General features: G+C 42.2%; 49 protein-coding genes (1 of these 49 cut by a window edge). 3 read left to right on the top strand and 46 right to left on the bottom strand.

Translation table 11 applies throughout. The features are described 5' to 3' along the window. Window positions 1-268 precede the first annotated feature (268 nt). The gene (locus I3252_RS05625) at window positions 269-676 is read left to right on the top strand and encodes a hypothetical protein (protein ID WP_238034499.1); all 408 of its coding nucleotides are present in this window, start codon (window positions 269-271) and stop codon (window positions 674-676) included. Window positions 677-710: 34 nt separating this feature from the next. After that, on the top strand, window positions 711-2,132 hold the full coding sequence (locus tag I3252_RS05620) for a GW dipeptide domain-containing protein (protein ID WP_201553628.1): 1,422 nt from the start codon (window positions 711-713) through the stop codon (window positions 2,130-2,132). 325 nt (window positions 2,133-2,457) lie between these two features. Here I3252_RS05620 and I3252_RS05615 read toward each other — a convergent pair whose 3' ends face one another. Next, window positions 2,458-2,847 carry a hypothetical protein gene (locus tag I3252_RS05615; protein WP_201559837.1) on the bottom strand — a complete coding sequence of 130 codons (390 nt, stop codon included), beginning with the start codon at window positions 2,845-2,847 and terminating at the stop codon, window positions 2,458-2,460. Window positions 2,848-3,219: 372 nt separating this feature from the next. Between I3252_RS05615 and I3252_RS05610 the strand changes: the two genes are divergently transcribed. Next, window positions 3,220-4,206: a GerMN domain-containing protein gene (locus I3252_RS05610; RefSeq protein ID WP_201553626.1), complete on the top strand. Its 987-nt coding sequence runs from the start codon at window positions 3,220-3,222 to the stop codon at window positions 4,204-4,206. Between the two features lie 564 nt (window positions 4,207-4,770). Here the strand turns inward: I3252_RS05610 and I3252_RS05605 are convergent. From I3252_RS05605 to I3252_RS05390, 45 genes are all read right to left on the bottom strand, one after another. After that, window positions 4,771-5,166 (bottom strand): hypothetical protein, encoded by a 396-nt coding sequence (locus I3252_RS05605; protein ID WP_238034498.1) that lies wholly within the window; start codon window positions 5,164-5,166, stop codon window positions 4,771-4,773. A 77-nt stretch (window positions 5,167-5,243) separates the two neighbouring features. After that, window positions 5,244-5,645 carry a hypothetical protein gene (locus tag I3252_RS05600; RefSeq protein WP_201501557.1) on the bottom strand — a complete coding sequence of 134 codons (402 nt, stop codon included), beginning with the start codon at window positions 5,643-5,645 and terminating at the stop codon, window positions 5,244-5,246. Window positions 5,646-6,809: 1,164 nt separating this feature from the next. After that, window positions 6,810-9,545 (bottom strand): DUF927 domain-containing protein, encoded by a 2,736-nt coding sequence (locus tag I3252_RS05595; RefSeq protein WP_238034497.1) that lies wholly within the window; start codon window positions 9,543-9,545, stop codon window positions 6,810-6,812. 108 nt (window positions 9,546-9,653) lie between these two features. Beyond that, window positions 9,654-10,235 carry a hypothetical protein gene (locus I3252_RS05590; protein ID WP_238034496.1) on the bottom strand — a complete coding sequence of 194 codons (582 nt, stop codon included), beginning with the start codon at window positions 10,233-10,235 and terminating at the stop codon, window positions 9,654-9,656. After that, window positions 10,228-10,743: a hypothetical protein gene (locus I3252_RS05585; RefSeq protein ID WP_238034495.1), complete on the bottom strand. Its 516-nt coding sequence runs from the start codon at window positions 10,741-10,743 to the stop codon at window positions 10,228-10,230. Before I3252_RS05585 ends, I3252_RS05590 begins: the two co-directional genes overlap by 8 nt. Next, window positions 10,736-11,011: a hypothetical protein gene (locus I3252_RS05580; RefSeq protein ID WP_238034494.1), complete on the bottom strand. Its 276-nt coding sequence runs from the start codon at window positions 11,009-11,011 to the stop codon at window positions 10,736-10,738. The genes I3252_RS05585 and I3252_RS05580 overlap by 8 nt, the downstream gene beginning before the upstream one ends. Next, entirely contained in the window at window positions 11,008-11,262 is a 255-nt protein-coding gene (locus I3252_RS05575) for a helix-turn-helix domain-containing protein (RefSeq protein ID WP_238034493.1), read from the bottom strand. Before I3252_RS05575 ends, I3252_RS05580 begins: the two co-directional genes overlap by 4 nt. A gap of 3 nt (window positions 11,263-11,265) precedes the next feature. Beyond that, window positions 11,266-11,562: an AlpA family phage regulatory protein gene (locus I3252_RS05570; RefSeq protein ID WP_238034492.1), complete on the bottom strand. Its 297-nt coding sequence runs from the start codon at window positions 11,560-11,562 to the stop codon at window positions 11,266-11,268. A gap of 170 nt (window positions 11,563-11,732) precedes the next feature. Then, the gene (locus tag I3252_RS05565) at window positions 11,733-12,086 is read right to left on the bottom strand and encodes a hypothetical protein (RefSeq protein WP_238034491.1); all 354 of its coding nucleotides are present in this window, start codon (window positions 12,084-12,086) and stop codon (window positions 11,733-11,735) included. 54 nt (window positions 12,087-12,140) lie between these two features. Next, the gene (locus I3252_RS05560) at window positions 12,141-13,142 is read right to left on the bottom strand and encodes a hypothetical protein (protein WP_238034490.1); all 1,002 of its coding nucleotides are present in this window, start codon (window positions 13,140-13,142) and stop codon (window positions 12,141-12,143) included. A 118-nt stretch (window positions 13,143-13,260) separates the two neighbouring features. Continuing rightward, the gene (locus tag I3252_RS05555; protein WP_238034489.1) at window positions 13,261-14,502 is read right to left on the bottom strand and encodes an integrase arm-type DNA-binding domain-containing protein; all 1,242 of its coding nucleotides are present in this window, start codon (window positions 14,500-14,502) and stop codon (window positions 13,261-13,263) included. Between the two features lie 313 nt (window positions 14,503-14,815). Then, window positions 14,816-15,310, bottom strand: a complete 495-nt coding sequence (locus I3252_RS05550) for a glycosyl hydrolase 108 family protein (protein WP_238034488.1) — start codon at window positions 15,308-15,310, stop codon at window positions 14,816-14,818. 64 nt (window positions 15,311-15,374) lie between these two features. Next, a complete protein-coding gene (locus tag I3252_RS05545) occupies window positions 15,375-15,767 on the bottom strand; it encodes a hypothetical protein (RefSeq protein WP_238034487.1) in 393 nt (130 codons plus the stop codon). Window positions 15,768-15,823: 56 nt separating this feature from the next. Then, window positions 15,824-16,540: a hypothetical protein gene (locus tag I3252_RS05540; protein ID WP_238034486.1), complete on the bottom strand. Its 717-nt coding sequence runs from the start codon at window positions 16,538-16,540 to the stop codon at window positions 15,824-15,826. A 14-nt stretch (window positions 16,541-16,554) separates the two neighbouring features. Then, window positions 16,555-18,372: a hypothetical protein gene (locus I3252_RS05535; RefSeq protein WP_238034485.1), complete on the bottom strand. Its 1,818-nt coding sequence runs from the start codon at window positions 18,370-18,372 to the stop codon at window positions 16,555-16,557. A 58-nt stretch (window positions 18,373-18,430) separates the two neighbouring features. Next, the gene (locus I3252_RS05530; RefSeq protein ID WP_238034484.1) at window positions 18,431-21,307 is read right to left on the bottom strand and encodes a host specificity factor TipJ family phage tail protein; all 2,877 of its coding nucleotides are present in this window, start codon (window positions 21,305-21,307) and stop codon (window positions 18,431-18,433) included. After that, entirely contained in the window at window positions 21,276-21,656 is a 381-nt protein-coding gene (locus tag I3252_RS05525; RefSeq protein ID WP_238034483.1) for a hypothetical protein, read from the bottom strand. Before I3252_RS05525 ends, I3252_RS05530 begins: the two co-directional genes overlap by 32 nt. Next, the gene (locus I3252_RS05520) at window positions 21,653-22,180 is read right to left on the bottom strand and encodes a DUF1833 family protein (protein WP_238034482.1); all 528 of its coding nucleotides are present in this window, start codon (window positions 22,178-22,180) and stop codon (window positions 21,653-21,655) included. The genes I3252_RS05525 and I3252_RS05520 overlap by 4 nt, the downstream gene beginning before the upstream one ends. Then, window positions 22,180-22,656 carry a hypothetical protein gene (locus I3252_RS05515; protein WP_238034481.1) on the bottom strand — a complete coding sequence of 159 codons (477 nt, stop codon included), beginning with the start codon at window positions 22,654-22,656 and terminating at the stop codon, window positions 22,180-22,182. Before I3252_RS05515 ends, I3252_RS05520 begins: the two co-directional genes overlap by 1 nt. Next, the gene (locus I3252_RS05510; RefSeq protein WP_238034480.1) at window positions 22,653-26,006 is read right to left on the bottom strand and encodes a hypothetical protein; all 3,354 of its coding nucleotides are present in this window, start codon (window positions 26,004-26,006) and stop codon (window positions 22,653-22,655) included. Before I3252_RS05510 ends, I3252_RS05515 begins: the two co-directional genes overlap by 4 nt. A gap of 81 nt (window positions 26,007-26,087) precedes the next feature. Beyond that, on the bottom strand, window positions 26,088-26,816 hold the full coding sequence (locus I3252_RS05505; RefSeq protein WP_238034479.1) for a BRO family protein: 729 nt from the start codon (window positions 26,814-26,816) through the stop codon (window positions 26,088-26,090). A gap of 477 nt (window positions 26,817-27,293) precedes the next feature. Then, the gene (locus tag I3252_RS05500) at window positions 27,294-27,791 is read right to left on the bottom strand and encodes a hypothetical protein (RefSeq protein WP_238034478.1); all 498 of its coding nucleotides are present in this window, start codon (window positions 27,789-27,791) and stop codon (window positions 27,294-27,296) included. A 61-nt stretch (window positions 27,792-27,852) separates the two neighbouring features. After that, on the bottom strand, window positions 27,853-28,056 hold the full coding sequence (locus I3252_RS05495; protein ID WP_238034477.1) for a hypothetical protein: 204 nt from the start codon (window positions 28,054-28,056) through the stop codon (window positions 27,853-27,855). An 86-nt stretch (window positions 28,057-28,142) separates the two neighbouring features. Next, window positions 28,143-28,499, bottom strand: a complete 357-nt coding sequence (locus tag I3252_RS05490) for a phage tail assembly chaperone family protein, TAC (RefSeq protein ID WP_238034476.1) — start codon at window positions 28,497-28,499, stop codon at window positions 28,143-28,145. A gap of 78 nt (window positions 28,500-28,577) precedes the next feature. Next, window positions 28,578-29,069 (bottom strand): phage tail tube protein, encoded by a 492-nt coding sequence (locus I3252_RS05485; protein WP_238034475.1) that lies wholly within the window; start codon window positions 29,067-29,069, stop codon window positions 28,578-28,580. 29 nt (window positions 29,070-29,098) lie between these two features. After that, window positions 29,099-29,461, bottom strand: a complete 363-nt coding sequence (locus I3252_RS05480; protein WP_238034474.1) for a DUF3168 domain-containing protein — start codon at window positions 29,459-29,461, stop codon at window positions 29,099-29,101. After that, a complete protein-coding gene (locus I3252_RS05475; RefSeq protein ID WP_238034473.1) occupies window positions 29,458-29,961 on the bottom strand; it encodes an HK97-gp10 family putative phage morphogenesis protein in 504 nt (167 codons plus the stop codon). The genes I3252_RS05480 and I3252_RS05475 overlap by 4 nt, the downstream gene beginning before the upstream one ends. 3 nt (window positions 29,962-29,964) lie before the next feature. After that, on the bottom strand, window positions 29,965-30,321 hold the full coding sequence (locus I3252_RS05470; protein WP_238034472.1) for a phage head closure protein: 357 nt from the start codon (window positions 30,319-30,321) through the stop codon (window positions 29,965-29,967). A 5-nt stretch (window positions 30,322-30,326) separates the two neighbouring features. Then, on the bottom strand, window positions 30,327-30,563 hold the full coding sequence (locus tag I3252_RS05465) for a hypothetical protein (protein ID WP_238034471.1): 237 nt from the start codon (window positions 30,561-30,563) through the stop codon (window positions 30,327-30,329). A gap of 30 nt (window positions 30,564-30,593) precedes the next feature. Then, window positions 30,594-30,902, bottom strand: a complete 309-nt coding sequence (locus I3252_RS05460; protein ID WP_238034470.1) for a head-tail connector protein — start codon at window positions 30,900-30,902, stop codon at window positions 30,594-30,596. A gap of 2 nt (window positions 30,903-30,904) precedes the next feature. Beyond that, complete coding sequence (locus I3252_RS05455) at window positions 30,905-31,087, bottom strand: hypothetical protein (protein WP_238034469.1); 183 nt, start codon at window positions 31,085-31,087, stop codon at window positions 30,905-30,907. Between the two features lie 66 nt (window positions 31,088-31,153). Next, complete coding sequence (locus I3252_RS05450; RefSeq protein WP_238034468.1) at window positions 31,154-31,393, bottom strand: hypothetical protein; 240 nt, start codon at window positions 31,391-31,393, stop codon at window positions 31,154-31,156. Window positions 31,394-31,510: 117 nt separating this feature from the next. Further along, window positions 31,511-32,731 carry a phage major capsid protein gene (locus I3252_RS05445; RefSeq protein ID WP_238034467.1) on the bottom strand — a complete coding sequence of 407 codons (1,221 nt, stop codon included), beginning with the start codon at window positions 32,729-32,731 and terminating at the stop codon, window positions 31,511-31,513. 58 nt (window positions 32,732-32,789) lie between these two features. After that, a complete protein-coding gene (locus I3252_RS05440; RefSeq protein WP_238034466.1) occupies window positions 32,790-33,638 on the bottom strand; it encodes a head maturation protease, ClpP-related in 849 nt (282 codons plus the stop codon). Further along, window positions 33,607-34,887, bottom strand: a complete 1,281-nt coding sequence (locus tag I3252_RS05435) for a phage portal protein (RefSeq protein ID WP_238034465.1) — start codon at window positions 34,885-34,887, stop codon at window positions 33,607-33,609. The genes I3252_RS05440 and I3252_RS05435 overlap by 32 nt, the downstream gene beginning before the upstream one ends. A gap of 16 nt (window positions 34,888-34,903) precedes the next feature. Next, window positions 34,904-36,625: a terminase TerL endonuclease subunit gene (locus I3252_RS05430; protein WP_238034464.1), complete on the bottom strand. Its 1,722-nt coding sequence runs from the start codon at window positions 36,623-36,625 to the stop codon at window positions 34,904-34,906. A 22-nt stretch (window positions 36,626-36,647) separates the two neighbouring features. Further along, on the bottom strand, window positions 36,648-37,112 hold the full coding sequence (locus I3252_RS05425; protein WP_238034463.1) for a phage terminase small subunit P27 family: 465 nt from the start codon (window positions 37,110-37,112) through the stop codon (window positions 36,648-36,650). A gap of 116 nt (window positions 37,113-37,228) precedes the next feature. After that, window positions 37,229-37,564, bottom strand: a complete 336-nt coding sequence (locus tag I3252_RS05420) for an HNH endonuclease (protein WP_238034462.1) — start codon at window positions 37,562-37,564, stop codon at window positions 37,229-37,231. Window positions 37,565-37,875: 311 nt separating this feature from the next. After that, window positions 37,876-37,992: an HNH endonuclease gene (locus I3252_RS14275; protein WP_345945876.1), complete on the bottom strand. Its 117-nt coding sequence runs from the start codon at window positions 37,990-37,992 to the stop codon at window positions 37,876-37,878. Next, complete coding sequence (locus I3252_RS14270) at window positions 37,962-38,150, bottom strand: hypothetical protein (RefSeq protein WP_345945877.1); 189 nt, start codon at window positions 38,148-38,150, stop codon at window positions 37,962-37,964. The genes I3252_RS14275 and I3252_RS14270 overlap by 31 nt, the downstream gene beginning before the upstream one ends. 50 nt (window positions 38,151-38,200) lie before the next feature. After that, window positions 38,201-38,383, bottom strand: a complete 183-nt coding sequence (locus I3252_RS05410) for a hypothetical protein (protein WP_238034460.1) — start codon at window positions 38,381-38,383, stop codon at window positions 38,201-38,203. 418 nt (window positions 38,384-38,801) lie between these two features. Next, a complete protein-coding gene (locus tag I3252_RS05405; protein ID WP_238034459.1) occupies window positions 38,802-39,401 on the bottom strand; it encodes a hypothetical protein in 600 nt (199 codons plus the stop codon). Between the two features lie 207 nt (window positions 39,402-39,608). Then, window positions 39,609-40,022, bottom strand: coding sequence for a hypothetical protein (locus I3252_RS05400; protein WP_238034458.1), 414 nt, complete (start codon window positions 40,020-40,022; stop codon window positions 39,609-39,611). A gap of 14 nt (window positions 40,023-40,036) precedes the next feature. Next, window positions 40,037-40,501 (bottom strand): type II toxin-antitoxin system antitoxin SocA domain-containing protein, encoded by a 465-nt coding sequence (locus I3252_RS05395; protein WP_238034457.1) that lies wholly within the window; start codon window positions 40,499-40,501, stop codon window positions 40,037-40,039. 176 nt (window positions 40,502-40,677) lie between these two features. Beyond that, window positions 40,678-40,694: the end of a hypothetical protein gene (locus tag I3252_RS05390; RefSeq protein WP_238034456.1), read on the bottom strand. Its footprint extends 811 nt past the window's final position; only the last 17 of its 828 coding nucleotides appear in the window; the start codon falls outside the window, past its right edge; the stop codon is at window positions 40,678-40,680.

The following is a 40,694-nucleotide window of genomic DNA, read 5'->3' as shown; positions in this document are numbered from 1 at the left end:
AGATTACAAGCTGCTTAATTGGGCTTGATGGTGACAACTAGCTTGAAAAACTCCGCCTAGCTCTAATTCTAAACGTGTAGGTAAGTTTAATAATGGTAGTAAAGCTACTGCTTTATGGATAGAAGGCGATTGGCTTTTTGTTCATAACAAGTCCAATGTTGGTTACGTTCATGTAAGTAATTTAAATGCAGTTGATTCAGCCATAGACAAGTTACAATCTAGTGATAACCCTACTAATGTCATTTTAGAAAAAGAAGCTGACTTAGATATGGACGGTGATAGCGATGTCATAAGCGTTGCAAAGCCTAAAGAACAAGACGATAGAAACTTTGATCTTGAAATTTCCGTATATCGAACGGTCAACGGGAAAAGTCATTTGTGGCAACAAAACACGTTAATGTTCAAGGATCCAATCAATGGCTGCATGATGGACGGTTTGGAAGATATCAGTACAAGCTCAGGTAAGTTTACTATTGAATATATGTCTTGCTACGATAACAAGTATGGTAAAAGGTTTGTGAGCTTTTCCTATGACATTCAGTCAGATGATTTTAAGGTGATTAAAAATATAATAAGCTTTTTTAACTCTGAATCGAATGAGATGAACCAAACGTTTAATTGCAAAGATAATGGATATTTGTTTTCATCTTACAATGATGATTGTGAGTGGTTGTAGCAATTTTTTTGAATTTCTAGTAAGAGCAAATTAAATGAAAAATACGCTGAAAACACTTCTTTTGCTAATAGCCCCAATCTCTATCGTTGCTTGTAATGCACAATCAACTTCTTCAGAACATCAACCAAGCAATGAAGGAACGATAACCACGGCTAAAGTGGCTAACGTTAACAGCGACATTAACGCTAAGAGAAATATCGTTCTGTATATGGAAGCTCATGATTTATCCGGTCTTGAACAATCCTCTAAGTCAGACGCGCATTATTATCGAGTTCTCATTAAGAAATTATCTAATAATCGTTATTTAGTGCAGGATTTCTTTATCTTGGGAGATAAGTTTACAGATCCGTATATATTGACAGAGGGAAAGCTTGATTATACCGATAACGAGGACGTAGCCCATCCCAATAATTATTATCCAAGGGAAGGAATAAGAACCGTATTGTTTGAGTCTGGTAGTAAAAAAATACAATCCTATTATAAAAATAATTTGCCAACAGGGACTTGGATTGAGTATTTTGAAAATGGACAAAAAAAGAGTGAAGATACTTACAAAGATGGGGTTTTGCATGGTATATCTAAGAAATGGAATGAGCAAGGTGACCTAACAGGTGAATGCACTTATGACCATGGTGTCAAAAATGGTCGCTGTTATTCAAAATTCACGTTATATCCTAATATCTATCACTCTGACAGTAAATATAAGAATGGTAAAAGATTTGGTATTTCTAAATCATGGAATATAGATGGTACCATTGAAGAATTCATATTTAATGGGCCACTATCTCTGCAGGAAATCGAAAAGGATTTGACAAAAAATCAGTTTAAAATATTTACTCTTGATGTTACTGCAGATGGCATAGATGATTTAGTGATTAGTCGTATCAATGATAATGCTAATCTATATCAAGGTGACGAACTTTATGTTCTTATTGGAGACAAAGGTGGTAAATACAAATTGAGCTTGAGTACGTCAAATTATGCCAGCGATGGAGGTTACTTTTTATACGATATATTACCTCGACCGAACTATAATGGTTTTATTCTTGGCACATATTTTTCAAGTAAAGGTCAACCAAACATTAATTACTATTTTACCTTTAAAAATAAAGATTGGTATGTTTCAACCACTACGATGGGAGGGTCTATGCCTAGTGGAGAATATTATTATTGTATTGATAATAATCAAAAACACATAAAAGAATATACTAATAGTATGCCGCCTGCTGATGATACTAAGCCCTGTACCCCACCACCCACCAAGTACGTCGTCACGTCAGATAAGGCAGAAATATTGTCTGACACCTTTGAATCTAGATCACCACCAAATTACTATATCCAAAAAGATACTATTGAAGCTATTGATCAAAATGAAGACTGGGTACAAGTATCTTATAAAAATGGTACTAAATTTGGTTGGATCGATAAGCGTGATTTGACGCCTATACCAAACTAACTCGAGGCAAAGACATTCATTACAAGCTTTACCGATGATAGTAGCTAGAAAAGCTAATAAAAAAACCAAAAAAATCCGACTGCATTAAGCGATCGGATTTTTAATATTTGGTGGAGAGGTAATCATCCCAACCATAAGACACTTATCAAATAGAATTAAGCTGTATGGTTTAGTTTCTGTATTGGCGTAAAGCCACCATTGCCCATGCTCGGGCGCTCATAATTGCATTTGATCTTTAATAGTTCGATGTCATAGTGGCACGCCTTTCTGGCCCTTGTATTGATAGGTCATTGCTACGCTGTGGACTTTATTATCTTACAATTACTTATGGTAGGTTGTAGTGCTTAACTGTGGATAGTCGCTCAATCCTCTTTTCTGGTTTTACCCTAGCTGCTTCTGCATTGGACTCTGCCCAAGCTGCGTATGCTTTAGCCCTAGCTATTTTCTCTTCTGCCCTAACTGCTTTTTCTGCTGCCCTAGCAGATTCTACTTTTGCAATGGCTGCGTTCGCTTTTGCAATGGCTACGTCTGCTTTCGCAATGGCTTCTGCCCTAGCTACTTTTTCTGCTGCGTGTGCTTTTGTGTATGCTTCTACACTAGGTTGTTTGGCTGCAGCCATGGCATATTCATTATGGGCATTTGCTACTCCAAAAGTAAAAACAGTCAAAGTTATTACACCTGATAGAAATGTAAATAATTGGTTTAATGCTTTCATTGTATTGTTTACTCTCAGTTTTATTCAAATGTACCTACAATACACGATGTCTAAATCATTAGGCAAGCTTGCTTCCTCCTACTTCATCAAACGTTAAAAAGTCCTTAAAGTTGAATAAAATACTTCTCCTTTATAGCCTATATTTTATAGGGTATTAATAAAGGCGTTTTGACTGTATAGCTTACGTGTTAAAGTATTAAAGAAAACGTAATGATCGAAAAATCCTAGCGCCTTGATTTGCTCTAAGATCACCATTACTTACTGGTGGCTTTAATGAAAAAATACTTACCAAATCCTCCTTCTGGAAACAAACCCACACCTTATCATAATAGTAAGCTTATACTTGATCCAAGATTTCCTGAGGGATGAGAAATGAAAAAAAATATTTATAGGATTTTACTGACAATATTATCTATTACATTAGCAGGTTGCAGTAATGCGGAGAATAAAAATCAATCAGTGCTACCTCAGACTAATAAAGAAGATATTTTTTTAGATAAACCAAAAATGCAATCATCAAAAACATCCGAACCTCAATTAAAATGCGCACAGTTTAATCTAGATAATACTGTATGTACCTACTGGAAAAACTCTGAGAAATTTAAGGAAGAGATAAAAATCCAAGAATATGAAATTTACCCTTCGCTTATAGAAGTCCATGAATTATCTCCGACTGAATATAATTTTTTTACAACTACAAATATGTATTATAAAAACAAGAGTTATGAGGCTAATATTTTTCCAAATTCTAGAGTCCAACTATCAAATGGAAATGAAGTTATCAACTTAATCTGTAATAAAGATAGTTGTTCTAAGCCATTTTTATGGGGTTTTGCTACAGAGTCAACTATAAGAGATAATCCTAAATTAGCTGATGCGATGATGACTAAGATATCATTTATATATACCAAAAACTATAAAAGCTATCTTAATAAAATTAGCAAGCAGTCAATTAAAGACAAATTAGCTGTGAAAGTTTATTTTGAAAACCCAAATCTAGATGACTCAGACTATGTCATTAGATTTGTGAATAAAGAATCGCCACTTAAGAATGCGATTCAAGAATACTTAAACGGTCTAACACCAGAGGAGAAAAAGCTAGGGTTTGAGTCTAGTAATTTCGGCAATGAAAATTTTACAGTGAAAATTGAGAACCACATCGCTAAGATTCATTTTACTGCTAATGACTTAACTAAAGATTTGAGATCGCCACAGCAAGTGATCGATTTTACAATGGCTATCACTTTAACAGCCGAGCAATTTGATGCTGTTAATGATGCACAGATTTGCGTCAATAATACTTATAATTACGAAATAACTTTTTTTGCTAATGAAGAATCAGTTGATTGTCCCTTTTAACTTTTATTTCAACTATCTACATTTAAAATTAAACCAAAAAAAAATCCGACCACATTAAGTGATCGGATTTTTAATATTTGGTGGAGATGGCGGAAACTAAACTATAAGTGCAAGTAGTTGATTTTTATAACTATTTAAAGTTAAAAATAAGACGATACCAACCATAATACCAACAATAGATTTTGATTTTACTGTTATTCAGTGCCTACCCTATCAACTAAAGATTATTTTGTAATTGTTTGCACTATTTAATGTTTCAACATTTCTCAACATTATAGGGCGGTGTAATTGTTCAGGACTTCACAAGCGGTGACCGCTGCCTAAGTGATTTTTATGCGTCCGCGTAATTAAAAGTTTAGGGCGTGCACTTTGTTTGCATGGGGTTCAATTGCTAATGACTGCACGCGCTCAATAATGGCGCTTAAATGTGTGCGTTTTCTTTGCATGAACTCGCACTTACTCCTTTTATAGCGCATGCTTTTAGGGTTTTCATGCCAATTCAAACGCTTTCTTATTGCTTGCATACTTGCATAAGGTCGCTGGCACCGCTGCATAAGATGTCGCTCAATGTGTGCTTAATTCCTTCAGCTCAAGCCTCTTGAATGATACCGCCCTATCTGCTTTTGCTTCTGCACTGGACTGTGCCCAAGCTGCGTGTGCTTTTGCGTACGCTTCTGCCCTAGCTGCTTCTACTTTTACCCTAGCTGCTTTTTCTTCTGTCCTAGCTATTTCTGCTTTTGCAATGGCTGCGTTTGCTTTTGCAATGGCTGCGTCTGCTTTCGCGTATGCTTCTGCCCTAGCTACTTTTCCTGCTGCTTGTGCTTTTGCGTATGCTTCTGCACTAGATGGTTCGGCTGCAACCATGGCATATTCATTATTGGCACTTGCTACTCCCAAAGAACAAACTGTTAAAACTATAATGCCTGATAGGAATGTGGATAATTGGTTTAATAATCTCATGATATTTACTACCTTAAAGTTAGTTCAAACACGATCACTATATAAGTTATCTAAATCATTGGGCAAATTTGATTTTTCTACATACCGCTTTCTGATCTAAATTTCTCTAACCGCGCCTTTGTCTGCTTGCACCTATCTAGCCCCATTCTAATAACTTCGGATAAATCAGCATTAGGCTTGATAGCGTTTGATACGGTTGGCTTCATACCAATTTCATCTTGTCTTTTCTGAGCCAGTTTGTTCAGTGGTAAGCCTACTTGCGACTCATCATTGATCGTATCATCAGGATAATATGTTACTTCGTTCAAGCTGCAAGCAATGTGACCATACTTAGTAGTAAACGGGTATGGCTCAACATTGCCATAACTTGACCAATAAATATCAGTAACCTCTATAACATCATCAGTATCATTAACTGTATTGTCTATAGGCTGGCAAGCTGTCAGTGATAGTAAGATCATAGGGATTAATTTGTTCATCTATTCGCCTACTGGTGTTCATTCAATAAACTATACCTTAGCATGACTGACAAAAGGTGTGCTTTGATTTTTTAACATGACTTTAACCTACTACTGACCGCTGTAAATCATGCGCCTACGATACTTGTCCAAAAAGTCCCTTATGCAGCCCCTCGATACCTGTTAAGAAACTACCAATCATGGGCAAAATATGCCCCGTGCGCGTACTGTTCCATAAACTAGCCCTAACGTGTCCAACAATACATTTTTAGCCCTCTTACGGTGTCCGAAAAGTCCCTTACGATACCTGTGCATAAAGTCCCTTTTATGGACTCGCAAAATTACCCTTAGTCGATTTAGAACAGTCCGAAAACAGTCCCTTTTTATGGACTCCAAAAACTACCCTCTACGATGTCCGAAAATTACCCCAGTCCTTTTAAAACAGTCCGAAAAATACCCCTTTGTGGACTCGAAGAACTCCTTTTTATAATGTATGAAAACCTCTGTCATTGTTGCTTGCCTCGCGTGCGCGCGCGATACTTGTCCGTTAATTAGCTAAGTCCTTATGCTGTATGGCTTTGTGATACTAGCAATGATGGGTGGCTGCCTTGCAAAATGTCAAGTTTTGTCATATTGGGGCGGCGTGTGATTTGGTTTTGAATGTAAGGTTTTATCAGGTTTTGGGCTGTGCAAAATGTTAAGTTCTGTCAAGTCGGTGGCTGTATTAATCGGTTTTGAATGTACGGTTTTATACGGTTCTAACCTTGTGGCAATCATGGGGTGGTAGGTGCTGCCAGTAATGAAATGAATGTGAGGTTCTAACGTGTCCGAAAACTAACCGTAACCTTACTGTTTTTCTCATGCTCGTACTTGTTAAGAAACTACCCTTTGAATGCGATACGTCCAAAACTGGACTTATCTAAAACCTTAGGGTTTCCTTAGTTTCTTTACACTATAAAAAGGGCTTGGTCTGTCCATTGAGTGCCACTTATTCAGTTTTAAACCTTAACATTTATTAACATGCTGGCAGTCGTCAAACTGGTTTGAATGTAAACAAATGACAACATGCTGCCCGTGATTTGCAAGTGAGTATTGAGCGCCTAACCTTAGGTTTCCCTTAGGTTTTTGCAGTCCATAAAAAAAGGCAGACGATAAACGCCTACCCTTTGTTAAATCATTAATGAATTATGAATAATCTATTTCACTGCCAAACGGTGGTATTTCATTATTAGGATCAATTACACTCTGTTTTGCTGTACCTTGCTTTTTAGTGGCGGACAAGGCGGACAAGGGGACATTGCCCGTGGTTACTGGGTTTGCAGCTGTCCCCCGTGTTTTTGGGTAGGCGGACAAGGCGGACAGTTCATCTACTTGTGGCTCACTGTGTCCGCTGTGTCCGCGTGTGTCCCTTTGGCTGTGGACAGCCTCTAACCCTTGCCCTATATGGTGTGTCCGCTGTGTCCGCGCTGTCCCTACGCTTTTATCAGTTTCATAACTTAGTATGTCGCTTTTGATGGCATAAACACGCGTACGGGCTTTGGGGTTCTTTGCTGTTGGTGCTGGGACTCTAAACGTCTTTTTGTTGGTTTCATTGGTAATTAGCAGACCAGCATCATCTAATACTTGCGTTACCTTTTTAAGCTCATACGGTGTGCATACCTCTTTTTCAAACGCATTGATATAAAAGTAGTAATCATTGCTGCCTTGCTTACGATAGCCCACACGGTTAGTTACTTTTTGCTCATTGTCAGTATAAAAAGACTTCTCGCATGGTTGAAAGCGACTACTACCATGCAATTCAATAAATGCTTGAATATGTTTAATGATTTGGCGCTGTTCGTGTTCACCATCACGCCCATAGTTATCGAGCCAATTATCTAAGCATGTCATAACGGCTGTGGTTGCTTGTCCTGCTTGCCAGCCTGTAATGCCTGCACCTGTTGCCATCTCACCAGCCGCGGCAACAATAGCGAACCGTTTAGCCACTCTATGCGCTTGCGGTGCAAGGTCGCTATATTGACTCATAAACTCATTTACAAGCTGCTTGGCGGTGGCTGTGGTGGCTGCTTTGTCGATAGTGATATATTCTAGCCATGCTATGCCAGCTGATCCATAGTAAGTGTGTGATAACTCCTTGATCTTATCGGCTTGTGCTGCGCCTGTGTCTGCCAGTACCAAACTATCAAACGTCTTTAAACCTTGACCAGCATCAGCATCAATATGCGCTACTCGAACCTCAATACCTGCATTCGTTTTCTGTCCTGCTTGTGCCATGAAGTTCTGTAGTGACTCCTCACCATTAGACAAAAAGATAATGCGCCATGTCTTAGCAATGCGGTTATGCCCTGTGGTGGTGCTACGACCTTTGCCTTTACCATTAGCCAGCATGTAAACGCTGTTACCTACTATTCGTGGATCGCATTCGCTGATTTCATCAAGTGGTAAAAAACTGTCGTTATGCTCGCTTGCTGTGCCCTCTAAGGCGTTATCAGTGCTGCGCCATGTCTTAGTATAGCTGTCAGGCTTGCCCCATACGCTAGACGCTGTTTTAAGTGATAATGACTTGCCCATGCTTGATGATCCTAAAAGGTGAAAGCCACCCCCATCATCATCTAACAGCTCTAACAATTGACCAGCAAACGCGCAAGCAATAGAGAAAACAAAACGGCTTTGATCTGCTAGTTTTTTGCATAGTTCATCACGCCATTGGGCTAATGTACCTTGCTGGGCTATGGTGCTATTGATTGCATTGGCTGCCTGATAGACTATTAACTGCTTACCATCGCCGCCTATTGCGCTATCAGGTAATATATATTGTCCATCATGCCAGCCCAGCTTATCCACGCATAACGCCCGTTTATGAATAGGATAGTCCTGAATATAAGTATCTAAGTAGCTGCGCTGTTTACTGTTGGTAGTAATGTTCAATCCTTGACTGGCTAATTCTCTACGATACTCACGGGCATCACCTTGTAGCAGTGATAACGGCATTGACCACGTATGCAGCACGCTATCATCATCACGCCATTGCAATAACCGCCCCCATGTACCGCTGCTTGTGTCCCGTGTCTTTGCGATAACCTCAATCGGTGAACAAACAAACGCCTTAAACTTAAAGGTTATGTTTGCTGGATCGTCATCGTTATATTTCACAAAAAACAGTCCATCATGGTATAGCTCAAAACGCCCATCAGCATAAATCATCGGTTCATTCAGCTGTGGATCATCGCGCCATTCAGGATAGTAAGCGGTGTCTTTTAAGTTAATGATTTGGCTGTCATCAGCTGCCAGTATTGCCTCATAGCTGTGGTTAGCATGTAGCAAGGTGACAATATCAGCCACAGTAACCAATGCCCTAGCATTCACGCCTGCCAATTGATTTATCATGCCTTTGTTATCTATGGTCATTGGTACAGTTAGCAGTGATCCGCTACTCCAATGCTGCACCATCTTTTTAAAGCATTGCTTTGTCTTTTGAGGGCTAATAATAAAGGTTGTTTTGTCGTCTGCCATACACTGATACGCATCAATGCCATATTCTGCATCATCGAAAGCGATTACCTCATTGCCTTTGTTTAAGTCACCAATGACGATAGCGCCATAACCTGTAGGATCAATAACAATGGGCTTGGCTTTGCTGTTTGGTGTGTAGAATACCGCGCCTACAATATCGCCTTGTTTATCGGTCAATCGTAGGGCTATCGTGCCAGCGGTTTTTACTATTTTCGCGTCATTTGTAGTAAGATCATCAGTAACGCTTAACAAGCTGTTAGGCGGTAATAGCTCATATCGTTTTATTAAAGTAAGATCGTCTGCCAGTCCTTGCCGTGTGACTGCATCAAAACTATTCATTACCTTTGTAAAGCCTGCGCTAAATGCGTGGGCTTTTTCATGGCTGGTGGTTTGTGGTGTGGTGGTCATTTATTCCCCCTTGCTTGCGACTGGTTCGGCTGGCGTGTGGCTCTATATTTTTTATAGTAGCTTTTGCGCTTGGCATGCTTACGGCTTTGCTTTGGTGGGTAACTTTTATTAGTAGGCACAAGCATCTACCTTACCAAAACCAGTTTGGGCTAAGGGTTCGTTGATAATCTCTAATTGACTGTAAAGCAGACTGATCCAAGTATCGGCGGCATCTTGTGATAGACGCGCCATTGCTATCACTGCATAGGGTTCTAGCTTACGGGTAGCGATAAGGTGGAATAACTGCCCCATGTCATGCAAGGCAGTAGCAGCGGCGTTAATGTCACATGCAATATCCGATAGCATGATGGACGGCATCAATATCACTTCGTCATCGTCTGCATCGGTGCAATCTATGGTTTTGACTTGGTGGGCGCTGCCAAACAGTGTGTTAATGGCTTGGCGGTTTGCTGGCGTGTCATAGAATAATGACGGGGCTTTGTCATCGCGGCTTACTTTGCCATCATTGCGGTAATGGTATGTTTTGCCGTTTAAGGTAAAGCCTAAACAATCATATTCTTTATCATTGAATAGCTTGTAAGTGCCATTACCCACAGACGGGCACAGAATGCTGTCACCAGCCTTGAATGCGGCTAGTGTGCTGTTAGTAGTGGTTTGAGTGTTTGAGGTCGTACGGATTGAATTAGGCATGATAGCCTCCTGAACAATTAGTTAGTATTTTGCCACCCATAAAAAAATAGGGTGACAGGTCATTAACTACCGTGTTCAGACGGCGGAACTTATTTCCCACAAGGGGTATTGTATTAGGTTCACTTAACCCGTCATAGATGTTCGCACCGATAGTAGCGGCGCTATATTTATGACTTGCCTGCAATGCAGACGTATTTTTATTCATGCCGTTTATAGCTTGCTGGTAGTTAGTCAGACAAGTTTTAGGCACAAAAATAGCCAAAGAATGACGGCTTGGCTTTGCCGCTGAACAATTAGTAGTGAGGCTATGATAACGGCTGTTACCATCACTTGCAATCAGTTTTGCATTCACTGGCTGGCAAGCGATTAATGATAGTATCAAGCCAATACCTGCCACCCATACCATGAATATAATAAAGCTGATTAGTAAGCCGCGCTTATGTGGCTGTTTGCGATTGTGTGCCCCGTGGCTGGCTTGGGGATTGGTTTTGTTATGATTATCACTCATGGCTTATTACCTCCACAGTTGGCAAGGTTATAAGCCCGTCCATCATTTCACTAACAATGCTTGCCAGCTCACTATTAGCAAGTAAGGCAGACCTTACAGCGACTATCACGCCCTTGCTTGCGTCATCATCGGCATTGATAGCATTAAGTGCCATTGCTAGGCTCTCCGCATCGTTTGATAGGTCTTGTATGCGGTCATTAATGACAGACAGATAATAGCTATCTACTGCCACTAGGCGCGGCTCTAATATGTCGTTTGGCTGGCTCATGATTGCACCCCTGTAGCGTCATGGTTGCCATCGGCTGGCGTGTCTATCCAGTATTGTTTAAACGTCTTACCATTGAGTTTGATGGTCTTATCTTGAATAACCACGCCTTGCGCTCTTAGCTCACTGATCCGCTGTAAAAAGCATGTTATTTGCCATAGATCAAAGGCTTCATAAGTGGATAGGCTGTTACCTGCCAGCATGTGATTATGAATAATCTGCTTATAACTCTTTTTTGGTTGCCGTGTATTCATGATCTACACCTCGCTAGTGTTTGAGGTGTGACTGTTTAGCCACGCATGAATGTCTGCATAACTCCATGCGGTCATAGTAGGTGATAGCTTTCTGCCAGCTGGGAAACGTCCATCTTTTGACCATTCAAAAAGGGTGGTTTTGCTAAATGGTAGGAATGGCAGAATATCTTTAGCCCTGCCCATGCCAGTAGTAGGCAGTTGCATAGCTGGACTATTTGCGGTGGTTGGTTCGGTATCGTGCGAGGTGTCACCAGTAAATGGAATTACTGGGGCGCTTTGGGTAGCTTGTTGCTGTGTCATATTCATATCTCCATGTTAGCCGTAAAGGTGTTCTACGGCTTTCAACATGGTTCTATGGTATGTGGTGGGACTTGTCGGAGGTTCTACAGTAGATAGCAAGTTATCTATAGTAGATTACTTTAGGTATAAAAAACCACCTGTTAAGGTGGCTATTGTTGGACGTTAAGTTTCTAATTATTGAGCTGTGTGTGCAATTGCAGCATGCTTTTCAAGCTATCAATACTATCAGGATATTTCTTAGCAAATTCCATAACAGCATTGTTATCATTTAGATCGAGACTGCTCATTTCTTGCATTGCTTTATCATGTTGTTTTCTAGCTTTGCGAGCGTCCCATGCTTTTCGTATGTTCTGCCCTTCAGCAAAGCTATTTGATAGCCTATCAACATCAATAGTGCTATTGCCCATCAATGGCGCGTTGTTCGGCTGTATCATCGTTTGTTGATGAACATAAATATCATAGCGCTGGGCATACGACAACATAGAAATACTGCATGCTATAACAAATAAAATAAGCTTACCCATTAAACACTCCTTGTTTTTTGTTTAAATCATCGCTAGCAAGTTATCTACTATAGATTACTTTACTGGCTTTATATCGTTAATGCGTGACAGCCATTTGCCTACGGCTTCATACTCGAGTGGCAAGCCATCGTTTTGCAATATAGTAGTAATTGCTGCATTTAAAGATGGCGTGTTTTGACTGTAAGGCTTTGAATTATCTAAACCAGTAATTTTAGCCATTGCATACATGACTTTATCTAGTGTCTTATATGCTTGATGCGGTACATTTTTTAAGTCATTAGCTGGCTTATTTACCTGCTCATTGAGTTTAGCTTTAAGTATTTCGTTTTCAGCTGCAAGCTTTTTTACCTTTTCTTTTAAGGTTTTAGTTTCATTTTGTTCAATGTCAATACTGGCTTCATCAGGCTTCTTAAATAGTTGCACCTTTGCATTATCAAAGATAGGTGTAAACTGATTTTTTGAAGATGTGAAGTCATCTACGCTTAACAAGATTATGTTATCGAATCTAATAATAAACTGATAAAAAAATCGTGATATTAGCTCTGGCACTGCATTAATGCTTATCAGTCCATTTTCTTCAACTTTAATTCGACTGTTTAATGCAAGTTCATGGAGCTTTTTACAGACGATAACTTGTTCATTGTTATAGTTTTCATAGACTAATTTATCAATCATTTGCTTATCTGTAAAATCAGGATTACCAAATTTATCGAAAATATCTAGGTTATTTAGCTCCTCTGAAATGAAATAGATATCGCCTAAACGACCTGCCAACTCTATTGGCATCTCTCTAATAGTATTCAAAGTTAATGGTGAATTTTTAATATCTTCAAATAAAGAAATAATTACTTCACTTTGATTATCTATAGGTAATATATCTGCACTATCAATGTCTATATAGTAGGCTTTGGTCTTAATATGAAATCCATGATATTTGAGATAACTCGCAATATAATAGGAGGTGTACTCAGATAAGAGGCACAAAATATCAATAATATTTGATAAACATATATATTTATCAAACTTACCTTCTTCTGAAGCAATAGCATAGTCCACAATACACACCCCTACACCCTTAAATCAAAGTAGGTGCAAGGCAGTGACAGCATAAGGGTGTGAATAGCTGTCGTTCGGGTAATTAGTCCTAGCCTTGCATGGTCGTTACAGCATGATGCTAGCCATGCTTTTGTGCTTGTTGTTTAAAGTCTGCACGTATTAAGTTATCTAACTTGCCAGCATAAGCATCATCAATGAAGTTTGCCCATTCGTTCATCATATTAATTCTGTATGGCAAGTGCTGTGCCCCGTTATAAGCTGCACTGATCTTGTTTTCTCTATCATGTGCCAGCTGTAGCTCTATGGCTTCGTGCATAAACTCTTTTTCATGCAGTGTGGTACTGGCAAGCCCTCTAAACCCGTGCCCCGTCATCTTGCCTTTATAACCCATATTCCATAGGGCATTAATAAACGCACTTTGGCTGTACGGCTTACGTGTTGAGGTATTAAAGAAAACATACTGATCCGAAAAACCTAGCTCTTTAATCTGCTTCAATATCGCTACTGCTTGCGGTGCTAGTGGCACGATATGCAAACGCCTAGCTTTCATCTTTTCAGCTGGGACAGTCCATAAGCCGCGATTAAAATCTATGTCCTGCCATTCCATAAAGCGCAATTCATTAGTGCGTACAAACGTATAGCATAAAAACCATAAGCCTAGTTTCACCAATACATCACCTTGATAAGCATTGATGTCTTTTAGTAGCTTAGGTAATTGCTGGCTAGTGATACGGCTATGATTGACGGTCTTGTGTGGCTTGATGGCTTCGGCTAGGTCGGTGGCTGGGTTATGCGTGGCTAATCCATTGCGTATGGCGTGCTTGAATATCTGCCCTATCTCTCTAATAGTCCGCCTTGCCATCTCATTAGCGCCGCGGCTCTCTACTGCTTTACCGATAGCCAATACATCAGGCGCGGTAATGTCGTTTATGTTCTTTTGACCAATAGAGGGCTTAACATCGCGCATGTAGGCGGAATAGTTACGGGAAAAGGTGCTTTCTGCTAGGTAGGTCTTGCGCTCGCTATACCATGACTGGGCTATGTTATCGAAAACATTTAAACCGTCTTGGCTGGCTTGCTGCTCTCTCTTATGGTCTTTAGGGTTCACACCATCAGCTATTAAGCGTTTGATCTCAATATTGCGCTGCCTTGCATTTTGTAGGCTCATAACTGGATAAGTGCCAATAGTGAGGGTTTGCTGCTTACCTTGCCAGCGGTACGCGCTGATCCATGACTTAACGCCCGTATAACGCACCCATAATTGCAGCCCGTTACCATCGCTATGCTTGTCAGGTCGCTTTGTATCAATCGAGGTGCTACTGGGCTGTAGCTTATTGATAACGGTATGAGTTAAGGGCATTGGACTATCCTTTGTTGGTATTGAGCGCGTGTATAAACTCTAATACCAACAATAATACCAACATTCTATATGGTTCGCCATACCCCTATATAACTCTTAATCCTTGAAAAACGCCCAAAATAAAGGGCTAACAGTCTATGACGGTCAGCCCTTTATCGTTGTTTGGTGGAGATGGCGGGAGTTGAACCCGATTACATCACATTCTATCAAACGCTATCAAATACGCTCTTAGTAATATCAATGACTTACGATTACGCAATGTGATTAGATGTGATAGTGTTTGATAGTAGGCTGTCAAGAATCATGTCACAGCTTAATTATCCGATGCCGCAAATCGTAAATTGCCAGCCACTCGCCTCGCCCAACCTTTACCGAAACTAATCCAACCGCGCAAGCCGGTGTAGAATTCAATACGCTCAGCATTGAATAATAATACCACATCGTTTTTGTCGGTTGCTGCAACTGCTGCCAATGTACGTGGTCCAATCAAACCATCTGCACTGGCTCCAACAGCTCGCTGTAAAAACTTAACTGCTTGTCGGTTACCATGATTATATGCAGCGTCGGTTAGTTGCCATGCAATCAGTCTGTCTAGTTGATCGCCTTTGACTGCCCTGTAGTATGACTGTTCGGTGATCTGCTTGGCAAGTGATTTGGGTAGCTTGCGCATGTCTCCCCAATAACCATGTGCGTTAGCAACACGTTTGGTTACGCCGTACATGGTTTCGCCACCGGGGTCGTTCGGATTATTGACGTACCCACCCTCATGATCCATTAATCTATCAAAAATCATGTCGTAAATACTCATAGCCTATACCTTATTTTGGACATTAAAAAAGCCCCAAAAGTGGGGCTGTAATTAACGTTGATTGTTATTTACCAAAAATCGCAAATGCCGCATCTTTGACTTCTTTTATTACTTCAGCAATCGTCTTACCCTGCCATAAGGCTACGGCTTGATAAACAATGCCGATGGCTAACATACCGAACACTGCCCAGACGAGCATGATTGCGCCCTGTGTCATAACGCTATAATCTTGGTAGCCCATAAATTCGATATGCGCTGCCCCGCCAAACAGCGAGATTGTGACAGCGATAGTAAACTTGACTATCACTGACATATTGACTTGTATCTTACCGTCACGACCAATGTCGCCCGATAGCATCAAGCCAAATACCGCACCAATCACCGCGGCAAAGACTTTAGGTAAAAACGCTAAGAGCTTTAATAGGATAATGTCCCAAAAGGGTGTGTTGTTTGGCATACGCCTTCCTCAAATTTTTGATAATAAAAACCCCAATTAAGGGTGAACGCTTGCAGCTAAACAACAACGCCCTTGCTTGCTGCGTAACGCCTCAAATCATCTGCTGCTATACTTAATTCGCTATCTGATAACGCGACTGAGTGTATGCGTGTTGCGGTGATGTCGCTATTACCGCTAAATGACGACGCGTCAGACCCAATCCGCAGTTTGCGCCCTGCGACAGCTCGCTCCGCTGTCGAGACGGTCGCAGCGTTAGATATATTGTCTGTGATACAACTGAGATCGACAGACGTTGCAGATAGTCTTAGCGCATACAATTTGTAATTTGCAGTACTATGCGTTACAGCAACAACCAAGCTGCCAAGAGTGCCATCTGCTTTTGGATAAAACACAGACACTGAGTTTGCTGTTGTACCAACGTGCAGGCCCTTGATTGCCTGCGGATTGTCGTACTCAGAGATAAATACACCTCTATCTGCTGATGCTGCTGTCTGCGAGTCAGATTTAGCAACAAACAATATGGTCATAAGCGGTGTTGTTTTTATCTCTGTTTGCACATAATTGACAAGCGATTTAAATTTTGTGCTTTGCTCAGTAATCGCGGGGCTGCCGATGACTGTTGCATCGGCTTTATCTTTAGCGTAATTTTTAGCCAGTCGCGTTTTATTGCCAGTTGTAAAAAAAAGTCCCTCAAGACCTTGGTTGACCTGCGTTGAGTAGTAAACCGCTGTGTCTTCTGCGGTAATATTTTTAGCAATAACATTAATGCCCATTTTTTTATCTCCAATTAAATTGCAAAACCTAGTTTTTGTGAATACTCAAAATATACGCAAGGGTTATGTAGATCAAACGTATTGCCAAGTGGGGATGTTGCCTTGTCTGTGTCGCCGTGTGTGTCGCGCAAATTGCCGCGCGAGCCGTTTATATTGCCAGATGACGCAGGGTCGCTAGGCTTGCCGCGACCATATGTTATAACTGCGCCGCTTGGTGCAGCGCTTGATAGCGTGATACGCACGGTATTTTTATTGGCAATAGTGACAGCACTAATAATATCAATCACAGCGTCAGCAGCGTCACGCATAACAAAACCGTAGTTGTCATAGAGCGCAGCTAGCGCGGCATCTAAAACCAGTTTGCCTTGTGGTACATAAAACTCAATGTCAATAAAACCGTCTTGCCAATCGACCGCCACTGGCTCAAGAGGTCGCCATTTTTGCCGCTGTATCATCGTATAAAATAGCGCTCGACCCATATACTCACCCATCAGCCAACTGCCCTCATTTGTTAAATGTTGATTGTCAGCCGCTGTGGGAAATATATATGCAGGTACAGCCATTACAACGTCGTCATACTCTCTTGATGCTCGCCACTGCGCCTTGGCGATATGTATCGTGTCCGAGCTTGAGCGTCTGTGACCGGGCGTTTGATACGTTATCAAATAAGGTAAAAACTGCTGCCCTGTTGTTTGTAGTACAAAATTCTTAAAAGGCTGCCATAAATTAGCCAGCCACTCTTGCGTGTATTGATAAGCGAGTCTGTTGCTAGAGCCTGATGTATTGTCATTCTCGCCCTGTGCCCACGCCATTGCCCACATGCTAAAACTCTTGTTTTTTGATTTTGCGATAGCGTTAGCATCTTTAACGTAGTCACATAAATTATCAAAGCTCGTTGAGCTTTTAGATAACTCGTCAACATAACTGCCGCCGCGCCCCATCGAGCCGCCAAAAAATTGATAATCAGGCAATCCTGCCTCACTAATGCGCCTTGATGCACCATTCAACATTCCGCTGGTCGGTGTTTCGCCCTCAGTGCCGATCGCTGACTCAACTAACGGCGCAAAATCACTCGCACTATAGCCAGCCTCGTTTGGTCGTCTCAGTACGCCGCTAGCCATGGTCAGGTTATTTGTTGTAGTGGTGGAGATGGCAGGTAATGCGGCTTGACCGCGAGATAGTGACTGACCGTAAGTCATCACGCCGACGATATCTGTTGCAATCTGATAACCCAGCTCAGGCGGTGATTGGTTTGTAATTACACTCGTCTGCTCTTGCGCTTTTGTTGCAGCGCTTGACGCGAGTACAAAACCGTTTTTATCTAGTAAATTTATGGCGTTGTCTGGTGACCGCTCAAACCACAGCTCATCACCAGCAACGTCAATGCCGTTAGTTTTAAACAGTCCATTTATTAGTAAACTTGCGATCACAAAACCGTTTTTGTCAGTAAAGTTGTGACTAACATCAGCAGCGTCGTTTGGTAGCACATAAGTGTCTATAAGCGCTTGTGACTGTGCAATTGGGTTGTACTCACTATAAACCCATGCGCCACCAATTTTTTGATAGACGCCATTTTTACTTAGATCAACATCATTAGTAACAATCGCATAATCACCATCTGCTAAAGCACTGGCGGTCATTGCGGAGTAAGTGCTAAAAGGCGTTGCGCCCAGCAAACCGTTTTCAACAAGCAAGCGGCTGGCCATCGGCACTGACGCATACTCTCGGCCAAGTCGTGCTGTGATAATTTTATCTTCGTTCACGGCCTCTTTGAGTGTTTGCGTATCCAAATGACCATCAATAGAATCTTGTATCGTTAACAGCTCTGCCATTTTTAAAACTCCCACAAAAAAGCCCACCGGATTAGGATGGGCATTGTTTAATTTAATTTTAGGCTATCAAGCCGTTGATATAGTCTTTATCATTTGGGTAGTAGCGCCGATCATAGGACATAGCGCTTATCGATGACTGAAACACTCCCTTGCCTGTCTTCTCATTAATTAGGTACGCATCAGCTTCAAGATCTTTGGCTTCAGTAATATCAAATACAGCATGGGCCACACCTGACGTTACTAGCGGCATCATTGGTATGCGTGCCACCTCGATTTGATAATGACTAACTTGGCCAACAATCTCAATCACATCAACGGTGCAGTTTTTAAGCTGTAGGTGCACAACGTAGCTTTTAGATTCATCCAAACTCACCGGATAATCTAAAGTTAGCACCGTATTTTCTTGCAGCTCTACTTGCCCGCTACATAATATCGGCACAGTAGAATCAACGATTGCAATCCTATCCATACGCGTCACCAAGTCGCCCTCACCGTATGCGGTAAACTCTATCGCCTTACGGTTGTATCTCAGCTTATTCCACGCCCTGTGTGCCAAGAAGTGCGCCTGTGAGTAATTGGTCACGCCTTGGGTGTCAATCGTCTTGTAGTTGGTTCGCAGCTCGTCAGGCAGTCTGATGATAGCTTCACTATAGTTGTCAGATGGATCGCGCCATTTCAGCTCTACGCCATCGTAATTGTCTTGGATGCCAAAAAACTCAGTGACAACCATGCTCTCCGGTCGAATATTGCGATGGTTAAATAGCACGAGGCTATTGGGCGTTTCGCGTTCAAAGTTAAAATAATGCAGACCGCCTTCTCGTCTTGCTGTACAAAACACCGCTTCAGCAACCGTAAAGATCATCTCTTGATAGCTGCTGTATTTATCATCAAACGTGTAGTTAAACTCAGTCGCCTTGTCCGTACCGAAATACGTGGCTATCTCATCACTCAAGTCATAAAAGGAATCAACGTCGACCTCAGTTTCATCCATCCGGCCAATGTAAGGATCGAGCGCCATAGCAATTGATATGTCGGCAAAGTCACTGGTAGGTAAGAAACCACCAATAGTATTGAGCTTGCGATGCACGATAGCATTTAATTCACTGGCATTAGTCCCAGAGCCAATGGCCATACGGCGCAATCGGATAACCGTATCGTGCTCATAGACTGATTTTTTAGTCTCGTAATAACTGTAGGCGCTTTCAAATACCACGTCATCGATCAACTGTGTACTATTGCCGTTGTCATTAAGGCGATTAACTCTAAAGCGCACCTTACCCGCTTCTGGCAACTCTTTTTTGATAGTCATGCCAACTGGTGAACGGTTATTGGCCTGACCTTCCATAGTATCGCCATGGCGCATGATAGGCCCATAAGGGACACCATCATCACCTACCATCTGATATTCCACTTCTATTGATACCTGCTTTGCTTTATCTCCCTCATAGATACCATTGTTAGCCAAAAAGTTCAGAATAAAGCCCGTCGTGTCCTTTGACCCAGAATACTTCCAACCAGTGAAATTGCTACCGGTACCAGTAAATCGTATGGTGCGCTGTCTAAATGATGCTATCTGCTCTGGCGTCGCGCCATCTAGCTTAGACCAGTCAGCATTCACACCTGCAGGGTTTACCAGACTGATGGTCGTATCAGTCAAGCTTGCAATCGTATAGACGCCTGATAGATCGATATTATTTGTATTGGCAGTTAATACAGCCGATGTAATACCTGCTGCATCAGCGGTCAGTAAGTAAAAATTTGGATTTACGTCTTTATAGCCTGCTGATAGTGTCACCTCATAAAACCAAGCGTTTGCGCTGCCTGACTTAATAATACTATCAACCGGATACTCACCTGCCAGCGTTAGATCGCCATTGTTGGTATCAGCTACATTGAGAGCCGCTATTCTAATGCGGCGGTACTCACTAGGGTTGATTAGTTCTTTTGATGAAGCAATGGTTAAAACACCATCCACACCTACATCTGTATTGCCTGATATCTGTGCGTCAGCCACCGAACCAAATATGGCGTTTTCAATCTTGATAGAGTCGCCTTGCTCAAATGCCTGGGTAAACCTTAAATAGTTTGAACGCGTTTCTGTTTTCCAGTAACCGTTATGGTCGCCACCGCGCCAGTACCAATAGGTGTGTTCATATGTAGTATATTCAGTATTTCCGACCAACTTGTTTCCATCTTCGATCGTAAAATCGGTGAAAGTAATACCTCCTGAAGCTGATGTCTTCAGTACCTGCTTACCATCAATGCCGCTAACTTGCTTGGTGACCAATGGCAGCTCGTCAAACGCTGTGCCTATCTGAATTTGTGGAGTTGCATCTATAAGGGACTGTCCAGGCTCATAAATACTGAGTGATGCACCTTCAATCGTATTGATAGGTGTTTCGCCTTCATTGATTGAGTCTTCATCAATAGCAAACCAACCGGTACCAATATCTAGCAAGCACTCTTCTATCTGTATGTTGTCTCCGTAATGGCGCCAAACAGACGATATTAAATCAGGAACAGACTTACGGCGACCATAAATATCAGGTACGCGCTCATTGACACGGTGTTTGTTTTGGCGTTGTGCGAGACTATTATTCGGTGAGCCTGCCACATCATTCGTAGCGCTCATGTCTGGCATATTGGCATAGGTGTATACCGCCACGCCTACTGAGATAACCGCGGCGATGATGCCAAGTGTCACTGGATCTGCTGCATGACACAGCACTTGATAATCACCAGTCACGTCTTTGAGTGCCCACGCCTCAAGCTTGGTCTTTGGCGTAATGTCGTTCTGCACACATATAGTGCCTTTGTACAATCGTGATGCAGGATATTTCTCACGTATTGCTAGCCATTCCTTCAAAAGACAGTCGAAACTACGCTCAGTGCATTCAGTAGCATCAAGCTCGTTGTGGAAAATCTTTAACGTCATAAAACCGTACCTTTTTATATTGGCGTTTGATAGTGCGCATGGTTTCAAATCGTGGGCCAGTTTCGGACAAGTGCAGCACTCGACCGCAATAATACAATCCAACGTGATGCCGATTATCAAGCGTCATCATCAAAACGATAGTGCCGGTACTAGGCTTGGCAACCAAGTTGCCTTGCTGCATGGCTGACTTAGTTGGGATTAACTTGTCATCGATAGAGCCCGTCAAACCCAAAAAGCAGTGGCTAAAATCGTATTCAAACAAGTGCTTACCTGCATCTATCAGTAGATGTACACAATGATAATTATCACGGTCAAACTTACGGCTAAGCAAAGAATCGATGCTTTTCATAACAGACCTTTTAAATCAACATAGTAATCAGGCGAGTACGGCCTGCCAGTAGCAACGGTGTTCTTGTCTGGTGTCTTGGCATCAAACGTGGTTGCTTGGTGGTCGCGGCTCATCTGCTCAACGAACAAACCCTTTGCGATATCAATAGGCTTGTCTTTGGCAAACGTCATTGATGAAGCGTCGTATGCATATTGACGATAAATAACTTGTGGGTATTCATCGCTGTCTGATGCTCTTATTTGCTTAATCAGTGGCGGTACAATCTCACCCAAGTCACCAAGCGTGATGTTGAAACTTTGATCAAGGTCGTCAGAGGTCTTGCCACGGTTAATCAGCAGTGGTGCAAACTCAAAATATACTGTCTCGCCAGTCTCGAGCATGGCATTAACCCCATCAGCATGATTGGTCACGATGCGTATTGGCGTGGGCCATAAACTGTGACTAACTTCTAGCGTCTCAAGTGGGGCGATGCTAGCAGAGCTATCAAGATGCAGGTCTTTGATATCATCAATCGTTACTGCCATTACAAACCTCCCAGCGCATCCGGTAAATCTTCATTAACCAATTTTTCGAGCAAGTTGAGCAATTTGCGTGGGTCGCCTGATTCCCATAGACCAATGATAGTTTCGTCAAAATCAGTTCCGGTATTATTTGGCTTTAAGCGTAAACCAAACGACACGCTATAAACCTTGCCGTCACGTTCATTGAGCCGTAGCGAGCCAGCTACAAATTGGCAGACATAGGTAGTCATCTCAGTATCATCGACAATCAAACGCCATAGGAAAGGACGAGGATTCGCTTGATGACTACGCCAAAATGCCCACCAATATTGCTGCTTACCTTTGTCGTCAAGCATGACCGATGCGGTAACCGTATGTACGTTATTGACAAACTGAACACGCTGACGAGCAAAACCACCCATCAGCTCTTGCTCTAATATATTGTTCGCTACTTCAGGTGCATAGCCCCGCTGCAGTGGGCATAGCGCAAAGTTATTCATCGGCGATTCACCCTTGCTGTTGTGCCACGCTGTATGCTCTTGCTTTCAACTGAGTTAGCGCGGCCAATACGTTTGAATGACTTTTCAATCATCTTGTCTACCATATCGACCGTTACCGTGCCATCAGGATTTTGTCTAGCACTAACTTCAGCCTTTGAGTTGTTGTTGATAGTAATGTTGCCGGTACTCGCCTTTTGACCGTTGGCCATAAACTTAACCAGGTCTTTATTCTGCTTAGGTGACAATACACGCTCATCTTTTTGCAGTAGATAAGTCGCTTCTTCTGGCACATTGTCTAAACCACCGTGAGCAATACCTGCCACGCTTGGCGCTGCCATCCCACCAATGCCAGCTGCTTGAGCGACCTGAATCGCGGACGCTGCTGCCGCCATTGGCATTGCAATGTAAGGTCCAATTAAAGGTATAGCGGATATAGCATTGAATGTATTAGAGTATGTTTCTTTGACGTTCATTAATGCTTTTTGGGTGGCGTAGGTTCGCTCCATGATGAAAGCCGCTTGATGCATCTTCGAGTTTTCACCAAAGAACATAGAGGCTGCGTCTGTCATGGCGCTAAATGCGGTTTCTTGCATAGCAATGCGCGAATCTTTTAACTGTTTATCTAACTCTTTCTTCTTGACCGAATGCTCTTCTTCCATAAGTAGCATTTTATTTAAATGCTCTTGTTCTGCTTCCTGCAATAACTCGTTACGTTGGGTAGCATCAAATACAGGATCCCCTGTATTGAAATTAATAGCATTTATCTCGCCTTTGCGAGCGCCGTACATCTGGTCCACAACCTCCTTGCTAATTTCGTAATCTTTTTCAAGCCTCCATTTTTGATATAGGTCCGGACGCATATTTTGTTTAGCGCGAAGGTCTTCTACAGCACTAATAGCTTGGTTGGCATTCATGTTGATTACGTCTGACAGCTTAGATGCCGCTATACCTTGGGCGCTTGCTTTTTGCTCTTGTATATATTTAAAGTTAGCCAAATCTTCTTCATACATTTTGTTTTGGCGATCGATGTATTTTTGGCGAACACCATCATCTTCTATGTATGTATTTTCAATAACCAACAATGCCTTTCTATGATTTTCATGGATACGCTCTTCTTCACTGAAATATTTATCAGATATAGAGAGCAATCCTGCATTTTTTTCTATTGCGTAGCGCTCTTCTTCACGTGCTAAGTATTTAGCGCGGTCACTAGATCCTTCAGCGTAAAGCCGCTCGATTTCTATGACGTTATTAGTATGATTGCTTTCTATCTTCTCTTTATAGGTGGCGTATTTCTGAGTGATTGATAGTCTGGCTCTCTCAATCTCTTCTTGCACCTTTAATGCCTCAGCTGCTCTTTTTTGCTGTTCGCGCACGGCTTGATCAGCCTCTTTAGCATCCTGCGCTAAAGCTTTGCCGTAAAAAGTACTAGACTCCTTGCGGGACATGCCAGCGCTATGAGCCGATTTTAACCAAGCAGGTGCATTAGCACCCTTGCCATCCTTGCCCCATGCTGCCGCGTTGGACTGAATACCAAAATGAAAACGACCCGCTCCCATATAATCATTACCAGCACCAATGCCATTAACGCCACGTGCTGCCGCCTCTTCAACAATTGACTTTAATAGCGGCAAATCCTTGGAGTTATTCCAGTCTAGCTTGCGACCATTTCTATATAAGTCTCCATCAGCAGCATAACCGTGATCATGGGCTGTAGAACCCACTCGTTTGCCACCTGAGCCTTTGCCAGGTTGACCACCTGAATTTACCCTAAAAGTAATTCCTTCTTCCTGTAGAAAAGATAAAGCCTGTTCGAGTTGCGGGTTTAAACGCTGATTTCTGGTAGAGCCTTTGTTTGCGTATTGAATATATTTTGAAGCGTCTGCAGTCTTTTGAGTCGCCTTGGCGGTTCTTTCTTTTGCCTTCGCCTCTTCTTCAGCAGCATCGGCTATTGCCCTTGAAGCTATTATCTCTACATCTACTGCACCAGTTCTATAAGGAATGCCGTCATTTCTATAAGGGAATGCAGCATTATTTCCTTTAGGGGTTAATACACTACCAAACGACGTGTTAACTGCTGGGCGTTGTGTATTAATCTGATTCATTTTGCTAGAAGCACCTTCTAACAACTTGTTTATCGTTTCCATATCATTAGCCCATTGGCTAGATATATCTAACATACTTCCGCTAGCTAACGCGCCAGCAGAAAAGAAACCAACAAACAGAGCCTTGCCCTTATCGGCCAAAGTATCGGCATTATAAAAATTTTGTGCAGTCTGCCCTATATTGCGCATCTGCATGCCGACCGCTGAGAAAGCATTAATTAGCTGACCTATTCCTGCTGCGATACCTACTACTGAAGCCGCTGTAATATTTATAGCTTGGCCTACACCACTAATTTCATTCTTGAAGCTGCCGCCTTGTGTAGTCCCTTCTTTAAAATATTCTATTAATGTAGCCATAGCTGGTAATGCGGCAGTAACTAATTGATTGGACACACCTTCAAATTTTATTTGCAATCCTTCCATCTCATTGGCTAGGATTTGAGACTGTTCGATAGACTCTTTGGTTCTTATCACGCCAGCTTCATTAAGATCATTCTCATAATTACGTAAAGCTTCACCGTTGTTGTCCCAAAGCGGAATGATATCGCCTAAACCACTTGCTAACGATTCAGTAACGAACCTTACTTCTTGTGATGTTGCGCCCGCTTTCTCCATCTCATCTACTACAGCTTGAATAGCATCTACACTGTCCATCGTAGATAGGCTCTTACCAAATATCTCTAGTTCTGCATCTGTTTTTTTGGTGGCATTTTGCATAAGCTCTAAGGTATCTACCAAGCCACCGCCGCCGGTCGCACTAAACTCTCCTAGCTTCTCTTGAGCATCTGCCAAGATATCACCAACGCCTTCCATCTCTAATCCATAAGCACCAGTTGCTGCCGTCAAGACCTGTAGGTTGGTAGTAGAGGTGTTTGCTCTCATCGCTAGTCTTACTAACTGCTCATCCGCTTCTGCTGTTTGCACCGCTAGAGTTACTAAACCGGCACCTATAGCAACAACTGACCCTATAACAGAAGCAGCGCCTATTGCAGCTGCTCCTGCCAAGCCACCCTCACCAAAAGCTTCAGTGATGGAAGAAAGTTTTTCGGTCAGAGAACCTACGGCATCACCAATAGGTGTGCCACTAAGATCCTCTACTAACCGCTCTTTAAATTTACCAACAGAATCACCCATACTTTCAGTACGGTCTCGTGTCTCACGTTCAGCGCGTGTTAGACCATCAGTAAACTCGCTTAAGCGCACAGCCAAGTCGAGTGTTAGCGTGCCTAGTGAGGTGCTGGCCATAATGGTAAATCCTTATTTTGGACAATAAAAAACCCCAATCATTTCTGACTGAGGTTTCTTTAAACATTTTAGTTTTTTAAATTACTTTACTACTCTAGCTGTTTGGCTTTTCAAACTCTCAAACACGCTAGCCTGCTTCTCGTTATTCTGCTTGATGACTTCGATGCCGCAATCCAACGAAGCAAGCGCTTTTTGAATCACACTGATTGCATGGCGGGTCTCTTCGACCTTTTTCTTTCCAATACCATGCATATTATCAATGTATTTTGAGTGATTGGTATTACTTGCCTGCCGCGCCAGTATCACATCATAGACGAAGGCGACCGCTTCAGGCAGCTTCGACTCTGGTATCTGGTCGATATGATCAACGTTGTAATGATTGGTCACTATCTTATACGCATCGCTGATGAGCATATTGCCTACTGCAAGACGATCACAAGCCTTTCTCAGTGGTATGCGTTGATGTGAGGTAGTCTTTACTTCGCGCTCTAATATGTCGAGCACCCAAACTCGAAAAGCCTTGGCGATATCAGTACGAGCAAACATAGCAAGTAAGTGGCAGCCACGTAATGAAAATATACGTATTTTTGCCCGCAAGCCCTTTGTTTTCGACGAGAGAACCGATTCGGTGCTCTCGACAACCTGAGTCATTGTATCGGTAAATTCTTCAGCGTTTGAATTGTAAATCTTACTAACAGACTGCTTGTTTTTATAGCCAAGCGCGATTGCCAAATCGCTAGCAGTTAGCCAGACTTGGTCGTCTTGATTGATAGTAGTAAGGGTAGTGCCGTTAAAGGTTAATGTGTTCATGATGAACTCCTACTTGTTTCTTCGAATTTGCCCGATAAAGGGCGCCGAGAGGTTCGAAACCGTCAAGTAGAACGGCGGGCAGTTTTCCCCACGAAAGGTATTGTATGGCTGCCGCCCTCTCGACATAGAAACATGTGGTTTATCACAACGACACAGATAGCTATTATGAGAGTTTGCCTTTTGAATAGGCGTAAAAAAACCACGATTACGCTTGTGGATTGCGCTACTTGATTAGGAGGTTTCGACGCCTCAGATGCAAATATACTGTATTAGCTCATGCGTTGCAAACACTATTGAAAATAAAAGCCCACCGAAGTGAGCCTTTATCTATTCATCATCTAAATACACATACACGTAATAACCAGTTGGTATCGAATCAACTAATGACCAATGGTTATGATTAATTAAGTTATATACCCATATTTGCGCCCAGTTTAGTTGTTGGGCAGGTAGTTTGTATCGGGGCGAGTATTGCACTTAAAACTCAATACAATCTTTTATGTTTTGGTGAAGCTTACTTACTTCATCAATGGTTTCTTTACCGCCTCCACCAAAATGAGTTGCTGGTTTTCGTACCTTGACATCTTCTGGGTTTTGGTTTGGTTTAATGTACCCAAAACCCAAGTTATAATACTTAAGTTTTAGCATGTCAGAGTTATTCAAGGCTTTGAGTTCGTAATTTACTAGCTCATCATTCCCCCAGCTATTTTTATCAATTCTAATACTACCCTTAACAATAATAGCCGAATCTGTTTCAGCCTTAATGAAGTCATTATCGTTATCAATCAACTCTGCCAAACAGAGCCTTAACTCATCCATTGTCTTTTTTTCATCAAGGTCTATTTTGTAGTTGAGAGACTCAAGACTGACAATTCTATTTTTCTCTGACGTAACCGCATTTTCAGGAAAAGTGTAAGCAGCATTTGCGCCAACACAAATAAAAGCAATCGCACCAACCAACAATGTTTTCTTCATAATACCCTCTAGACAATTGATCCTCTAAAGATAGTATTACGAAACAGCACAAATATCTAGCCTAGTCCTTAATCTGTTCTTCAAAAGTTTCAACAATATCATCTTCGTGTGGCATTAGCTCAAGAGGATCAATCCAATCCTCAGCTTTAACTTTCAAGTTATAACCAAAGCTCATGATGTTTGCCGCGGCTTGCTCGATACGTCGACCAATGTTTAAGCTACCACGTCTTGAGCGATACTCTGCCCACTGCTTAATCTCAATCATTGTAAGATTGCTTTTAACCTGGTGAACTGTATTGCCGCCGATACCAGCCAGCGCAAGCTCAAACAGAAGCTCGTCTTCACCAGCAATTACTCCTTTTTCTTCTTGGCCGTCTGCTCCTCTACCGCCTTTTTTACACTATCAAGCCCCCATACTTTATTGAATATGGCATTTGCTAACGGTTGAATAAAGGTTGTTTTAACTTGATGTTCTGTGAATTGCTGTTTGCCTTTTCCATCAACCAGCGCCTTGCTAATCCATTCGGCTGCAACATCTTCATTGTTATTCATACGCTTATGAAGCGCGTCGCTTTCTACGAAAGGAAGTATCTTGTACTTAATATCAACGTCGCACAACTCACCCTTATGGTAGAACTCAACCGTATCTTCATGGATTTCTCCAACCAAGCTACCTGCTTTGACATCTGATAATTGATACTTTGCCATCTTTGCAATCCTCTAAAAATAGTAAAGCCTCAATTAAGAGGCTTTGGTTTTAACTTTCTTTGGCGATTAAATCGTTCGTTAAGTGGTCTTGAACGAAGTGACAGCTCTAGTTTGACGCTTCATTGCTACTGAATGCTTGACCAAAGAATCAGGATCAAACGTAGGCGCACTTGCTTTTAATCGCGCAGTGAAGACGGTCCATGTGCGCGTCTCAGGCAATGTAACGTCTGCAGTTACCATCTCTGGCTCAATATCTATGCCATCTGACCACCCAACATAAACTTCGACCAATTCTTTATCTTCTGCTAATTGCAGTAGCGTCATATGAGTTGCGTTTTTAGGATCAGTATTAATGGTGATTGAGCCTTCGCCGGGCTTATTAAGACCGTATGTTGATGTTGCAGAGTCTGGCTCATCAAGACAGGTATCATCAATTTCAGTGGGACTGTCATCACCGAGCACAACGCCAGTGATACAGTCCATTTTAGTTAAGATCGGCGTGTCAGCCTCGCCGTGTTTAATCCAAACTTTGGTGCCCTGCGTAAATACACCTTTTTCTTTCTTAGCCATGATTGGCTCCTAGTGTGGTTGGTAAATAGTTAACGCGCTAATATCCAATTGGCATCAAAGCCGCGGCCATAAAGCTTAGCTTTGCTGTCATACAAGTTAATAGATGGATTGGATATCCAAGATTGTTTTTCTAGCACTACTCGACAAGCATCGCGTAAGTTGTAGGCAGTCTTAGCATCTGCTGCGTAGACCATTAGCTGGTACTGTGTATCATCAAAATTAGCGGGTTCATCTAAGTGATTATTTGCTTGAGCGCTGATTGTTTGCCATACAATGTAAGGCGGTGATGTGCCCTGCGGTGCAACATCTTCAAACGCCTTGCTCTCGACATCGATAAGCTCTTCCAAGTCAATGTCAGCTTTAAGCGTGCGGTATATCGGTAAAAAGCTCATAGCTTGGCAATCTCCTTGTCGAGCTCTTCTTTGTATGCTCTGGAAAATTCAGCTTGTACTGCATCCATATTGTTATTTAGCGCCGGTCGTAAAAAAGGATCTGCACTATTAGTTGCACTACCAAATTCTTTAAAGCGCCAGTACCAGGTATCACCACCGGGGTTCTTATTATCGCCTTGCGTCTGATAGGTTCGCCCTATGCGGTTTGCACGTCTATTGTCTGCATTAGTGCCGTAATTTTTTGCACCGCCTTTTACACCAACCTTCATCACGACATTATCAACACCCTTGGTTTTACCAGCCTTGGTAACAATGTTTTTCCAAATCTTTTCGGGGCTGTCTTTGTCATCAAACGCTTTGGCGTTGACCACAGCCGCCTTTTTAACGATGTTCATTGCCTTGCGTGATGAGCGAGTAGCAGCATTCTTGGCTTTACGTTGATTACCAAGCTGACGTAACTTTGCTTGCACCTCGTCAAGCCCAGTAATTTCGTTTGCCATGACTTAATCCTTAAATTGCTCAATACCGCCTGACAAAGTGAACGTTGTATATTCCAAGCCACTATCGCTATCATCAAGACCTTGGCTATCTATTGCATATAACCGGCCTTTCCAAACAACGCGCATAGTGGTATCGATATCAAGGCCAGTGCTATACCGGACTTTCATTCGAGCAGTTATTTCAGAATCTGCAGCTTGTGCGCTAAGCAAATCTTTAGTAGATAGCGGTGTAATTTTTGCCCAGGCTTTTTTGTAGAAGATCCACCCTGATGGCAATTCATATCCATCATCATCACGGCCGGCTTTAACATAGCTTTGGATAGTGACACGATGTCTTAACTCGCCTGCATTGGCTGCCATATCATTCACCCATCTAAAAAGGTTGAGCCCGTCTGCTCATCGTCGTCTTGTTGTTCAACGAGCTCATTTAATATCTCATCGTGCTGATCAAGCAGCCGCAATATGATTTTTTCTTTCTCACTAGACTGCTGGATTAGTACATTATTTTGTTCGACCAGTTTGGTCACCAGCTTTATTAAGCTTGGCAATGAGTCGTTTTGCTCGCTGTCTGGCTTCATCGGTTCTTCGTTTAATCCACTCACGGCGTGCCTCACATCCTTTACAAGTCATTGTTAGATTCCCATTCGTCTATATGGCTGTAGCAGATGATAAGCACCTAGCGGCATCTCAGTCATCGATGATTCAGATACCGCTTCACGATGGGCGTACCAGTGCCCAACGATAAGCAAAGTCGCTTGGTCAATAGATGGATTATCGATAACACCATCAGGATCATCATCTGGTACCGCCACTTCGTAAATGGTTCGGTCTAGGTACATTTGCACATGGTCGCGAGCAGCTGCTATATATCCAGCCAGCAGCACATCTTCATCATCGTGCTCGATGCGGCATTGGTTCTTGACCTGCTCGAGTGTGACCATAATTAATCTACCTTATCTTTGGTATCGTTTTTTACTGCTGCTTTAGTTTTTGGCGTTTCCGCTTTTACTACCTCAGCATGAGGTGCATCGACTTCAACAGCATAGCCTTTTTTCACCAGCTTCTTACCTTCGGCATTATCTACTTCGACAATGGTATTGCTCTGTCGAAAAACTCGATTAACCATCGTGTATCTCAAAGTACGTATCAACATAATTAATTACTCAGCTTGTTTAGAGACTATTCTTCAGCCTTATTTATCTTTGTTTTCCGCCGCTTCTTTAGCCTTAGCTTTTTCAGCAGCTTCTTTTTCAGCGGCCGCTTTAGCCTTAGCATCATCGGCAGCTTTTTTCTTATCATCTTTATCGTCAGCCGCTTCGGCATAGCCTTTATCAATAAGCTGCTGACCTGTGATATCAGTAAACTCACCAACCTCGCCAGTGATATATGTCTGATTACCCATGCACGTAACGTCTTTAAATTTAACTTTCATGACCTGCTCCTTTTAGTAAGACAAAATCAGCTTAGTAAACTGGCTTTGGCTTAATAAAAAAACACGCAACTTGATAGACAGGTTGCGTGTTTTGTATTTTCAAAGATAAAAGTTTCGTTATGGGGCGATTGCCAAAGATCCTTTAACAAATGCTTGTGGACGATAGACAGTCAGAGTTAAGCGCTCTTCAGCACGGACTGATACCATATTTTTCTCAAAGTCATCGGCATTCTCAGTAGAGACGACAACGTTCGCATCTTCACGGTCAAAGATTTGCGCGGCATCGGCAAATGAGCCAGTCAAGAAGTTGCCAAGCATGCCCGCCTGATTAGTTTGCGCGACTGGCAGACCCCATAGGCGTGCTTCTAACGTACCAAATGGATTGCTGAACAAGTAGCCTTTTGTGTTGGCATCTTTAATCAGTTCAATATCTGTCCAATCGATATCGTGCATCACATGACCAGTTGCTGATAGTTCAGCTAAGGTAACTTGTAACATTGCCAAGCGCATAATATCCAAGCTGTTTGAAGGCGTAGTTTTAGTGCTAGGATTGGCAAATGCTTGTGCTTGCGGATAGATACCATGCAAGTTATTACCCACACCGCTACCAAATAGCAGTTGTGTATCTTCGACACGCTTTAGACCGTTAAGTAAACGACCATTGATAATGCTTCGTAGTTGTGGCAAATCATCAAGCGTCTGCTTAGCAATTTTCATTAGGTGAGCAACTGTCTTGACGCCAGACAACACTTCTTCAAACTCAATATTCGAATATGGCTTAGTTGTATTTTCAGCAACCGGCGCAGCGTTATTCTCGAATAGCGTCTCACGCAGATAAGCCACCGCATTTGATTCGGTATCACCTGGTGCCAATAAATCACGCACAGTTAAGCGCTGGTTTGGATTGGTAATAATCTGAGTAGTACCATCAACCGGATTGACAGCAAATGAAGTCAGTGCTGCACGAGGCACGTCAATAGCTAAGCGGCGACCAGCAACCACAGAGTTACTAAACTCGATAATGCTATCGTTTGCGATGACAAGATCACCTGCACGGTTACGGGCTGGTGCTTGGTTGCCACCATTACCAATGCGTGCGAATAATTGCTCAGCTTCACCCAGTTCAGTTTGTAACTTATTCTGAGTATCGCGCATCGTGTTTAAATCGGTAAGCAACTTATCGACTTCATTCTTAGTTTTCTCTGACAGTTCGCCAGCTTTTTTAGCTTCTTTCAAAGCGTTTTCCGCTGCGGGCAACGTTTTTTCAGTTAGCTCTTTGACGCTAGCATTGACTTGCTTCAGCTGTTCAGCCGTTTGATCTTTATTTTGATCAGACATAATTTTTTCTCGCAAAAAAAGCCACCATATAGGTAGCGAGGTGAATGGTTGAGTTTGTTTATTTCAGTTTGATTGAATCAATCGCATTCTGCAGACCGTCAATCAAGCCCGATAAGTCAACGCCAGCGTTTTGCGTAGCATCTGGTTGAGTAGCGCTAGGCGTACTCTTTAAATCTTTTACAAGACCACGGCGCTCTTTACGAGACATACCCGCTTGCGCCATGATTAAATCTAGTTTGTGAGCAGCAATACGCTCTTTAGCAGTATTGTTGGTTTGCTCTGCAATCACATCAGAGTCCAAAAAGCTATCAGCCATACCTGTTTCAACAGCTTGCTTGCCATTAATCCAAGTCTCTTTATCCATTTGCAGTGATAGCTCAGTCGCCTCCATACCACTTTTCACATGATAAATATCAGCAATAGTTGCATCGATTTGCTCTAAAAAATCAGCCACTTCGCGCATATCATTACGATTGCCGCCAACACCAGTCCATGCATTGTGAATCATAAAGAAGCCAGCACGCGCAATCTTAACTTCATCAGCCGCCATTGCGATAAACGAGGCAGCGCTTGCGGCCATACCAAGTACACGAACGGTCACATGACCAGCATATTCTCGCAGCATGTTGTAGATTGCCAAGCCTTCGAACACATCACCACCAGGGGAATTAATATTAACGACAATATCTGCACCGTTAAATCTTTTGAGTTGAGCGCTGATAGACTTGCCAGTAATACCACCATCGGTCCACCAGTCATAACCGATAACCTCTAAGATATTAATAACGTGTTCAGAGTCATCGTCTGACGCTTTGATGTCTGGATTCCATTGATCCAAAGCAAGCGGCATTCTTACATCATGCGTTGCTTCAAAATCAGCTTTTGGCATCATTGTTCGCTTGCTCATCTTTGGTAACTCCATTGTAGTTTGTGCCCACTTGATCAAGCGGGATTAATGCTGATTGGATAGTATATTTATCACCACCTTCAATCGGCGGCATATTTTCTTTAGACCGGACTTCATCGCGGTTTATCCAACCGTTATTCAGACCTGATGAATAGTATTCAGAGCGTGTTTTGCTGTCTGCTCGTAGCAAGCCTTCGACATTGAACTCAACATAGTATTTATCGCTATCAATTTTGCCGATAAGGCAGCGTAGAATCTCTTGCTCAATGTTGACCAGTAGCGGCCTAAACGTGTATTTCAAAAAGTGTAAGTCTTGCGCTTCGGCTGAAGCTGCCCATGAGCTTTGTTTGTCAAAATGGCCAATCATGATGGGCGATACACGGAACCAACGACAGATTTCTTCAATCTCAAAGGAACGTGTCTCTAGCATCTGTGCTGCTTCTGGATTCATGGTCACGCCGTTATATTGCATGCCATGCTCAAGTACCATGGTCTTGCCAGCGTTGCTGCTGCCCATAAATCTTTCTATATGTTTACTTAAGCTAGTACGTTGCTCTTTATTAAGCTTTTCTGAAGTGGTTAAAAACCCAGAGGTTTGCAATCCATTCTCAAAGAACTTACCAGCTGCTTGCTCAGCGGATGCTGCAGTTGCAAAAGTCTCACGTCCCTTGTTAATCGTAAAGATACCCATCACACCATCAACACCAAATGCGCGAATATGCATGATGTCTTTATGATTTATTTCGCGCCGTGCAGTTCCTTCTGTATAGTGATATTGCAGTAGTTGATTATTTTTATTGCGAGTCACACTTACATGTTGTGGTAAAAGAGGCTCAAGAGAGATAATTCGCTTTCCTGTGATATTACGTTTAATCTCAACGTAAGCATTGCCCCAAAGCAGTAGGCTTGCCACAATCATTTGCATGAATCGTGCAGGTGTCATCTCATAATTGGGTGATCGGCACAGTAAGTCGTATAGAGGATGTTGTTTGGCCACCACGCGACTACCGTCGGCTTTGGTTTCATAAACCTTTAGCGGTAATGTTGATACTGTCTCAGCCACTAAGCGCACGCATGAAAACACAGTACTAAGTTGTAAGGCGCTATCAACAGTGACATTTTTACCGCTGGCTGTTCTAGCTGACACATTATCGCTAGGCGTTAGACTCAGATGTCCATCCAAGCCTAAAAAACTGATTGCGGCTTTTGCAGCTTTTGCAAAACGCTTGGGCTTGATTAGATTAAGCACATTGAATCCTTAAATATTAAACGCCGATCATGATTGGTTCATCGTAGAAGCCGTTGTCGCCACTACCGCCATCACCTGCCAGCACCATTGCACGGCTGATACCCATCAATAGAGCAACAGCACCATCAATCTTCTTGTAGTTTGTTTCTTTACGCGGGAATACGTTGTTGTTCGCATCTTCGCGTGATACCACATTGCCAATCATCCAAGATAAGACTGGATGACCGTCATGATGAAAACGCCCGCCTTTCATAGCAGCTTCTAACTCACGCATAGCTGGAGAAAAAGACTTGACCGTCTTAGGTATCTTCACAGCGTCATAACCTGCAGCTTCGATAGTAGCGGCGACTTGGAAGCCACCCCATTCATCGTAAGGTACTTCGGTTAATGGAAAGCTACCTGCATCAGAAACTAAATCTTCAGCGATAGCATTCAAGTCATTTTCAGCACCATCATGTACTTCAAGCAAACCTTGGTTCATCCACTTCTGGTACCGCTCGACCGCTTGCTTTTCATCACCTTTGTAAACCGTGTCTTCAGGTAAATAAAACCATGGTGCTATACAGTAATAATGAAGCTTGCCATCATCTTCGTGTCGATAAAACAAATTGATACGTGCTGCAATATCGATTTTTGATGCCAAGTCAATCGGCATCACACAAGGCGTGGTTGAAAAATTATCAATACTTAGCGTATCGTCAGCACACGACCGCCAATGTTCCATATTGAAAAATGCAGATTTTGCAGATACCCAAACATTAAGATGCTTGGTCTTAAAAGAGTTTTGACGACTGGCGTTGTTAATCGCCTTGGTTTGTTGGGACTCTAAGAAGTCAGCATAGACAGAGACGTCATAATTAGGATTGGCTTTGATCAGTACGCTTGGGTCTGTCCAATCATCCCCATCATCAATGCTCCATATCCAACCAAACAATTCATCATCTGGCACATTGCCAAGTAGCATGTCTTGCACACGGCTACGAAGCTCATAACATGGGCCTTCAATATTGTGACCAGCTGTCGTAATGACAAACATCATTGGTTGGCGGCGCGCGCCCATACCCGTTTGCATCGTGTCATAAAGCCTACTGTCAGGATGCTCATGATATTCATCGACGATGGCGCAATGTGGTGATTGACCATCTGGCGGGTCACCGATAATAGGCTCAAACAAAGAACCATCATCGGGGCGCTCTAGACTGGCTGCATTAATCTGTATGCCGGTTGCCTGAACCAAAGCAGGCGACCGTAAGACCATCAAGCGTGCTGGCTTAAAAACTTCCCATGCTTGCTTCTCAGTTGTGGCGCCCGAATAAACCTCGCTACCAAACTCACCATCATTAGCAAACATATTAAGAGCGACACCGGCAGCAATTGCAGACTTACCATTCTTACGTGGTACTTCCCAATAGGACTCACGGAAGCGCCTGAAGCCATCTTTTTTACGGACCCAACCGAATGTGACTGCAATACCGAATTTTTGCCATGGCTCAAGCTGAATTTTTAAGCGCTTTAAGGCCCACTCACCTTTCGTATGAGGCAGTAATTCGATGAAAAGTATCTTTTTTTCAGCAGCTTTTGGGTCAAACTTGTAAGGATAATTGCGTTTTCTTGACGCCTTTAGATTATCTAAGTGACGCTTACAAGCCAATACCACCCATTTACAAGCTGGGGTTTTGCCCTTAACGACTGATTTAGCCCATGCGGTGGCGATATCAACATTAGGATAATCAGCCATATTTATCTCGCTTGAGCATTCATCACATATTCAGAACACCTGCAAATGGGTTGGTTTGATTTTTATCACCAGCACCAGTTAAGCGTTGACGAGATGAAGGGTCTAATCCTAGTAGACTGCCAAAAGTTGCCATCTGTCTTGCTGCCTCATTGAGTGCGGTCAATGCTGGATTTTTAATTGGACTGCCTGATGCGCCCATGACAGTAACGCCCTCTTTCGCAAGCTCCATCTGGCTTTTGCGATAAGTGTCGTAAGCCATACAAAAAACTTCGACGTTATGCATATCTGTAATTCGAAGTAATTCGTTCTCTAGTAATTCAGGAACTATTGAGCGCCAGATCATTGGTGCAAACTCTAAGTCACTCATATATTCAGGCGGCTCAATATCGACCACTTCACTAAATGTTGGAACGTTGATATTTTTACTTTTCGATTTTCTAGGATCAGCCTTGCGGCCGCGACCTGGTACCGCTGCAACTCCTCCCATATCAAAAAATCCTTAGTCCGTCAATAGGGCAAACTTTTAATTCAACGCTCGTAAAAATGTACTTTAGGGGGCGGTCATTCGGGGCTTCCGGCTGAAGTGCAGACCCACCCAGGGGGTTATAGCAGGTCATCACTCTTGATGCGGTTACACTCTCGGCAACAGCAAGCTACGTTATCCATCGTATGTGTACCACCTTTGGACAATGGTTTGATATGGTCTAACTCTGGTGCGCGGTTATCATATGTACCACGCAAGCTCTTAGGCGTGCTTTTACCACATAAATAGCACCTCCAATCAGCGGCGTCGAACACATCAAACGGATCAATTGGATCATTCTTAGTATTTCGTATTCGTGCGCGTCTTCTTGATTTAGCGATACGACCACTCTTCCTTCTATGCTTTTCAGCTAACTGTTTAGCACAATATTTACAATACATTTGCTTTTGACCCATATGAGTCTTTTGCTTAAATTTAATCTGACAAATATTACATTCGCAGTTAAGAGCTTCTTCTATGTACTTTATGCGATCTAACTTAGCTTGAGCATGTCTTGCTTCTTTGGCTGCCTTAGCTACTCGCTTGCGTTGCTTCTTTATTAGTCGCTCTAAAGATTGGCGCTCTAACCTCATGTTAGTCGCACTAGCATAAGAGCAATCACGCGAACAGAACTTACCAGCATCTCTCGCGCCTCTTACGTGGCGCTTAACGCTGTGCTTGCACCACTCGCAAGTTACATACTTATATGACGGCATAGCTATCAACCTTACTCATTAGCAGTCTTGGATAGATGACACTTGCGGCATAGGGATTGCAGGTTGCTAGGTTCATCTGAGCCGCCCTTAGCTTTGTTTATAATGTGGTCGACGTCGGTTGCTGGCACGTATCTGTCTGAGTGCTTACAAGAGACGCAAAGATAACCATCACGATGCAATATTTTCTTGCGAAGTGTGCGCCAAGCGTGCCCGTAACCACGCTGGTCGCTATTGCCTCGCTGATGCTGATGCCTTTTCCAGCCGGATCGTTGGTCTGAGTGTTCATCACAGTATCCTTTGTCTTTGCGTTTAACGAGGTTTGGGCAGCGATACTGTCTACATGGTGTCGATGGCATGAGTGCTTTCCTTAGCTTCTATAAGCCTAATGAATTTCTTGGCGTCAGTGTTGCCCCGGTCAGCACGATCTTGTAGTAGCTTGCGTTGATAGGCTTTAAGTATTGATGTCTCAGCATTGTCATAGCTGTCATAGAGTTCTTTGCCTGAGTATTCGTACAACATGACAGCAACTCCATGACCAAACGTTAGACATAAAAAAGCCCACGCTATTTCTAACGTGGGTAAGTGAGCGTACAACAAGGCATCAACACATCATAGCTGCGCGTTACATACAACATGAGCCAATCAATGAATACTTTGATTTGGTTTGGGTGCGGCATACAGTTAAGGCTTTACATTTCCTATTACATGACATAGATTGAAAAACGCACATAAGTAGGGCTTATGTGCGTTGATTTAACATTTCATATGGAGATATAGATGAGCGATTCAAAGAATAGCGGGAAGCCAGATACAATAAGAGGTAATATTGGTGATTCAGATCAAGGTCGCACTACGAAAGGTGATCGTGGCCGTATAACTACAACTTCTGAAAAACCACCAAAGCCTAAGTCACCCAAAAGATAGTTGATATTATCGTTTATTTAATGGCTTTAAACCTCATCTCGAGTAGTCTAATGTTTTCTCTAGGAAAGTAAGTAAGTAAGCTTCCTATATCTTCGCCTAGTTGAACGTCTTCTACTTCGTTCCATGTAGATTCACCTGGATTTACAAAGTCAGTCACATAAAACGCTATACCATCATCATCCATGACAAAGGAGGCAAACTCTTCTCCATTAAATTGAGTAGTATCTTGGCATAAGTAATAAGCCCCATCTTTGGTTGTTAAACTGATTTGAGTTGGGGCTACATTTTTATTAGATGAAATGGCTTTCCAAACATCACCTTCATTTAGTTTGTTGCTGATTTTATTGTCGTAGAGAAACTTATTCCAACATTTATCAATGCACTTTGTCCAAGCAAGAGCAAGCAAAGGTCCTAACAATACTGATGCATAAGCCCAAGAACTATCCCAAAACTGTATCAATATAGCTGTTGGCAAACCCAATACCAATATAAGCATGGATACATCAGTTATCTTTTCATTCTTTCGGTGATCTCGTTTTAATATAATGTAACCCAAGTACCCAGCTACCAAGGTAGCTTGAACTTGTAGTGGTAATTGTAATAATTCCTGCATAAACAACCTCTGGTAGCAATGATTTTATTTAGATTTACCACCTGCTTGCTTCTCGCTGGCTGTTCTGACTGTGGCTAAATCAATCAGGTATAAAAAAAGACGAGAGCAATTAAGCTGTCGTCTTTTATGTTCTGCTTTATCTGTTACCATTTAGCAGTATGAGAAATATTACCCTATTCGGGCAGCATGGGTCAAGTCAATATAATTTTATTCGATTTTACCCTGCTTAGAGGTTACAGCTTTAGATACTAATACGGCTAATACAACTGCTTCAAGCTTACTCAATTGGCTAGTTGTTAACCAGTGACAGTATTCAGGTAAAATCCAATGCAAAATTAGAGCGACAATCATGAATGCAAAAAGAACAGCAATAAGACGAAATATCCACTTGAAAGCTATGTCAAACAATGACTTCCAGTCTTCATCACGTATGTGCTGATTATTTCTACTAACATGTTCAAGATTTTTATTACCAATCGAAGTATCTTCTTTAAGAGCCATTGAAGATGCATTATTAGTTGAAACTTCTTCATCCAGCCCCAACTCTTCTAATGTATTCTGACTGTTTGCCAACTCATTGACTTGTTCAACAGTGGTAGTAGTAATAGAAGGTCTACCCATCTGGCCCGAATCATTCATTGGTTATGTATAACCTTATTACGAAGCTCAGAGTAATGCCCACGAATCACATCATTGGGTATAAAATCACCCCATCCTTCATGACTAAAAACACGCGACCATGGTGTTCCAGGTTGATGCGTTATCATAGAAAGACGAATACCATCTAAATTTCCATATTTCCTATATACAAAATTAATAACACTTTTCTCTTCATTAGTTAATTGCTGAGGGAAACTATTAGGTATTTCACGATCTACAAAAGCTTTGCCGTAGTTTTTAACCGCTTGGTACAAGTCAGGAATGACAGGTCCATACTTCCATGCTTCAATATTTTCATTAATCAAAGGTTGATTAAAAAAGCCCAACATCCAACCATGTGAGATATATACAAGCTTTAGCAGCTGCATTGGTGTGAATTTATTACCGTCTTGCATCCCTAAGCGAATAAATTCATTGGCAACAGAAATAGCGCTAACCATAACCTACTCCTTATTCTAGAGACAAGAAAACCTATGGATTTATAAGCAAGTCCATAGACTGATTAAACATCAATTTAGTTTATAGATATATAATGGGTGTATATGGCTATAAATGCAATATATAGTCACAACTATGTTGTAATCATTAGTTTTATGCGACAACTGATGACGCTTTATCAATTATTAATATGGT

The sequence above is a fragment of the Psychrobacter sp. Ps4 genome (genome assembly GCF_022129285.1).
Classification (GTDB): domain Bacteria; phylum Pseudomonadota; class Gammaproteobacteria; order Pseudomonadales; family Moraxellaceae; genus Psychrobacter; species Psychrobacter immobilis_A.
Note: the sequence above shows the minus strand (reverse complement) of the source record. Positions and strands in the feature narration are given on the sequence as shown.

Bases quoted from the DNA above. Each gene is read 5' to 3' on its own strand.
- I3252_RS05520 (WP_238034482.1), bottom strand. From the start codon at position 22,180: ATGGCAGTAACGATTGATGATATCAAAGACCTGCATCTTGATAGCTCT.
- I3252_RS05480 (WP_238034474.1), bottom strand. From the start codon at position 29,461: ATGAGCTTTTTACCGATATACCGCACGCTTAAAGCTGACATTGACTTG.
- I3252_RS05570 (WP_238034492.1), bottom strand. From the start codon at position 11,562: ATGACACAGCAACAAGCTACCCAAAGCGCCCCAGTAATTCCATTTACT.
- I3252_RS05510 (WP_238034480.1), bottom strand. From the start codon at position 26,006: ATGGCCAGCACCTCACTAGGCACGCTAACACTCGACTTGGCTGTGCGC.
- I3252_RS05410 (WP_238034460.1), bottom strand. From the start codon at position 38,383: ATGTTGTACGAATACTCAGGCAAAGAACTCTATGACAGCTATGACAAT.
- I3252_RS05605 (WP_238034498.1), bottom strand. From the start codon at position 5,166: ATGAGATTATTAAACCAATTATCCACATTCCTATCAGGCATTATAGTT.
- I3252_RS05545 (WP_238034487.1), bottom strand. From the start codon at position 15,767: ATGCCAAACAACACACCCTTTTGGGACATTATCCTATTAAAGCTCTTA.
- I3252_RS05595 (WP_238034497.1), bottom strand. From the start codon at position 9,545: ATGACCACCACACCACAAACCACCAGCCATGAAAAAGCCCACGCATTT.
- I3252_RS05455 (WP_238034469.1), bottom strand. From the start codon at position 31,087: ATGGTTAATCGAGTTTTTCGACAGAGCAATACCATTGTCGAAGTAGAT.
- I3252_RS05430 (WP_238034464.1), bottom strand. From the start codon at position 36,625: ATGGCTGATTATCCTAATGTTGATATCGCCACCGCATGGGCTAAATCA.
- I3252_RS05445 (WP_238034467.1), bottom strand. From the start codon at position 32,731: ATGTCTGATCAAAATAAAGATCAAACGGCTGAACAGCTGAAGCAAGTC.
- I3252_RS05540 (WP_238034486.1), bottom strand. From the start codon at position 16,540: ATGGGCATTAATGTTATTGCTAAAAATATTACCGCAGAAGACACAGCG.
- I3252_RS05490 (WP_238034476.1), bottom strand. From the start codon at position 28,499: ATGGCAAAGTATCAATTATCAGATGTCAAAGCAGGTAGCTTGGTTGGA.
- I3252_RS05505 (WP_238034479.1), bottom strand. From the start codon at position 26,816: ATGAACACATTAACCTTTAACGGCACTACCCTTACTACTATCAATCAA.
- I3252_RS05530 (WP_238034484.1), bottom strand. From the start codon at position 21,307: ATGACGTTAAAGATTTTCCACAACGAGCTTGATGCTACTGAATGCACT.
- I3252_RS05420 (WP_238034462.1), bottom strand. From the start codon at position 37,564: ATGGGTCAAAAGCAAATGTATTGTAAATATTGTGCTAAACAGTTAGCT.
- I3252_RS05405 (WP_238034459.1), bottom strand. From the start codon at position 39,401: ATGCAGGAATTATTACAATTACCACTACAAGTTCAAGCTACCTTGGTA.
- I3252_RS05440 (WP_238034466.1), bottom strand. From the start codon at position 33,638: ATGAGCAAGCGAACAATGATGCCAAAAGCTGATTTTGAAGCAACGCAT.
- I3252_RS05620 (WP_201553628.1), top strand. From the start codon at position 711: ATGAAAAATACGCTGAAAACACTTCTTTTGCTAATAGCCCCAATCTCT.
- I3252_RS05495 (WP_238034477.1), bottom strand. From the start codon at position 28,056: ATGATTGAGATTAAGCAGTGGGCAGAGTATCGCTCAAGACGTGGTAGC.
- I3252_RS05625 (WP_238034499.1), top strand. From the start codon at position 269: ATGGACGGTGATAGCGATGTCATAAGCGTTGCAAAGCCTAAAGAACAA.
- I3252_RS05575 (WP_238034493.1), bottom strand. From the start codon at position 11,262: ATGAATACACGGCAACCAAAAAAGAGTTATAAGCAGATTATTCATAAT.
- I3252_RS05590 (WP_238034496.1), bottom strand. From the start codon at position 10,235: ATGCCTAATTCAATCCGTACGACCTCAAACACTCAAACCACTACTAAC.
- I3252_RS05400 (WP_238034458.1), bottom strand. From the start codon at position 40,022: ATGGGTAGACCTTCTATTACTACTACCACTGTTGAACAAGTCAATGAG.
- I3252_RS05450 (WP_238034468.1), bottom strand. From the start codon at position 31,393: ATGAAAGTTAAATTTAAAGACGTTACGTGCATGGGTAATCAGACATAT.
- I3252_RS05475 (WP_238034473.1), bottom strand. From the start codon at position 29,961: ATGGCAAACGAAATTACTGGGCTTGACGAGGTGCAAGCAAAGTTACGT.
- I3252_RS05585 (WP_238034495.1), bottom strand. From the start codon at position 10,743: ATGAGTGATAATCATAACAAAACCAATCCCCAAGCCAGCCACGGGGCA.
- I3252_RS05580 (WP_238034494.1), bottom strand. From the start codon at position 11,011: ATGAGCCAGCCAAACGACATATTAGAGCCGCGCCTAGTGGCAGTAGAT.
- I3252_RS05485 (WP_238034475.1), bottom strand. From the start codon at position 29,069: ATGGCTAAGAAAGAAAAAGGTGTATTTACGCAGGGCACCAAAGTTTGG.
- I3252_RS05565 (WP_238034491.1), bottom strand. From the start codon at position 12,086: ATGGGTAAGCTTATTTTATTTGTTATAGCATGCAGTATTTCTATGTTG.
- I3252_RS05500 (WP_238034478.1), bottom strand. From the start codon at position 27,791: ATGAAGAAAACATTGTTGGTTGGTGCGATTGCTTTTATTTGTGTTGGC.
- I3252_RS05460 (WP_238034470.1), bottom strand. From the start codon at position 30,902: ATGGTCACACTCGAGCAGGTCAAGAACCAATGCCGCATCGAGCACGAT.
- I3252_RS05555 (WP_238034489.1), bottom strand. From the start codon at position 14,502: ATGCCCTTAACTCATACCGTTATCAATAAGCTACAGCCCAGTAGCACC.
- I3252_RS05535 (WP_238034485.1), bottom strand. From the start codon at position 18,372: ATGGCAGAGCTGTTAACGATACAAGATTCTATTGATGGTCATTTGGAT.
- I3252_RS05610 (WP_201553626.1), top strand. From the start codon at position 3,220: ATGAAAAAAAATATTTATAGGATTTTACTGACAATATTATCTATTACA.
- I3252_RS05425 (WP_238034463.1), bottom strand. From the start codon at position 37,112: ATGGGAGGAGTTGCAGCGGTACCAGGTCGCGGCCGCAAGGCTGATCCT.
- I3252_RS05550 (WP_238034488.1), bottom strand. From the start codon at position 15,310: ATGAGTATTTACGACATGATTTTTGATAGATTAATGGATCATGAGGGT.
- I3252_RS05525 (WP_238034483.1), bottom strand. From the start codon at position 21,656: ATGAAAAGCATCGATTCTTTGCTTAGCCGTAAGTTTGACCGTGATAAT.
- I3252_RS05615 (WP_201559837.1), bottom strand. From the start codon at position 2,847: ATGAAAGCATTAAACCAATTATTTACATTTCTATCAGGTGTAATAACT.
- I3252_RS05515 (WP_238034481.1), bottom strand. From the start codon at position 22,656: ATGAATAACTTTGCGCTATGCCCACTGCAGCGGGGCTATGCACCTGAA.
- I3252_RS05600 (WP_201501557.1), bottom strand. From the start codon at position 5,645: ATGAACAAATTAATCCCTATGATCTTACTATCACTGACAGCTTGCCAG.
- I3252_RS05470 (WP_238034472.1), bottom strand. From the start codon at position 30,321: ATGGCAGCCAATGCAGGCGAGTTAAGACATCGTGTCACTATCCAAAGC.
- I3252_RS05395 (WP_238034457.1), bottom strand. From the start codon at position 40,501: ATGGTTAGCGCTATTTCTGTTGCCAATGAATTTATTCGCTTAGGGATG.
- I3252_RS14270 (WP_345945877.1), bottom strand. From the start codon at position 38,150: ATGAACACTCAGACCAACGATCCGGCTGGAAAAGGCATCAGCATCAGC.